The organism is Arthrobacter sp. JZ12 (assembly GCF_035189165.1).
In the GTDB taxonomy this organism is placed as follows: Bacteria; Actinomycetota; Actinomycetes; order Actinomycetales; family Micrococcaceae; genus Arthrobacter_D.
In genome coordinates this window covers 2,063,283-2,119,129 of the sequence record NZ_CP045246.1, presented here as the reverse complement: position 1 = coordinate 2,119,129, position 55,847 = coordinate 2,063,283, and the positions used below count along the sequence as shown (strand labels likewise).

55 protein-coding genes, 1 tRNA gene, 1 other RNA gene and 1 riboswitch (2 of these 58 cut by a window edge) are annotated in these 55,847 nt (G+C 64.8%); of the genes, 28 read left to right on the top strand and 29 right to left on the bottom strand.

The genetic code is table 11. The features are described 5' to 3' along the window. The 13 genes from GC088_RS09850 to GC088_RS09790 all read left to right on the top strand — a co-directional run. A protein-coding gene (locus tag GC088_RS09850) for an AAA family ATPase (RefSeq protein WP_323958832.1) crosses the window boundary here: on the top strand, positions 1-595 show its 3' portion. It extends 521 nt beyond the left edge of the window; 595 of the gene's 1,116 nt are visible here — the last part of the coding sequence; its start codon lies beyond the left edge, outside the window; the stop codon is at positions 593-595. 441 nt (positions 596-1,036) lie between these two features. Next, on the top strand, positions 1,037-1,333 hold the full coding sequence (locus GC088_RS09845) for a hypothetical protein (protein ID WP_323958831.1): 297 nt from the start codon (positions 1,037-1,039) through the stop codon (positions 1,331-1,333). Beyond that, on the top strand, positions 1,330-1,788 hold the full coding sequence (locus GC088_RS09840) for a pilus assembly protein TadG-related protein (protein WP_323958830.1): 459 nt from the start codon (positions 1,330-1,332) through the stop codon (positions 1,786-1,788). Before GC088_RS09845 ends, GC088_RS09840 begins: the two co-directional genes overlap by 4 nt. A 37-nt stretch (positions 1,789-1,825) precedes the next feature. Continuing rightward, entirely contained in the window at positions 1,826-2,941 is a 1,116-nt protein-coding gene (gene prfB, locus GC088_RS09835) for a peptide chain release factor 2 (RefSeq protein WP_323958829.1), read from the top strand. 145 nt (positions 2,942-3,086) lie between these two features. After that, positions 3,087-3,791, top strand: coding sequence for a cell division ATP-binding protein FtsE (gene ftsE, locus GC088_RS09830; protein WP_323958828.1), 705 nt, complete (start codon positions 3,087-3,089; stop codon positions 3,789-3,791). Then, positions 3,788-4,699, top strand: coding sequence for a permease-like cell division protein FtsX (gene ftsX, locus GC088_RS09825; RefSeq protein ID WP_323958827.1), 912 nt, complete (start codon positions 3,788-3,790; stop codon positions 4,697-4,699). The genes ftsE and ftsX overlap by 4 nt, the downstream gene beginning before the upstream one ends. 37 nt (positions 4,700-4,736) lie before the next feature. Then, positions 4,737-6,212 (top strand): M23 family metallopeptidase, encoded by a 1,476-nt coding sequence (locus GC088_RS09820; protein ID WP_323958826.1) that lies wholly within the window; start codon positions 4,737-4,739, stop codon positions 6,210-6,212. Between the two features lie 87 nt (positions 6,213-6,299). Further along, entirely contained in the window at positions 6,300-6,773 is a 474-nt protein-coding gene (smpB, locus tag GC088_RS09815) for an SsrA-binding protein SmpB (RefSeq protein WP_323958825.1), read from the top strand. Continuing rightward, a complete protein-coding gene (locus tag GC088_RS09810) occupies positions 6,770-7,141 on the top strand; it encodes a hypothetical protein (RefSeq protein WP_323958824.1) in 372 nt (123 codons plus the stop codon). Before smpB ends, GC088_RS09810 begins: the two co-directional genes overlap by 4 nt. Positions 7,142-7,227: 86 nt before the next feature. Beyond that, positions 7,228-7,595, top strand: a transfer-messenger RNA (tmRNA) gene (ssrA, locus tag GC088_RS09805). Between the two features lie 215 nt (positions 7,596-7,810). After that, entirely contained in the window at positions 7,811-9,985 is a 2,175-nt protein-coding gene (locus GC088_RS09800) for a S8 family serine peptidase (protein WP_323958823.1), read from the top strand. Between the two features lie 100 nt (positions 9,986-10,085). Further along, positions 10,086-10,310, top strand: coding sequence for a hypothetical protein (locus GC088_RS09795; protein ID WP_323958822.1), 225 nt, complete (start codon positions 10,086-10,088; stop codon positions 10,308-10,310). A gap of 50 nt (positions 10,311-10,360) precedes the next feature. Next, complete coding sequence (locus GC088_RS09790) at positions 10,361-12,076, top strand: alpha-glucosidase (RefSeq protein WP_323958821.1); 1,716 nt, start codon at positions 10,361-10,363, stop codon at positions 12,074-12,076. A gap of 25 nt (positions 12,077-12,101) precedes the next feature. Here GC088_RS09790 and GC088_RS09785 read toward each other — a convergent pair whose 3' ends face one another. The 7 genes from GC088_RS09785 to GC088_RS09755 all read right to left on the bottom strand — a co-directional run bounded on the left by GC088_RS09785 (position 12,102) and on the right by GC088_RS09755 (position 17,400). Continuing rightward, positions 12,102-13,202, bottom strand: a complete 1,101-nt coding sequence (locus GC088_RS09785; RefSeq protein WP_323958820.1) for a carboxylate-amine ligase — start codon at positions 13,200-13,202, stop codon at positions 12,102-12,104. Positions 13,203-13,289: 87 nt separating this feature from the next. Next, the gene (locus GC088_RS09780) at positions 13,290-13,682 is read right to left on the bottom strand and encodes a fluoride efflux transporter FluC (RefSeq protein ID WP_323958819.1); all 393 of its coding nucleotides are present in this window, start codon (positions 13,680-13,682) and stop codon (positions 13,290-13,292) included. Next, a complete protein-coding gene (locus tag GC088_RS09775; RefSeq protein ID WP_323958818.1) occupies positions 13,679-14,080 on the bottom strand; it encodes a fluoride efflux transporter FluC in 402 nt (133 codons plus the stop codon). Before GC088_RS09775 ends, GC088_RS09780 begins: the two co-directional genes overlap by 4 nt. Beyond that, entirely contained in the window at positions 14,077-14,814 is a 738-nt protein-coding gene (locus tag GC088_RS09770) for a metal-dependent transcriptional regulator (protein ID WP_323958817.1), read from the bottom strand. Before GC088_RS09770 ends, GC088_RS09775 begins: the two co-directional genes overlap by 4 nt. A 1-nt stretch (position 14,815) precedes the next feature. Next, the gene (locus GC088_RS09765) at positions 14,816-15,694 is read right to left on the bottom strand and encodes a metal ABC transporter permease (protein ID WP_323958816.1); all 879 of its coding nucleotides are present in this window, start codon (positions 15,692-15,694) and stop codon (positions 14,816-14,818) included. Further along, positions 15,695-16,480 carry a metal ABC transporter ATP-binding protein gene (locus tag GC088_RS09760; protein ID WP_323958815.1) on the bottom strand — a complete coding sequence of 262 codons (786 nt, stop codon included), beginning with the start codon at positions 16,478-16,480 and terminating at the stop codon, positions 15,695-15,697. Next, positions 16,477-17,400, bottom strand: coding sequence for a metal ABC transporter substrate-binding protein (locus tag GC088_RS09755; protein WP_323958814.1), 924 nt, complete (start codon positions 17,398-17,400; stop codon positions 16,477-16,479). The genes GC088_RS09760 and GC088_RS09755 overlap by 4 nt, the downstream gene beginning before the upstream one ends. Positions 17,401-17,549: 149 nt before the next feature. Here GC088_RS09755 and GC088_RS09750 point away from each other — a divergent pair, with 149 nt between their 5' ends. After that, positions 17,550-17,717, top strand: a complete 168-nt coding sequence (locus GC088_RS09750) for a hypothetical protein (RefSeq protein ID WP_323958813.1) — start codon at positions 17,550-17,552, stop codon at positions 17,715-17,717. A gap of 6 nt (positions 17,718-17,723) precedes the next feature. Here GC088_RS09750 and GC088_RS09745 read toward each other — a convergent pair whose 3' ends face one another. From GC088_RS09745 to GC088_RS09715, 7 genes are all read right to left on the bottom strand, one after another. Beyond that, entirely contained in the window at positions 17,724-18,503 is a 780-nt protein-coding gene (locus tag GC088_RS09745; protein ID WP_323958812.1) for a class I SAM-dependent methyltransferase, read from the bottom strand. Positions 18,504-18,686: 183 nt separating this feature from the next. After that, on the bottom strand, positions 18,687-20,045 hold the full coding sequence (locus GC088_RS09740; protein WP_323958811.1) for an aminotransferase class V-fold PLP-dependent enzyme: 1,359 nt from the start codon (positions 20,043-20,045) through the stop codon (positions 18,687-18,689). A gap of 40 nt (positions 20,046-20,085) precedes the next feature. After that, positions 20,086-20,200, bottom strand: a riboswitch (SAM riboswitch). Between the two features lie 52 nt (positions 20,201-20,252). Next, complete coding sequence (hisN, locus tag GC088_RS09735) at positions 20,253-21,080, bottom strand: histidinol-phosphatase (protein ID WP_323958810.1); 828 nt, start codon at positions 21,078-21,080, stop codon at positions 20,253-20,255. Positions 21,081-21,238: 158 nt separating this feature from the next. After that, positions 21,239-21,442, bottom strand: a complete 204-nt coding sequence (locus tag GC088_RS09730) for a cold-shock protein (protein ID WP_323958809.1) — start codon at positions 21,440-21,442, stop codon at positions 21,239-21,241. 159 nt (positions 21,443-21,601) lie between these two features. Then, on the bottom strand, positions 21,602-22,723 hold the full coding sequence (gene rsgA, locus GC088_RS09725; RefSeq protein ID WP_323958808.1) for a ribosome small subunit-dependent GTPase A: 1,122 nt from the start codon (positions 22,721-22,723) through the stop codon (positions 21,602-21,604). Continuing rightward, positions 22,720-24,060 (bottom strand): 3-phosphoshikimate 1-carboxyvinyltransferase, encoded by a 1,341-nt coding sequence (gene aroA / locus GC088_RS09720; protein WP_323958807.1) that lies wholly within the window; start codon positions 24,058-24,060, stop codon positions 22,720-22,722. The genes rsgA and aroA overlap by 4 nt, the downstream gene beginning before the upstream one ends. Before the next feature lie 5 nt (positions 24,061-24,065). Next, a complete protein-coding gene (locus GC088_RS09715) occupies positions 24,066-24,647 on the bottom strand; it encodes a DoxX family protein (protein WP_323958806.1) in 582 nt (193 codons plus the stop codon). 270 nt (positions 24,648-24,917) lie between these two features. Here GC088_RS09715 and GC088_RS09710 point away from each other — a divergent pair, with 270 nt between their 5' ends. Together GC088_RS09710 and rsrA are read left to right on the top strand one after the other, a co-directional pair. Next, entirely contained in the window at positions 24,918-25,673 is a 756-nt protein-coding gene (locus tag GC088_RS09710) for a sigma-70 family RNA polymerase sigma factor (protein ID WP_323962028.1), read from the top strand. Beyond that, the gene (gene rsrA / locus GC088_RS09705; protein WP_323958805.1) at positions 25,670-25,930 is read left to right on the top strand and encodes a mycothiol system anti-sigma-R factor; all 261 of its coding nucleotides are present in this window, start codon (positions 25,670-25,672) and stop codon (positions 25,928-25,930) included. Before GC088_RS09710 ends, rsrA begins: the two co-directional genes overlap by 4 nt. 112 nt (positions 25,931-26,042) lie before the next feature. Here rsrA and GC088_RS15475 read toward each other — a convergent pair whose 3' ends face one another. Next, complete coding sequence (locus tag GC088_RS15475; RefSeq protein ID WP_369299106.1) at positions 26,043-26,117, bottom strand: 50S ribosomal protein bL37; 75 nt, start codon at positions 26,115-26,117, stop codon at positions 26,043-26,045. A 220-nt stretch (positions 26,118-26,337) separates the two neighbouring features. On the opposite strand from GC088_RS15475, the gene GC088_RS09700 reads away from it, so the two are divergent. Then, the gene (locus GC088_RS09700; RefSeq protein ID WP_323958804.1) at positions 26,338-27,309 is read left to right on the top strand and encodes a zinc-binding dehydrogenase; all 972 of its coding nucleotides are present in this window, start codon (positions 26,338-26,340) and stop codon (positions 27,307-27,309) included. A gap of 3 nt (positions 27,310-27,312) precedes the next feature. Here the strand turns inward: GC088_RS09700 and GC088_RS09695 are convergent, their stop codons facing one another. From GC088_RS09695 to GC088_RS09680, 4 genes are all read right to left on the bottom strand, one after another. Beyond that, the gene (locus GC088_RS09695) at positions 27,313-27,936 is read right to left on the bottom strand and encodes a helix-turn-helix transcriptional regulator (RefSeq protein ID WP_323958803.1); all 624 of its coding nucleotides are present in this window, start codon (positions 27,934-27,936) and stop codon (positions 27,313-27,315) included. After that, on the bottom strand, positions 27,936-28,778 hold the full coding sequence (locus GC088_RS09690) for a DUF4097 family beta strand repeat-containing protein (protein WP_323958802.1): 843 nt from the start codon (positions 28,776-28,778) through the stop codon (positions 27,936-27,938). Before GC088_RS09690 ends, GC088_RS09695 begins: the two co-directional genes overlap by 1 nt. Before the next feature lie 106 nt (positions 28,779-28,884). Beyond that, a complete protein-coding gene (locus GC088_RS09685) occupies positions 28,885-29,484 on the bottom strand; it encodes a GDSL-type esterase/lipase family protein (RefSeq protein ID WP_323958801.1) in 600 nt (199 codons plus the stop codon). A gap of 123 nt (positions 29,485-29,607) precedes the next feature. Further along, complete coding sequence (locus GC088_RS09680; RefSeq protein WP_323958800.1) at positions 29,608-33,447, bottom strand: multifunctional oxoglutarate decarboxylase/oxoglutarate dehydrogenase thiamine pyrophosphate-binding subunit/dihydrolipoyllysine-residue succinyltransferase subunit; 3,840 nt, start codon at positions 33,445-33,447, stop codon at positions 29,608-29,610. A gap of 238 nt (positions 33,448-33,685) precedes the next feature. Between GC088_RS09680 and GC088_RS09675 the strand changes: the two genes are divergently transcribed. The 3 genes from GC088_RS09675 (at position 33,686) to GC088_RS09665 (ending at position 37,978) form a co-directional block, all read left to right on the top strand. Then, the gene (locus tag GC088_RS09675; protein ID WP_323958799.1) at positions 33,686-35,137 is read left to right on the top strand and encodes a GMP reductase; all 1,452 of its coding nucleotides are present in this window, start codon (positions 33,686-33,688) and stop codon (positions 35,135-35,137) included. A gap of 394 nt (positions 35,138-35,531) precedes the next feature. Then, the gene (locus GC088_RS09670; protein ID WP_323958798.1) at positions 35,532-36,881 is read left to right on the top strand and encodes a hemolysin family protein; all 1,350 of its coding nucleotides are present in this window, start codon (positions 35,532-35,534) and stop codon (positions 36,879-36,881) included. Then, positions 36,878-37,978 (top strand): hemolysin family protein, encoded by a 1,101-nt coding sequence (locus GC088_RS09665; RefSeq protein ID WP_323958797.1) that lies wholly within the window; start codon positions 36,878-36,880, stop codon positions 37,976-37,978. Before GC088_RS09670 ends, GC088_RS09665 begins: the two co-directional genes overlap by 4 nt. 61 nt (positions 37,979-38,039) lie before the next feature. On the opposite strand, the gene GC088_RS09660 is transcribed toward GC088_RS09665, so the two are convergent. Together GC088_RS09660 and GC088_RS09655 are read right to left on the bottom strand one after the other, a co-directional pair. Next, positions 38,040-38,828, bottom strand: a complete 789-nt coding sequence (locus tag GC088_RS09660; protein WP_323958796.1) for a nitroreductase family protein — start codon at positions 38,826-38,828, stop codon at positions 38,040-38,042. A gap of 31 nt (positions 38,829-38,859) precedes the next feature. Further along, entirely contained in the window at positions 38,860-39,210 is a 351-nt protein-coding gene (locus tag GC088_RS09655) for a hypothetical protein (RefSeq protein ID WP_323958795.1), read from the bottom strand. Positions 39,211-39,371: 161 nt separating this feature from the next. Between GC088_RS09655 and GC088_RS09650 the strand changes: the two genes are divergently transcribed. From GC088_RS09650 to GC088_RS09640, 3 genes are all read left to right on the top strand, one after another. Further along, on the top strand, positions 39,372-40,394 hold the full coding sequence (locus GC088_RS09650; RefSeq protein WP_323958794.1) for a metal ABC transporter solute-binding protein, Zn/Mn family: 1,023 nt from the start codon (positions 39,372-39,374) through the stop codon (positions 40,392-40,394). An 80-nt stretch (positions 40,395-40,474) separates the two neighbouring features. Beyond that, a complete protein-coding gene (locus GC088_RS09645) occupies positions 40,475-41,263 on the top strand; it encodes a metal ABC transporter ATP-binding protein (RefSeq protein ID WP_323962027.1) in 789 nt (262 codons plus the stop codon). Then, positions 41,260-42,141 carry a metal ABC transporter permease gene (locus tag GC088_RS09640; RefSeq protein ID WP_323958793.1) on the top strand — a complete coding sequence of 294 codons (882 nt, stop codon included), beginning with the start codon at positions 41,260-41,262 and terminating at the stop codon, positions 42,139-42,141. Before GC088_RS09645 ends, GC088_RS09640 begins: the two co-directional genes overlap by 4 nt. Here the strand turns inward: GC088_RS09640 and GC088_RS09635 are convergent. Next, complete coding sequence (locus tag GC088_RS09635; protein ID WP_323958792.1) at positions 42,138-42,584, bottom strand: Fur family transcriptional regulator; 447 nt, start codon at positions 42,582-42,584, stop codon at positions 42,138-42,140. The genes GC088_RS09640 and GC088_RS09635 overlap by 4 nt on opposite strands. A gap of 69 nt (positions 42,585-42,653) precedes the next feature. Here GC088_RS09635 and GC088_RS09630 point away from each other — a divergent pair, with 69 nt between their 5' ends. Further along, positions 42,654-43,313 (top strand): MBL fold metallo-hydrolase, encoded by a 660-nt coding sequence (locus GC088_RS09630; protein ID WP_323958791.1) that lies wholly within the window; start codon positions 42,654-42,656, stop codon positions 43,311-43,313. On the opposite strand, the gene GC088_RS09625 is transcribed toward GC088_RS09630, so the two are convergent. Further along, entirely contained in the window at positions 43,310-45,031 is a 1,722-nt protein-coding gene (locus GC088_RS09625) for an alkaline phosphatase D family protein (protein ID WP_323958790.1), read from the bottom strand. The genes GC088_RS09630 and GC088_RS09625 overlap by 4 nt on opposite strands. Before the next feature lie 149 nt (positions 45,032-45,180). On the opposite strand from GC088_RS09625, the gene GC088_RS09620 reads away from it, so the two are divergent. From GC088_RS09620 to GC088_RS09610, 3 genes are read left to right on the top strand one after another with little or no spacing between them, the layout of a single operon-like run. After that, positions 45,181-46,011 carry a sulfurtransferase gene (locus GC088_RS09620; RefSeq protein ID WP_323958789.1) on the top strand — a complete coding sequence of 277 codons (831 nt, stop codon included), beginning with the start codon at positions 45,181-45,183 and terminating at the stop codon, positions 46,009-46,011. 31 nt (positions 46,012-46,042) lie between these two features. Further along, positions 46,043-47,104: an NAD(P)-dependent alcohol dehydrogenase gene (locus GC088_RS09615; protein ID WP_323958788.1), complete on the top strand. Its 1,062-nt coding sequence runs from the start codon at positions 46,043-46,045 to the stop codon at positions 47,102-47,104. Next, positions 47,101-47,526, top strand: a complete 426-nt coding sequence (locus tag GC088_RS09610; RefSeq protein WP_323958787.1) for an HIT family protein — start codon at positions 47,101-47,103, stop codon at positions 47,524-47,526. Before GC088_RS09615 ends, GC088_RS09610 begins: the two co-directional genes overlap by 4 nt. 19 nt (positions 47,527-47,545) lie before the next feature. Here the strand turns inward: GC088_RS09610 and hrpA are convergent, their stop codons facing one another. Then, entirely contained in the window at positions 47,546-51,469 is a 3,924-nt protein-coding gene (gene hrpA / locus GC088_RS09605; protein ID WP_323958786.1) for an ATP-dependent RNA helicase HrpA, read from the bottom strand. Positions 51,470-51,483: 14 nt separating this feature from the next. Further along, positions 51,484-52,455, bottom strand: coding sequence for a helix-turn-helix transcriptional regulator (locus GC088_RS09600; protein ID WP_323958785.1), 972 nt, complete (start codon positions 52,453-52,455; stop codon positions 51,484-51,486). Positions 52,456-52,577: 122 nt separating this feature from the next. On the opposite strand from GC088_RS09600, the gene GC088_RS09595 reads away from it, so the two are divergent. Then, positions 52,578-53,159 carry a DinB family protein gene (locus GC088_RS09595; protein WP_323958784.1) on the top strand — a complete coding sequence of 194 codons (582 nt, stop codon included), beginning with the start codon at positions 52,578-52,580 and terminating at the stop codon, positions 53,157-53,159. 4 nt (positions 53,160-53,163) lie between these two features. Here the strand turns inward: GC088_RS09595 and GC088_RS09590 are convergent. The 4 genes from GC088_RS09590 to GC088_RS09575 form a co-directional block, all read right to left on the bottom strand. Then, positions 53,164-53,236 (bottom strand) — tRNA-Arg (locus GC088_RS09590). A gap of 113 nt (positions 53,237-53,349) precedes the next feature. Beyond that, positions 53,350-54,861, bottom strand: coding sequence for a ferredoxin--NADP reductase (locus GC088_RS09585; protein ID WP_323958783.1), 1,512 nt, complete (start codon positions 54,859-54,861; stop codon positions 53,350-53,352). Then, positions 54,862-55,731: an FAD:protein FMN transferase gene (locus GC088_RS09580; protein WP_323958782.1), complete on the bottom strand. Its 870-nt coding sequence runs from the start codon at positions 55,729-55,731 to the stop codon at positions 54,862-54,864. It abuts the gene before it with no gap. After that, on the bottom strand, positions 55,728-55,847 hold the 3' end of the coding sequence (locus GC088_RS09575; protein WP_323958781.1) for an FMN-binding protein. 327 nt of this gene lie beyond the right edge of the window; 120 of the gene's 447 nt are visible here — the last part of the coding sequence; its start codon lies beyond the right edge, outside the window; it ends in the stop codon at positions 55,728-55,730. The genes GC088_RS09580 and GC088_RS09575 overlap by 4 nt, the downstream gene beginning before the upstream one ends.

The following is a 55,847-nucleotide window of genomic DNA, read 5'->3' as shown; positions in this document are numbered from 1 at the left end:
ATGTGAAACCGAACTAATCATCATCGATGACATTCACTTCCTAAATCTCAACCGTAGGGATGGAAGGGAAGTCAGCAATACCTTGAAATCCCTAGCCAACGATTTTCCGGCGACCTTTATCTTCGTTGGCGTTGGAGTGGAAGCCCGCGGTTTGTTCGACGAGGGGCTTGGACCTTACGAATCAGCAGCAGCTCAACTAGGGCGCCGGTGGACACGGCTCGAGATGCCAGCGTTCCACATCTTCACCGAACGACAGCGGAATGAATGGCGAACAACCCTGAAAGAACTCGAGAGGGGCATGATTCTCGTTGATGCTCATCCCGGGATGATCGCTGACGAGCTAAGCGACTACTTTTTTGCCAGAACTTCGGGATACATCGGTTCCATGATGGAGCTGGCCCGCATCGGAGCGTATAAGGCGATCAAGGATGGGTCAGAACAAATTACTAGGGAGCTCCTTGACACAGTGCAAATATCAAGAGCTGCTGAGAAGCGACGGTACGAACTCGAAGCTGCGATGAAGAGCGGGAAACTGCATAGCCTGCCCAAACAGAGCAAGCATAGGAAGCCAGGAGACGTGGACGACGACTCCTAGGGCGGCGACGACCAGGACTGGGACGAAGTACCAGTGGTACCGGCCGGTGGTGAGGACATAGCCCTCGTCTGGATGCCTGCCGCCGACGGCGTCGGCACCCACGGTCGACCCCGTCAGCCGCGAGCTTGGAATCGGTGACTAGCGGGCCGAAGCCTGGTATCAACCCGTCGACCGGTACGAGAACAAGCTAAATGCACCTTCAGCACCTATTGACGCCCGGGCAGAGTCATACCCTTCAGGCGGACTCTGTCCTCGCAACAAAAAGCACTCGACCAACGGAGCACTCAGTTCTGCATCGGGGAACGGCGCGATTGTTAATTTACGAGGCCCATGAAAGGAGCCTGCGCCTTGTTAAGTCTCCCCGAAAAGCCTATAAATTCAGGGACAGGCTGTTAAATTTAAAACCCACTGGACAGCGCACTCCAGGGTGCATCCTTCGCCGTGGTCGGCGCCGCCGATCAGGCAGTCAAAGTCTTCATCGAATCGGACTCCCCGGAGCAGGGGAACGCTCGCGCGCAGCAGGCTGTCCTGCTGGCCGTGAGGGATTTCGGCTTTCCGGATGACGCTGCCTCAATGGACATTTCGTGTTCCGGAACATGCCTCGAGCCGGGATCCAGCGTGACAGTTTCCGTCAGGCTGGAGGTTCCACTGCCACTGATTCCCACCATGCCCGGATTGAACACCTCCGCAGCCACGGTTGATTCCAGTGCCACCCAACTGGTGGAGCGTTTCGGATGACGCATAGCGATCGGGAACCCTGCAAGGGCGAGGAGGGCCAGATCACCGTCCTGATCATCGGTTACATTCTGGTTTCCCTGCTGGTGGTTGCGGTGGTCACCGCCGTTTCCGCCGTCTACATCGAACACAAGAAGCTGCTGTCCGTCGCAGACGGCGCAGCCTTGAGCGCAGCGGACAGCTTCCGTGTGTCGGGAATTGACGCCGAAGCAGGAGAACCCGCCCCCACGCTGGATTCCGGCTCCGTCGCAGGCGCGGCTGAGGCATACCTCGAACGTTCCGGTGCGGCCGCACGGTTTAACAGCCTGTCACTTGATCCGGCGACAGGCGCGACCGACCCACGCACCGCGCGGGTGGTGCTCACCGCCGTCGTGCATCCACCGCTGGTGAACTTTCTGGTTCCGTCAGGAATCCCCATCGCTGCAACCGCTGATGCCCGCGCGGATCTGACCCGATAGCCGGCACCACCGCACGGTGACGTAGTCTTGGAGCACTATGGCAGACATTGATTTTCCCGCAGAGATCCGCGCGCTCCGAGCAAAATACGACTCAATCGAGGCGGTTTCGGACGTCGAGGGAATCCGCGCAGAAATCGCAGAGCTCAGCGAACAGGCCGGCGAGCCCAACCTGTGGGACGACCCCGCCGCAGCCCAGCAGATCACCTCGCGGCTTTCGCACAAGCAGAGCGCGCTGGACCGGCTCAACAAGCTGTCCGCACGCATCGACGACCTCGAAGTGCTGGTCGAGCTGGCACAGGACGAGGATGATGAAGACTCCCGCGCTGAAGCGGTCAAGGAGCTGACCTCGCTCAGCAAGGCCCTGGATGACCTCGAGGTCGTGACGCTACTGGCCGGCGAATGGGACGAGCGCGAGGCCGTTGTCACCATCCGCTCCGGTGCTGGGGGAGTGGACGCCGCCGACTTCGCGGAGATGCTGCTGCGCATGTACCTCCGCTGGGCCGAACGCCGCGGCTACCCCACGCAGGTACTCGACACGTCCTACGCCGAAGAAGCCGGCCTCAAATCCGCGACATTTGAAGTGAAGGCGCCCTACGCCTTCGGAACCCTCTCGGTCGAGGCCGGGACGCACCGCCTGGTACGTATCAGCCCCTTCGACAACCAGGGCCGGCGCCAGACCTCGTTCGCCGCGGTCGAGGTCATCCCGCTCATCGAGCAGACCGACTCCATCGAAATCCCCGACAACGAAATCCGCGTCGACGTCTTCCGTTCCTCCGGTCCCGGCGGGCAGTCCGTGAACACCACCGACTCCGCCGTCCGCCTCACGCACATCCCCACGGGCATTGTCGTGTCCATGCAGAACGAGAAGTCGCAGATCCAGAACCGCGCCGCTGCACTCCGCGTGCTGCAGTCGCGCCTCCTGCTGCTGAAGAAGGAGCAGGAGGACGCCGAGAAGAAGGCGCTCGCCGGCGACGTCAAGGCATCGTGGGGAGACCAGATGCGCTCCTACGTACTCAACCCGTACCAGATGGTCAAGGACCTGCGGACCGAGCATGAGGTGGGAAACCCCTCAGCAGTGTTCGACGGCGAAATCGACGACTTCATCGACGCCGGCATCCGCTGGCGGGCCGGATCCCGTAACAGCGAGAACTGATTCGCACAAGGGGGCGTTACGGATTCGCGACACACCGCGGATTTACGTCCGGCTGTGCTGATCAGCTGCCTATAGTCAAGGAGCCGGTCTCACTTCCCCCACCCATGCCCATGTGCCGGCAGGATGCTGTGGGCGCAGAGTAGTCATGATCAGATTCGAGCAAGTCACCAAGGTCTACGACCAGAAGTCGAAGCCCGCTCTGGACGGCGTCAGCCTTGACGTTGACCGCGGCGAGTTCGTCTTCCTGGTCGGTGCCTCCGGATCAGGTAAATCGACCTTCATCCGCCTCGTTCTCAAGGAAGACCGCGCTACCCGCGGCGCCGTGTACGTAGCGGGCCAGAACGTAGCCAACATCCCGAGCTGGCGCGTCCCGAAGCTGCGGCGGGGCATCGGCGTCGTCTTCCAGGACTTCCGTCTCCTGCCCAACAAATCCGTGTTCGCCAACGTAGCCTTCGCCATGCAGGTGATCGGCAAGAGCCGCGCCGTCATCCGCGAGACGGTGCCCGAGGTGCTCAAGACCGTGGGCCTCGAAGGCAAGAACAACCGCATGCCCCACGAACTTTCCGGCGGTGAGCAGCAGCGCGTGGCCATCGCCCGCGCCATCGTCAACAAGCCCGGAATCCTGCTGGCGGACGAACCCACCGGTAACCTCGACCCGACCACCTCGATGGGAATCATGAGGGTCCTCGACCGGATCAACCAGAACGGCACCACCGTGGTGATGGCCACGCACGACGACGACATCGTGAACACCATGCGCAAGAGGGTCGTCGAGCTTCGCGACGGTTCCGTCATCCGCGACGATGCCCAGGGCATCTACATCGGCGAGACCGCGGCGGCCGCGGGATGAGGTTCGCGTTCATACTCGGGGAGATCGCGTCCGGCATGCGACGCAACCTCGTGATGGTTGTCTCAGTCGTACTGGTCACCTTCATCTCGCTGACCTTTGTGGGAGCGGCCGGACTTCTTCAGCTGCAGATCAACCAGATGAAGGGCTACTGGTACGACCGCGTACAGGTAGCCGTGTTCCTCTGTGTGGAGAATTCGACGTCGGAAAGCTGCGCGTCGGGGCCGGTCACCGAGGAACAGCGAACGGCCATTGAGGCGAAGCTCAAGTCGCCCGAGATGGCTGCCTATGTCGAGACGGTCGAATACGAATCTCAGGACCAGGCACTCGTACACTTCCGCGAGCAGCTGGCTAATTCGCCCATCGTGGACGCCGTGACGGCTGAGCAGCTTCCGGAGTCATTCCGCGTGGGACTGGTGGACGCCGAAAAGTACGAAATCATCAGCGAAGCATTCTCCTCCGAGCCGGGCGTGGACATCGTGAGCGACCAGCGCGAGTACCTCGAGGAAATCTTCAGTTACATCAACATTGCCTCCCTGGTTGCCCTAGGCATCGCCGTCGTGATGAGCGTCGGAGCGATACTGCTGGTCGCCACCACGATCCGCCTTTCCGCCTTCAGCAGGCGTCGCGAGACCGGAATCATGCGACTGGTCGGGGCGAGCAAGGCCGTAATTCAGCTCCCGTTCGTACTGGAAGGCGTGATCGCAGCCCTTCTCGGTGCCGCCATCGCCTCCGGAACGCTGTGGGCGGTCCTGCGATACGGTGGCGACTGGTTGTCCAGGGAGTACCCGCAGATGGGCTTCATTTCAACGCAGGAGCTGCTGTTGATCGTCCCGGCGCTGTTCGCCCTGGGCACGCTCCTGGCCGGCATGTCCTCGCTGCTAACCCTCCGACGCTACTTGAAGGTTTAGGGTGGAACATTGTGACAAGAGAGACCGAATGCGCCGCATGACTTCCTGCCAGCTTCCTTTCCTGGGGCGTCCGGCAGCCCTGAAAACACTCACCGCACTTTCGCTGGCCGCCGTAACCGCCCTTTCGTTAACCCTGAGCGGTCCCGTTCACGCGGACGAGCTGGACAACCGTAAGAGCGCGCTTGAGCAGGAGATCGCAGACGTTCAGCAGTCAATCGAGTACCTCGACGAGGATATCGCCGAGACGATTGCGCAGCTGAAGGTCTACCAGGGGCAGCTTCCGGGCGCACAGCAGTCTCTCGCCGATGCGCAGGGTCGCGTCGAGGCGGCCACCGCGGAGGTGAACGCCCTTGCGCAGCGGGTCCAGTTGGCGCAGGAAACCAAGAACAAGATCACCGAACAGCTGAAGCAGGACGAGGCCGAGATGGCCGAAACCCGCGAGGTGATCGGCCAGATCGCAACGCAGGCGTACAAGAACGGCGGCGTGCCGACGAGCCTCTCCCTGATGCTCGGCAGCGACGGATCCGACGGCTTCGCCTCCATGGAGCTTGTTGAGCAGGCGCTTCGCAACCAGAATTCCGCTCTTGAGCGGCTGGCGGAGCAGAACGCGACCAACGTCAACTCCCAGGCAAGGCTTGTTGCCGTCGAGGACGAGATCCGCGACCTGAAGACCAAGGCCGACGCCGCCCTGGCCGCCGAACAGGCGGCCCGGGACGAGGCGGCCGCCGAGAAGGCAAAGGTCGACAAGCTCATTTCTGACACCTCGAAGCTGTCGGACAAGCTGCAGAAACAGAAACCGGTCATCGAGGCGAAGCTGGCCAAGGTCGAGGCTGCGCACGAGCAGGTGGTTGAGGATATCGCCGAACGCCAGCGCCGCTTGATCGAGGAAGCGCGGAAGCGGGAGGAAGCCCGCCTCAAGGCCGAGGCCGAAGAGCGCGCGCGGATCGAGAACGAGCGGCGGGCTGCAGCCGCGGCTGAGGCGAATCGGCGGGCGGCCGCAGAAGCCGCAGCCGCCAACAAACCGAAGCCGGCGCCGATCGTTCCCAAGCCCGTAGCACCGGTGGTCCAGCCGCCGGCGCCGTCCAGCCCGTCGGCCTTCGGCCTCCGCGCTCCGGTCAGCGGCCCTATCACCTCCGGCTACGGCTGGCGTCCGACGCCGCTCGGCACCATCGACTTCAACGGATCCGGCGGTTACACCCACACCGGAATCGACTACGGGGTTGCCTGCGGCACGCCGCTCTATGCACCCGCCGCCGGTGAGGTCTGGTACGCCGATTCCAACGTCCTGCCCGGAGCAGGTAACCGGATCGTCCTCAACCACGGGGTAGTCGGGGGCAACGTGCTGGCGACGAACTTTTACCACCTGTCCACCTTCGTGGTCGGACCGGGTCAGCGGGTCAGCGCCGGTCAGCTGATCGGATACACCGGAACCACCGGTAACTCCACCGGCTGCCACCTCCACTTCGAGACGGTGCTCAACGGGAACCTCGTTGATCCAATGGGCCTGCTCTGAGACGGACACCGTAGACTAGAACGCAGTTCACCCAACGTTTTGCCCTCTATCAGCGGGGGCAGCAGCACTACTAGAAGGAGTCGAACCGTGCCCAGGGAAAGTGGCCGTCAGGTTGTGGCCACCAATCGGAAGGCCCGGCATGACTACCAGGTGCTGGATACCTACGAGGCGGGAATCGCGCTTCAGGGCACCGAGGTGAAGTCTCTTCGGGCGGGCCGTGCGTCCCTCGTCGACGGGTACGCCATCTTCTACAACGACGAGCTGTGGCTTGAGGGGATCCATATCCCCGAGTACTCGCAGGGGAGTTGGACCAACCACGCCGCGCGCCGTCGTCGTAAATTGCTCCTGCACCGCGAGGAGCTAACCAAGATCTCCCACAAGATCCGCGAGAGCGGCTTCACCATCGTTCCGCTGCAGCTCTACTTCCTGAATGGCAGGGCAAAGGTGGAGATCGGCATCGCACGAGGCAAGCGGGATTACGACAAACGACAGACGCTGCGGGAGCAGCAGGACAACCGCGAGGCGCAGCGCGCCATGCGCGAGAGGAACCTTGGCGCATGAGCGATGTCTTCTGGGACGCACAGGAACCTGACGACGTCGAGGAGGAATCCGAGCTCAAGTACAAGCGCCCCTGGTGGGTCACGGTTGGTGCCGTGGTCAACCTGCTGCTGCTGTTCGCGGTGATCCCCGCGGGCTTCCTTGCACTGATTCCCTTCTTCTTCCTGATCTACGTGTACTTCGCGCAAATGGTTGTCTGGATCTCGCCTGCGCTGATCGTTCTCAATGCCGCTGTGTTCTGGTGGAGCTTCCGGCGCAAGCAGGCGGCGACGACGGCGCTGGCCGCCCTGGGCCTGGCCATCGTTGCGGTCTCCTTTGTTGTGCTGATGCTGTGGCAGGCCCAGATTGTGATCTTCGGTATCGGATTCTGACGCCCGCGAGCATCGGGAATGCATCGTCGGATCAGTGCGTTACACTGGATAGCCCGGAGCAATCCGGGAGTTTGACAACTACATATGGGGATGACAGGTTTCGACGATGTTAGTCGCGACAGGGGAAGCGGGCCGAGGATACAGAGTTATCTCGTAAACGCTCTCTGTAAAACAATAAGTGCCGAACAGAAGCGCACTGACTTCGCTCTCGCTGCCTAAGCAGCAGAGCTAGTCCGTCAGCCCGGGTTTGCTCTCGACCCGGATACTGGCGTCATTTAGAGGGCCACTGCTCCTGGTTCTCGTTGCAGGGACCAGGGGGACTTTTATGCAACTGAGCTCGGCAGCCACTTGTTTGCATGATGGCTGGAGCTGAGAAAAACCGACGCAAACTGCGCCCGGAGAAGCCCTGACTACACTGCATCGGACGCGGGTTCAATTCCCGCCATCTCCACCATAAAGGCCCCGGCTCCTGTGACCATTCACAGGAGCCGGGGCCTTTCGCTATGCCCGATTGATCCGTCCGGCGGTCCGACTGCCAGCCCTTCAGCTTCACTCAATTTCCCCGCTGTGAACCGGCAGGATCGGCGCAGGGCAGTTCCTGCGCACCGGGCGCTTCGGTAACGTGGATACGAACGCCGCCCTTGCACGCCTACCCCCAGGATTCTTCGAATGCCCTTCCTGCGCTCCGGCTTCCGCGCTCTTGTTCCTGCTGCCATTACGACGGCGCTGTGCGGCACCCTGCTCTCCGCACCGCCCGCCGGAGCGGCTGAACGGCCTGCCCTGACTATCGCAGAGGCGGCAGAGGCCGCCGTCGGAGCTCCCTCCCGGGTGGACGCAGGTCCGGACCAGCCCACCGATCGCTTCATTGTGAAGTTCGAGGAGGGAACGGACGCACCCGCAGGACGGGGCAACGCTTTCGGGAAGGTCGCCTCCGAGCTGGGCATAACGGTGGAGGAAGTCCGCGCGGCTGCGGATGGCGCCGTCATTGTCGAGGCTGCCGAGGAAGTACCGGCAGGCACTGTGGACGACGTCGTGAGCGTCCTGAACGCGCAGCCCAACGTTGAGTACGCCGAACCGGATCTTATAGTGCGCCCGCTAGCCACGGTCAATGACCCGGGCTATCCGGAGCAGTGGAACCTCCATGAGGCGGCGGCTGGACTGCGGGTGCCGGGTGCCTGGGACAGCGCAACCGGGATGCGCCAGACAATTGCAGTCCTGGACACCGGGATCACTTCCCACAGCGATCTCAACCGGAATGTGCTGCCGGGCTATGACTTCGTCGCGGATCCCGCCATGGCCGTCGACGGCAACGGGCGCGACTCGGACGCAAGCGACCCGGGTGACGCATGCGCGGATCCGGCCGAGCCGTCGGACTCCTCTTGGCACGGTACCCATGTCGCCGGCATCGCGGCGGCGGAAGCGAACAACGCCCGCGGTGTTGCCGGCGTCGCACACAACGCGGTGATCCTGCCGCTGCGAGTGATGGGAGCCTGCGGAGGTCACGTCAGCGACACCGCCGCAGCAGTGCGGTGGGCAGCCGGCGGAGCCGTGAGCGGCGTCCCCGCCAACCTGTCGCCGGCCAGGGTCATCAACCTCAGCCTGGGTACAGAGGGAACCTGCGGCTCTACCATGCAGTCCGCGATTGACTTCGCGGTGGCACGCGGCTCGGTGGTCATCGCTGCAGCTGGCAACGAGGCGCAGCAGACAGCGAATGTCTCACCTGCGAATTGTCGGAATGTCGTGACGGTCGCGGCGACAGGGCGAGCGGGTGACAGCGCCAGCTACAGCAATTTCGGCCCGGAAGTCGACGTCAGCGCTCCCGGTGGTGACGGCAACCTTGCCGAGGGGAACATCCTGTCCACCATCAATGCCGGGAGCACACGGCCGGCCGGTGAAGATTACGCCCCCATGCAGGGAACCTCTATGGCTGCGCCGCACGTTGCCGGAGTCGTCGCCCTCATGCTCTCCGCCAACCCGACCCTGAGCTCGGCGCAGGTGGAGCAGCTGCTCCGGAACACCGCCCGCCCGCTCCCGGGCAGCTGCTTCGGCGGATGCGGCACCGGTCTGGTGGATGCAAATGCGGCCGTTGCCGCTGCGGCGACGGGTTTCTCACCCTCGCTGCGCAGCGAAGCTGACGTCGTTGCCGCTGATTCGGCCGGCACGCTCTGGAACTACCGCTCCAATGCCCGCGGACGGTTCCTCCCGCGGTTGAAGATCGGCAGCGGTTGGTCGTCATTGAAAAGCGGAGTCGTAACCGATTGGAACCAGGACCGCGTGCCGGATCTGGTGGCTCAGTGGAAGGACGGGCGACTGTCCCTCTACATCGGCAAAGGCAACGGCGGATTCCTTCCCGCACGAACTCTCGGAACCGGATGGGGCAACTACTTTATCACTGTAGGGAAGTGGCGCGGCGGTGATGCCTATCCCGGGATCGTCGCAACCGACGGGAGCGGCCGGCTCTGGCACTATCCCAACCCGGCCGGCAGCACGCTCAGCCCCCGGACGTCCATCGGATCGGGTTGGCAGGGCCTGTACCTCACCATGACCGATTTCGACGGCGACGCCCGCATGGACCTGATTGCAAAGCGGTCCGACGGAGCTCTGATTCAGTACCGCTCAAATGGCGCCGGCGGCTTCGTGAACGAGTCTCGCCGGACCGTCGGAAGCGGCTGGCAGGGTATCAACTCGATGACGGACCTGCCGGGCTTCGCGAGGACCGGAACCCAAGGCGTACTGACCCGCCTGACCGATGGCCGGCTCGCCTACTACCCGTTCGCCCGCGGCAGGTGGGGTGCGAGTTCGATCGTGGGCTCCGGCTGGGGATCGTTCAACATTTTCCGCTGAGATTCCCGCCCGAGCAGCACTGGGAGGCGCGGGTAAGCGAGTGGGCACAATGCGATTGAGCCGGGGTCGCGGCGTGCAGCTGCGAACGTAGACTGTGCGTGTGAGCTGGATGAATGACCGTCCCTCGTGGCTTCCGCCGCTACCGCCGCCCAACCGTGGCCGGGTCCTGATAGCGTCCGGCCTGGTCCTGGTGATCGCGACGTTCATCTACATCATCATCATGGGCTACCTGGGCGGAACCCACACGTTGTACACACTGCTGCCCCTGGCGCTGGGGCTGGTCTTCCTCATTGTCGGGCTGACCAGGCGGAACGAGGGCCGGTAGTCAGGTAGCTCAGAGGTGGGTAGTCTCGGGCGGATGAGAGGATCAACCACATGAGCGAGCAGGACACCCTCAGAGAACAGCCGCCATGGTGGACCAGCGCGGTGGTCTACCAGATCTACCCCCGCAGTTTCGCTGATTCCGACGGCGACGGAGTCGGCGACCTTGGCGGCATCATCAACAGGCTCGACCACCTGGCCGACCTCGGCGTCGACGTTCTGTGGCTCTCGCCCATCTACTCCTCGCCTCAGCACGACAACGGCTACGACATCAGCGACTACCGGCAGATCGACCCGACCTTCGGAACGCTCGAGCAGTTCGACGAGCTGCTCGCGGGCGTCCACAGCCGCGGCATGAAGCTCGTCATGGACCTCGTGGTCAACCACACCTCCAGCGACCACCCCTGGTTCCGGGAATCGGCGTCGTCCACCACCAACCCCAAGCGGGACTGGTACTGGTGGCGGGACGCGCGGGAGGGCTTCGAACCGGGTGAAAAGGGCGCGGAGCCGAATAACTGGGGATCGGCGTTCAGCGGCCCGGCGTGGACGCTGGATCCGAACACCAACCAGTACTACCTCCACCTCTTCGCGCCGGAGCAGCCTGACCTGAACTGGGAGAATCCGGAGGTCCGCAGCGCCGTCTACGAGATGATGACGTGGTGGCTCGACCGGGGCGTTGACGGCTTCCGGATGGACGTCATCAACTTCATCTCCAAGGATCCGGCGCTGCACGATGGGCCGGTTCCGCCGGGGAAGCTCTGGGGAGACGGCACACAGTACTTCGTCTCGGGCCCGCGGATCCACGAGTACCTGCAGGAGATGCACCGGGAAGTGTTCGAAGGCCGTAAAGGGGATCTCATCACGGTCGGTGAGATGCCGGGCGTAACCATCGACGAGGCCAAACTCTTCACGGATCCCGCCCGCCGGGAAGTGGACATGGTCTTCCAGTTCGAACACGTGGGACTTGATCACGGGCCCGGCGGCAAGTGGGACTACAAGGGGCTGGACCTCCGCGACCTCAAGACCTCCTGGAACCGCTGGCAGAAGGGCCTTGCCAAGACCGGCTGGAACAGTCTCTACCTCAACAACCACGATCAGCCGCGCCTCGTGTCCCGGTTCGGCGACGATCAGCAGTACCGGTACGAATCCGCGACCCTCTGGGCCGCGATCCTGCACCTGCACCGAGGCACTCCCTACGTGTACCAGGGCGAAGAGATCGGCATGACGAATGTGCCCTTCGACGCGATTGAGGATTTCCGCGACATCGAGTCAATCAACCACTACTACGAGGCAACCGGCCTACTGGGCCACGATCCCGAAGAGGTGCTGCGCAACCTCCGCGTCATGAGCAGGGACAACGCCCGCACGCCAGTCCAGTGGAGTGCCGAGGAGCACGCCGGGTTCACCACCGGTGCGCCCTGGATTGCGGTCAATCCCAACTATCGCGAGGTGAACGCCGAGTCGGACCGCTCGGCCGACAAGTCTGTCTTCCGCTTCTACCAGCGCTTGATCGAGCTGCGGCACAAGGACGAGACCGTGCGGCTGGGGGACTTCTCCATGCTGGCCGAGGACCATCCCTCGCTCTACGCCTTCACGCGCAACTGGCAGGGTGCGACACTCCTGGTTCTCGGCAACGTCTCTGGAAAGGATCTGCCGGTGCCGCCGGAGCTGGGTAGCGGCGAGCTGGTGCTGGGAAACTACGACGACGGCGCGTCCCCGGATCTCCCGCCGCACCTTCGCCCGTGGGAAGTGCGAATCCTGCGCACCTGACCCTCACTCGCAAACGCGAGGTTCTCTAGCGCTCGGCGGTGAGGGTCTCTGTGTACAGGTCCAGCAGGCCGGTCATTCCGCTCTGCGCCATTGCCCGGCGCTGGCGTTCGGCACCGGTACCGCGGTCCCAGACCGTCTTTAGCCCCATCTGGATCCATGTGGAGTCTCCAGTGTCATCGAGCGCGTCGCCGATGTACTCGAGCAGCCGGTCCATCTGTTCTCGCGCCGGCACCAGCTTGCCGGTCAGCGGGTTTACAACGACGTCGCGCAGACCCTGCCGCGCACCGTGCCACTGGGCGGCGTCGAGAAGCTCCGCATCGGGGTCCTTGAACGGCTTGCCGTTGAGCGCGTCCTGCGTAGCCGTGGTCACGAGCCCGCGGATGAGGCCCGCCAGCAGGACGGAATCCTGGGCCTCGAGCTGGGCGTCCGCCGTGCGTACCTCAAGTGTGGGGTAGTGGTCGGAGAGCCGCGCGACCCAGGTCAACACTCCGCGGTCAATGATGACCCCGGTGTCGACGAGCCGCTGGATGCGCCGCTCGTAGTCGGCGGCATCGGCGAACACCGGCGGACATCCCTGAACCGGCCAGCGCCGGTAGTGGACTGTGCGCCAGCTGGCGAAGCCGCTGTCGCGGTCGAGCCAGAAGGGGGAGTTGGCGCTCAATGCGGTGATCAGGGGAAGCCAGGGGCGGATCCGGTTCAGCGCCTGAACGCCCGTCTCCTTGTCCGGAATCGAGACATGTACGTGCAGTCCATTCACGAACTGGTCGGCCACGATGCCCCGGGCGCTCGCCTTCAACTCGTGGTACCGCTGCTTGTCAGTCACCTCCGGGTAGCCCTCGGGGATGCGCGGCGCCGTGGCCGAACCGCTTGCGCGAACACCCGTCTTCCGCGCAGCCGCTGCGAGCTGCCGCCGAAAGTTCAGCAGCGACTCTTCCGCTTCGGTGAGGGTGTCGCACACCGGTGTGGCCGTTTCGAGTTGGCAGCTGAGGAGTTCGCGCTGGATGTCCTCGCTCTTGATCGTGTCGCGCGACTCCAGCAATCTTTGAACTTCGGAGGCGTTGAAGACAGGCAAACCCGACTCCGGATCGAGCAGGAGGTACTCTTCTTCAATTCCGAGCGTGGTCATTCCTTGCCTTTCAACGAACCGATCGATCTAGCCCAGTTTAGGCAGACTGCTTCCTTTCCCCTGCGCGCTTCCCGTTGCCCAGGCACTTCAGGCTGCGCCGGTGAGCATCAGTCCCAGCCAGGCGGCGCCCAGCCCGCAACCGGCGTTGGCAACCACATGCACGACGGCGGCACCCGGCCGCCTGTCACGCCATAGGGCCACTGCGGCAACGGTGAAAGTACTGAATGTGGTGAGGCCGCCCGCCAGCCCGGCCGCCAACACGGGATACACGTCGGGATTGGACATTCCCAGACCTCCGGCGGCCAACCCGATCAGAAGGGAACCGGCGACGTTAACGACGAGCGTCCCGGCTGGAAAGGGGGCCCGGGGAGGTACTTCGGGCCGACGTCGTGCCCGCCGGGCTTCGAACCATCTGTCGGTGCTGAACCGAAACAAGGCGCCAAGCATCCCGCTGAGCCCCACAAGCAAGGCGACGATCATGCGGACCCTCGTGACCCAAGAGCGATCCCGGCCGCCGCAGCTCCGAACCCCAGGAGGATGGACGCTCCCAGATAGGGGATGAGGAGACCGGGCTGCAGTCCGATGGCGAGGGTGACCGCGGAGAAGGTGGTGAATGAGCCCAACAGCCCGGGCCCGAGGCCCGCCTGGAGCCAGGGTGATACTTGCGTCCCGGCGGCCCACGAGGCCGTCAACCACGCGAGCAGGAAACTTCCAACCACGTTGATCGCAAGAGTGGTCCATGGGAAGCCCCCTGCAGCCTCGGGGATGAGCAAGCCGAGGAGGTAACGCGCTTCCGTGCCCGTAAACCCGCCTACGGCCACCGCTGTCCATGCCGCCCACCCGATGCGCAGGGGACGACCGGCGGGGGCTGTGCTCATGGGCCCAGACTACAGTTGGCGTGCTGCCCCGTTGATTCCGCCCAGATTGACGAGAGCAGTTCTTCTCCCAGCACCACTTCGCGCGGACCGCTGTCGCTGTCGCTGTCGTTGTCCACGCAAGCCAACACGGACCGGCCGAACGGCATGCGTCGCAGAACGGTGAGTGGTGATCCGATACCGATACGTTCGGCGGCGAGAAACCGGAGCAACTGCGGGTCTTCGTCGCTGATCCTGGCAACCCTGCCGCTGTGGCCGTCATCGAAGCGGACCAGCGGTATGGCGTCGGGAAGGGTGATTGAACCTGCCGACGTGGGAATGGGATCGCCGTGCGGGTCAGTCGCGGGGTAGCCGAGCCGCGCGTCAAGCCGGTCGATGAACACGTCCGACACGGTGTGTTCGAGCTGCTCCGCCTCATCATGCACTTCGTCCCAGCGGTAGCCCAGATCCTGCACCAGGAAGGTCTCCAGGAGGCGGTGACGCCGGACCATTGCCAGAGCCAGGAGCCGTCCATCGGCGGTGAGCTCGACCGGCCGGTAGGGTTTGTGGTGCACCAGACCGAGGTCGGACAGCTTGCGGATCATCTCTGAGACTGAAGAGTTTGCCACTGATAGCCGGGCGGCGAGCCGCGAGGACGTTACGGGTTCGTCGTGCCACTCGGCCAGGGCGTAGATGGTTTTGACGTAGTCCTGTACGCTCGCGGAATCCGCGCCGGGATTGCCGGCCAAGGGCGCCATCTCAGGAAGCCTGCCGGGCGGGCTGCACGGCCGGACGCCGCCGTCGTCGTAGTTGGGAAATCAAACCGGTGCGTGGCGCAGCGAGATAGGTCACGGCGAAAGCCAGCGCCTGGGCCAGCACCACTGAGGCTCCGGTCGAGATGTCCAGGTAGTAGCTGGCGTAGACACCTGCCACCGATGCCGTTGCGGTGATCGCCACAGCAATCACCAGCATCCGGTCGAAGCTGCGTGCCAGCAGGAAAGCGGTGGCCCCTGGAGTGATCAGCATCGCCACCACGAGGATGATACCGACCGCCTGGAGGCCGACCACCACGGTCAGCGCCAGCAGGCCGAGCAGGAGCGCACCGAGGAATCGGGTATTCAGGCCGATAACGTGCGCGTGCGTGCGGTCGAAGGCAAGCAGGGTGAGGTCACGACGCTTGATGAGCACGATCGCCAGGGTCACGGAGCCGAGGATGAGAACCTGCCAGAGCTCTCCGTCGGTCACGCCCAGCACGTTTCCGAACAGGATGTGCATCAGGTCGACCTGCGACGGCGTCCGCGAGACGATCGCCAGCCCGACGGCGAAGAGCGCTGTGAATACGACGCCGATCACCGTGTCGGATTTCAGTTTGGTGGTCGACTTCACGGCACCGATGAGCGCAACCGCGCCCACCCCGAAGATGAAGGCGCCGATCGAGAACGGAACACCAACGATGTACGCAAGCGCCACCCCGGGCAGCACTGCATGGGAAACTGCGTCCCCCATGAGGGACCAGCCCATCAGGATCAACCAGCAGGAGAGTACCGAGGCAACGACGGCGGCCGCCAGTGTCACCACCAGCGCGCGTGTGAGAAAGCCGTACTGGAGAGGCTCAAGGAGGAAGGATAAGGGGTCCATTTATGCTCCCGGCGCGGTAGGCGACGAAACGGCGGCTGCAGTGCCGGCGGGCCCGAAGGCCCGGGCGAGGTTTGCGGAAGTGAGTACGCTTTCAGGTGTGCCCTCGGCGAGTATGCGCTGATGCAGGAGAATGGCGCGGTCGCACAGGTGGGGGAGTCCGGCAAGGTCGTGGGTGGACACCAGGGCCGTCCGCCCTTCGTCCTTCAACTCGCGCAACAGCCCGACCATCATTGCCTCGCTGCTTTTATCCACGCCGGCGAACGGCTCGTCGAGCAGCAGAAGCTGGGCGTCCTGCGCGATTCCCCGGGCTACGAACGCGCGCTTCTTCTGCCCGCCGGAAAGCTCCCCGATCTGCCGGGTGCGCAGCTCAGTCAGACCTACCCGTTCCAGGGCGCTGTCCACAGCGGCCCGGTCAGCGCGTGAGGGGAGTCGAAGGGTTCCCATGTGCGCGTAGCGGCCCATCATCACTACGTCCTGAACTGAGACGGGGAAGTTCCAGTCCACGTCTTCCGATTGCGGAACGTACGCGACCAGCCGCTCCTTTCGTGCTGCTGGGGATCCGCGCCCGAAGAGGGACACAGAGCCGTGCTGTGCGGGCACCAGACCCATCAGGAAACGGAAGAGCGTGGACTTGCCCGACCCGTTCACACCGATCAGGCCGCATACCTGGGCGCGCTCGAGGACGAAGCTCACGCTGTCCAGGGCAGCGACACCGCCATAGGAGACACTCAAGCCGTCGACGGCGATGGCCGGCGGGGCTGGTAAGGAGACAGGAGCAGTGGTCATGGCGCAAGTCCTTCCACGATGAGGTCAATGTCGTGACGCAGGAGTTCCAGGAAGGTGGGGACGGGCCCGTCGGCCCCGGACAGCGAATCCACGTAGAGGGGTCCTGCGAGGTCCGCCCCCGTACTCCGGGCGACCTGCTGCTGTGCAGACGGGTTCACGGTTGATTCACAGAACACCGTGGGCACCCGATTGTCCTCGACGAACGATATGACGTCCCGGATTTGTCGCGGAGTCCCCTCATTGTCGGAATTGACGGGCCAGATGAAAGCCTCCTGGATACCTGCGTCTCGTGCCAGGTACGAGAAGGCGCCTTCACAGGTGACCAAGGCGGGGGTGGCATCACTGTCGGCGAAGGCGTCCTGCAGCTCCTTCAGTAGGACCCGCAGTTCGTTCTTCAGCTCCTCGCCGTTGACTGCGTATTCCCGGGAGTGGGCAGGATCCAGGTCGGAGAGCGCCTCGACGATGTTGTCCACGTAGGTCTGTGCGGCCCTCGGCGACATCCAGGCATGCGGGTTGGGCAGGCCACTGTATTTTCCCGATCGGATGTCGACCGGTTCGACGCCTTCTGACAGAACCACGTGCGGGGCGTCGACTGAAAGCACGAACCGCTCGAACCAGCGTTCGAGACCGAGCCCGTTGTCGAGAATGAGGTCGGCGTCCTGTGCGCGAATCAGGTCCGATGGCGTGGGTTCGTAGCCGTGGATCTCAGTGCCGACCTTGGTGATGGACTCGACCCGTACATGGTCTCCTGCCACTGCCCGGGTGAGATCGGCCAGCACGGAGAAGGTGGTCAGCACCAGGGGCCGCTCGTCCGGTCGCGCCCCGGTGCGTTCAGCGGCCGGAATTCCACAGCCGGCCACAACCAGGACGATGGAGATGGCCGTGCATTTGAGGAATGCCGCAATCCAATTTTTCGGCATACCTAAATTTAGCTCGCTCTGTCCTATGTGTACCAGTGTTTCCTCGACAGCGAGGCTGACACGGTGCAGAGTTGAACCTGGCGCTCCGGGCGCTGAAGCCCGCTTCGGCGCGTGGCTTCCGACAGGTGCACAGATGGAAGGAGCTCACCATGGGTGAGGAAAAGCAGTCCGAGGATCAGCCACGCACGCACACCGAGCAGCCCGCGGAGGGGGACCGCTCCCAGACTCCCGTCGACTCAGGAGTGCACCCGCAGGAGCCTGCCGAGGGCGCGGACCCGGACGCTGAAGAGAACGGTCCTGAGGGCAACGCGGGGTAGCTCAACCTAGCTGGTCGTCGTCCGGCGCTCCCCGTTGGCAGCGCGCCAACAATACGTGAGGTAGGGCAATTCCAGGACCGCATCTTCCGGGTGGCCCAGGTGTTCGTGGAGGTACCACCTCAGGTTGGCCTCAACCTTGGCCCGGACGTGTTCCTTCGCGTTCTGGTAGTAGCTGCGGGAGCGGGCAAGTTCTATGACGTCCGAAGCCGAAAGGCGCTGCACCCAATCAACCACCATGGATTCGGGTTCAGAAAAATTCGGTCCGAATCGGGGGCGATAGGTGGGCCGGAAGACGTCGCCCGCGTGCATGATCCGTGAGAGGCGGTGCACCCAGGGCACGCTGACGTCCAGCTGGTTCCACACGAGGGCGAAGATGCCGCCGGGTGCGAGGATGCGCGCCGCCTCAGCGCTGGCCTGCACGGGGTCGCACCAGTGCCACGCCTGGGCGATCGTCACGATGTCAAAGCCGGCCTCGGCAAGCCCGGACGCCTCAGCCGTGCCCACCTCGCAGCGAACCTCGGGAAGATTCCGCGCCAGGACGGCAAGCATGTCTGCGGACGGATCCACGGCCGTGACCGTGCGGCAGCGGCGCACGAGCTCGCGGGTGAACTTGCCGGTTCCGGCTCCGATGTCGGCGGCCCGTGCGTGCGGTCCGGGGACAATCCAGTCGACGCACGCATCCGGATAGCCCGGACGTACCCGCTCGTAGCGCTCGCTGTCCTGCAGGTAGCCCCGCGCCAGCTCCCGACGGCGGTGATCGGCGAGGCGGGGACCTCCGGGACCCATGGCGCAGCTCCTGGCAATCTGGACGTGCAAGTGGACGTGGAAGTGGACCTTCAAGTGGAAGTGAACGTGGAGGTGGATGTCGACGGCGCTTCAGGCCGCGAATCGAACCACGCAATTGACCACACAATTAAAGCACCGCTGAAGCGCCACCCTACCTGCTGCCAGGCAGTGAGTAGCGAGCCCTCAGTCGGTCGTGCAGGGGGCGGCTCCGGCCGTGCCCGGTGTGTGTGGTGCCCACTCAGGGAAGGAACGTGTCTCGACGGCGGGAACCCAGCGCCCGGCGTCGACTACGTAATCGGTGCCGAGACCGTCGCGAATGAGTGCCGATAGGCCGGTCAGCAGCCGATCGACGTCGTCGTGCCGGGAACCCAGCCCGAAACTTGCCCGGAGTGAGCCGGACGGCAGTCCCAGGCGCTTCAGGAGAGGGTGGGCGCAGAATTTGCCGTCCCGGAGTCCCACGCCGTGCTCCGCCGACAGGTACGCAGCGACCAGGCCGGCGTCGTACCCATGGACCGAAAAGTTAACGACGCCGATGGCGTCCGTGCTGTCGGAAAAAATTGAGTGGACCGTGATGCCCGGCAGGCCGCTGAGCCCTTCCACCAGTGCTTTACGGAGATCGGCCTCGTGGCGCAGCCACTCGTCCTCGTCGAGCCCGGAAATTACCTGGGTGGCGTGCGCCAGGGCCGCCGCACCCAGGACGTTGGGCGATCCGCCCTCGTGGCGGGCCGGACCGGTTGTCCAGGACACCGAATCCACCTTCACTGCCTTGACCGCGCCGCCACCGGCAAGGTGCGGCGAACCGGCGTCGAGCCAGTCCGGCCTGCCCACCAGCACACCTGCTCCGAAGGGTGCGTACAGCTTGTGACCCGAGAAGGCGACGTAGTCAATCCCGTCACGGAGGAGGTTCAGGCGCCGGTGCGGCGCCAGTTGGGCCGCGTCGACGGCGATGCGCGCCCCGGACGCGTGGGCAATCGCCGCGAGTCGGGCAATGGGAAGGACCTCTCCGGTGACGTTGGAAGCGCCGGTCACGGCGAGCAGGCTCACTCCGCCGGAGAGAAGTTCCTCTTCCACGGCAGCCACTGTTTCCTCGATGGTCGGTGCGGCAATCAGGCCCCGGTGCGGCCGATCCAGCCACGGCAGGAGATTGGCGTGATGTTCCAGGTCCAGGTAGAGCACGTCACCTTCCGCCGGCAGGCAGCCGGCGAGGAGGTTCAGGGCGTCGGTGGTGTTGCGCGTGAAAATGACGGCGTCGTCGTTACGGCCGCCTACGAAGCTGCGCACCGCCTGCCGCGCGTTCTCATACAGCGAGGTGGAGATTTGCGAGGCATAACCGGCACCGCGGTGCACGCTCGCGTAGTACGGAAGCACCGTCTGGACATAGTCGTTCACCGCCTCCAGAGCCGGCGTCGACGCGGCGTAGTCAAGGTTCACGTACCGGACGGTGCGGCCGTCGATCAGCGGGGCCGGAAGCTCCGCGCCGAGGACGTCGGCCAGCGGTTCGGCGGAGACGTTGCTGGTGTTTTCAAGGACGGCATTGCTCATGGCATAACCCCACAGTGCTCTCAAGGGACCGCCCTGGGAGGTCCCGCGCTTGCCGTACCACGGTCTGGCACGGCCTGGTCGTCACCCGGGGCACCCCACCGCGGAAGGAGGGTTGCCGGCCAGCAAACCGGGGTTTTGCGCTGGCACTCGTGACCAATGGCTTCAGGATAGGACAGTCCGATCCTTCCCTGCCTCATTGTTACGGCGTTACGCCGGTGCAGCGCCTTCCTGGAGCAGGTCGTCCAGCGTTGGGTTGAGGACCTTGAGCGCGTCACTGTGCAGCGTGCCGTTGGTTGCCAGCGCATTGCCGCCGAAAGGCCCGTCGGCGCCCTCGAGCGAGGTGAACCGGCCGCCCGCCTCGGTGACGATCGGCACCAGCGCAGCCATGTCGTACAGGTTGAGCTCCGGCTCGCAGGCAATGTCCACGGCGCCCTCTGCGACCAGGCAGTACGACCAGAAGTCGCCGTAGGCGCGGGTGCGCCAGACCGATTCCGTCAGTGACAGGAACTCGGGCAGGTTCCCGCGTTCCTTCCAGCCGGACAGGCTGGAGTAGGAGAGTGAGGCGTCTTCCAGCCGGGAGACGTTGGAGACCCGCAGCCGGGTTGCCGAGGCAAGCGACTTGCCCGTAAATGCTCCCGTTCCCGTTGCGGCCCACCACCGCTTCCCGAGGGCGGGCGCGCTTACGACGCCGACGACGGGACGGCCCTCATCAACCAGCGCTATGAGCGTTGCCCAGACCGGCACGCCGCGGACGAAATTCTTGGTGCCGTCGATGGGATCAATGATCCACCGGCGGGATCCTGCCCCGCTGCTGCCGAACTCCTCGCCCAGCACCGCGTCCCGCGGGCGGGCACGCGAAAGCTGGCCCCGAATGGCCTCCTCCGCTGACTTGTCGGCGTCGGTGACGGGCGTGAAGTCAGGCTTTGTTTCAACCGCCAGATCGAGCGCCTTGAAGCGGGACATGGTCTGGTCGTCCACGGAATCGGCCATCACATGTGCAAGGCGCAGGTCATCGTTGTAGCTCTGGAGGTTCATACTTTCAACCTATAACAACCTCTGCCTGCCGACCGGCAGACAGGGAATGGCCACCGTCGCGGGACCATCGATGCGAAACATACACGCCAAGAATCAGGGTTAAAAACAGGGAGGGACAGCGGCCGAAGCCGGTGTCCCTCCCTGGGAAGCTCTAGAGACTAGAGAACGGAGATGTTCTCAGCCTGGGGGCCCTTGGGGCCCTGGGTGGTCTCGAAGCTGACCTTCTGGTTCTCCTCAAGCGAGCGGAAGCCGCTCGAGTTGATTGCGGAGAAGTGAGCGAAAACGTCAGCGCCGCCGTCGTCAGGAGCGATGAATCCAAAGCCCTTTTCTGCGTTGAACCACTTGACTGTACCTGTTGCCATTTTACTTCCTTGGGTGTGAGGATCCCCCCGTACTTCGGGGTTCCCGTCGCGGTGTTCTTCCGCCTGCAAAAAAAGCTTTCGAACTCCGTAGAGAAATCAAGGCTTAAACATTCGTGCGCAACACAACAACTTTCTTGAGTCTAACAGAGTCACCCGGTTCTAGTGCATCCCCAGTTCCTTGGATCCCTGTACCTGTTCCGCACCTGCGCCGAGCAATCGGCGCAGCGATGCAAGCCGCACCGGGCCTGACTCACCTGCGGAACCGGATCCCACCCAGTCGTCCAGACCGCAGTTGACGGCGGTCTCGTCGTGCCGACAGCCGCGTTCACAGTCCTGGGTCCCCGGTTCCAGATCCGGGAAGGCCGCGAGGATCCGGTCGGGCTCCACATGGGCGAGGCCGAAGGATCGGATGCCCGGTGTATCGATGATCCACGTTCCAGGGGAGGAATCCTCGGCCTTCAGGGCGAAGGCCGACGACGACGTGTGCCGGCCGCGCCCCGTCACCGCGTTCACACCGCCGGTGGCCCGGTTGGCGCCGGTCAACGCGTTGACCAGGGTGGACTTGCCGACCCCGGAGTGGCCCAGCAGCACACTGACCCGGCCGTCCAGCAGCTCCTTCAGTTGGGCGATCGCCTGGTGTGCAAGGAGGGCGGAGGCCCCGCTTGCGGAGGTAGTTGGCACGGCATCCGGAGTTTCCGCGGTGCGGCTTGTGATGATCTCAAGGTCAAGGTGCTCATAGTTGGCCAGCAGTACCGACGGGTCCCGCAGGTCCGCCTTGGTGACGCAAAGCAGCGGCTGGATGCCGGCGTCGTAAGCGGCCACGAGTGCGCGGTCTATGAATCCGGTGCGCGGTTCGGGATTGGCGGCCGCCACAACGATGACCAGCTGTTCGGCGTTGGCTACGACGATCCGCTCCACGGGATCCGTGTCGTCAGCGCTTCGGCGCAGAACGGTCTGCCGGTCCTGGATGCGCACCAGCCGGGCCAGGGTGTCCGGTTCGCCGCTGACATCCCCGACCAGTGAGACCAGGTCACCGGCGACCACGGGGGACCGGCGCAGCTCGCGTGCCCGCGCAGCTATGACCGTGCGCTCTGCCTCCGTGTCCTCGTCCACCACAGCCGTGTACCGTCCCCGGTCCACGGTGATGATCCTGCCTGTGACTGCGTCCTCGTGTGCCGGGCGGTCCTTGGTGCGCGGTCGCGACCCCTTCTTGTTGGGCCGGATTCGAACATCAGACTCATCCCAGGAAGCAGTTCCTCGCCGGGATCCCGCTGGAGTCACCGCTGGGCGCTCGATTCGGCCGTAGTGGTCAGGTGCTGCCAGAGCTCGGGGAACTGGGGCATGGTCTTGGAGGTGGTCTCGATGTTTTCGACCTCCACGCCGTCCACGACGAGCCCGATGATGGCACCTGCGGTGGCCATGCGGTGGTCGTCGTAGGTGTGGAACCTGCCGCCGTGGAGTGCGGCGGGCCGGATGATGAGGCCGTCGGCGGTTTCCTCGGCGTCCCCGCCGAGCCGCGTGATCTCGGCGACGAGGGCGGCCAGCCTGTCCGTCTCATGTCCGCGGAGGTGTGCGATGCCGCTGAGCACGGAGGGGGTGTCCGCGAGGGCGCAGATTGCCGCCACTGTGGGAGCGAGCTCGCTGGTGTCTGCCAGTTCCGCACCCCGGATGGTTCCCGTACCGCGGACCACAAGGGTGGAATCGTCCGTCAGTTCGACGTCGGCGCCCAGCATCGGAAGGATGCTCTGCCACTTTGCACCCACCTGGGTGGTGTCTGTGGGCCAGTGGGGCATGCGGACGGTGCCGCCGGTCACTACGGCGGCGGCAAGGAACGGGCCGGCGTTCGAAAGGTCCGGTTCGATGCGGACGTCGAAGGCGCGGATCGGACCCGGGTCCACTCGCCAGGTGTTGGGTTCCGAATCATCGACGGCGACTCCTGCCTCACGCAGCACGCGCACCGTCATGGCAATGTGGTCGAGGCTGGGCACCGCCTTGCCTACATGTTCCAGGTGCAGGCCTTCGTCGAAGCGTGCACCCACGAGCAGGAGGGCGGACACGAACTGCGATGAGGCGCTAGCGTCAATTACCAGCCTTCCGCCCTTCACCGAGCCGGTGCCGGTGATCGTGAAGGGGAGCGCTTCGTCGTCGTTCTCCAACTCGACGCCGAGGCCCCGGAGTGCGGCGATAACCGCACCCATCGGGCGCTTGCGCGCGTGCTCATCGCCGTCGAAGGAGGCGCGTCCGTTCCGCAGGGCCGCCAGCGGCGGAACGAACCGCATCACCGTGCCCGCCAGCCCGCAGTCAACGAAAGCGTCACCCGCTGCGTCCCCGGGACCAGCCGGTATTGGCGTCACGACGAGGTCGGGGCCGAACCTGCCATCACCGTCGACCTCCTCAACCTGCGCGCCGAGGGAGCGCAGCGCATCCGCCATGAGCCGCGAGTCCCGCGAATGAAGCGGGGCACGCAGCCGGCATGGTCCGTCTGCCAGTGCAGCCAGGATCAGATACCGGTTAGTCAGCGACTTTGACCCGGGAACCTCAACTGTTGCGTTGACGGGTCCGCCAGGAAAGGGTGCCGGCCAGAACGACGTGGAGGGTGCCGGTGACAGTGCGCTCATGCTCCCTAGGAACCCGCCGCGTTCGAGGCAGTCTTACGCACGGCCTTCTCCGCCTTCTTCAGGCGCTTCTCGGTGTCGCGGGCCAGCGAGCGTGCGGTCCTGCGGGTGTCGTGCCCCAGGGCCAGCGCATTACGCCGCGCCTCCTCCGCGAAATGCTCGGCCCTCCACGCCCAGCTCGGGCGGCCGTTGGTATCAACGGAAGCGATGAGGACGGCCCCAATCAGGGAAAGGTTCTTGATGAGCTGGTTGCGGCGTTGCTTGCGCGCCTGTGGAGTGGAGGAGTCTGCGTTGTTGAACTCGACGATCGTGTTCAGCGCGGAGGTGCCCACCAGCACCAGGGCGGACAGGCGGGAGAATCGGCCGATGGAAAGCAGGACCGCTGCGCCCAGGTGCGCGGCGCCGAGGACCTTGGCGACCTGCTTCTCGTTGTCCGTCAGGGACTGCGCAGAGGGGAATGCCTTCGCAACGCGGTCGAGCGTGGGGCGCAAGGCGGAGGCTGTGGAGTCGGTGTTCCGGAGCCGGTCAACTCCCGTGAGGACGAAGCTGCTGGCGAGCAATGGGCGGGCTAGAACGCGAACAAGGGTCACAATGCCTCCTGGTTACCAGCGCCGTGGGGCACCGGATGTACGTGGACGATCGAAGTCAGTTACAGCCGTGCATGGATGGGTCTAGTTTTGCACTTTTGCTGCAGTCAGGCGATCCGGCGCGAGCCCGCGGCGGAATATCCCGCACAGGGGGATGGTTGTGCATACCGGAACCGGGAAAGTCGCGGGACCAGACAGGGACCGAAGGGGTACCTAGCCGGTACTGAACAGGGACAGGGGAGCAGATTGGGTACAGCTACACCGGTGCGCGGCATGGTTCCACGCCTCACTGTGGATCCTCCTGCCAGGTCGGAACAGCGCCGGCAGACCCGCGGACGCGTAGACTTTGCTGCAATGAATACCACAGCCGCGGCGGGGTCCACCCCGGCCGAAGATCAGGAACTCGACCTGTCCACCGAGTCTGAGGCGGACAGGACAGCGCGGTTTGAGCGGGATGCCATGCAGTACGTGGATCAGCTGTACTCGGCCGCAATGAGGATGGCACGCAACCCGGCAGACGCGGAGGACCTGGTTCAGGAGGCCTACACCAAGGCTTTCTCGGCCTTCCACCAGTACAAGCCGGGAACCAACCTCAAGGCCTGGCTGTACCGGATCCTCACCAATACGTACATCAACCTGTACCGCAAGCGGCAGCGGGAGCCCCTGCAGTCGCACTCGGACACGATTGAGGACTGGCAGCTGGCCAAGGCCGCGGAGCACACTTCCAGCGGGCTGCGTTCTGCCGAGGTCGAGGCGCTCGACCACCTGCCGGACTCGGACGTCAAGCAGGCGCTGCAGGCCATTCCCGAGGAATTCAGGCTGGCTGTGTACTTCTCCGACGTGGAGGGGTTCGCGTACAAGGAAATTTCAGAAATCATGAACACCCCGATCGGTACCGTGATGTCACGGTTGCACCGCGGACGGAAGCTCCTGCGCGAGCTCTTGTCCGAATACGCGCACGAGCGCGGCATGGGTGGTTCACGGGCTTCCACAACCGACGGTGGAACAACACAGGAGAACGGAAAATGAGCGACTGCCATAGCCTTGGCGATTGCGATGACTCGAGGATCGAACGCCTTTACGAGTACCTGGACGGCGCGCTCTCGCACGCTGACCTCGTAGAAATCAAGGACCATCTTGAGGACTGCCCGGAGTGCGCGCAGGAGCATGACCTCGAATGCCTCATCCGATCAGTGGTCAAGCGGTCCTGCACCGAGGTTGCGCCGGCCAAGCTCAAGGCGAACATCCTCGACCGGATCAGCCAGATCAAGACGGTCGACCACTAGGCGCTTTGCCCCTGCCAGCAGGCGCTTCACACCGCCTCCCGAGGAGGCCGCGGAAGAAACGAGAAAACCCCCGCACGTGAGTACGGGGGTTTTCTGCTGCTTGACCGTGATGTCAGGTGTTGGGGCGCTTACCGTGGTTAGCGCCGCCGCGCTTGCGATCACGGCGCTTGCGTGCACGCTTGCTCATGGCTGCCTCCTTACCTTGCCTGTTGTGGCCCGCCGAATGTGGCCTGCTGACCAGCCATCGGGGCCGGGACTGCAGTCAAGTCTCCCACATGCAGGCGGAGTGCGCCTAAACGGCGGGCTAGCGAATCGCGGCGTGCCGGTTCGCGGAACCCGTTGGATGGCGAGCCGGGGATCGTGCCTAGGATGGAGCCAGTCCAGTCGATGCGAAGGAGCGCCAAAGCATGCGCGCAGTGTACGCCGCCTCACAATCCGCCCGCTCGCCGCTGTCCGGGCTGACCGTGGGAGACCTTCCCGCCCCTGACGCGCCCCAGGGATTCCGCCGGGTGCGGGTGGTTGCCTCGGCACTGAACCACCACGATCTCTGGTCGCTGCGCGGCGTTGGCCTTGCGCAGGAGAAGCTGCCCATGATTCTGGGCTGTGATGCGGCGGGCATCGACGACGACGGCAACGAGGTCATTGTCCACAGCGTTATCTCTTCAGACGGCTGGCAGGGGGACGAGACCCTCGACCCGCGCCGCACTCTCCTGTCCGAGCTGCATCCGGGCACGATGGCCGATTATGTCTGGGTGCCGGCGCGCAACCTCGTTCCAAAGCCCGCAGGCCTCAGCTTTGAAGACGCAGCCTGCCTGCCCACCTCATGGCTCACCGCGTACCGGATGCTGTTCACGACGTCGACGGCGGCCCCCGGTTCAACCGTCCTTGTGCAGGGAGCGGGCGGGGGTGTCGCGACTGCGCTGATTGCGCTCGCCAGCGCGGCAGGCTTCCGCGTGTGGGCCACCAGCCGCAGCGAGAAGAAGCGACGGCTTGCCCGCGAGTTGGGCGCAGCAGAAACGTTCGACGCCGGTTCCCGCCTTCCCGAGCGTGTGGACGTAGTGTTCGACTCCGTGGGTGAAGCCACGTGGTCCCACTCGCTCAAGGCACTCAAGCCAGGCGGCGCCGTCGTGACCTGTGGCGCCACAAGCGGCGCGGCACCGGCTGCCGACCTTAACCGCGTATTCTTCCTTCAACTCCGCGTACTAGGCTCCACGATGGGTACCCGGGACGAACTTGATCGGCTGGCGCGCTTCCTCGAGGTAACCGGAGTACGACCGCGAATTGATTCCGTGCATCGCCTGGAAGACGCGCATGACGGCTTTGAACGGATGCTGAACGGGGATGTCTTCGGCAAGGTGCTCTTCCAGCACGGAGACTAACGCTCAAGCGCTGTTGCCGGTGTTGCCCCGGAGGGCCGCCTGAATGGACTGCTGTGCCTCCTTGAGTGCCGCCCGAACAGCATCCGCGGCCGTTTCGTTGATTTCCTGCTTCGTGCGAGCCTGGGCGCGCAGTTCGAGGCGGATCTCGTCGCTGAAGGTCGTCACCAGCAGCTCCAGCTCCTTGAGGGAGTTGTGCGCCAGACGGTTGCCGGTCACTGTGCCGGCCCGCCGCGGGGCTCTTCGCGTCGCCTCCGCTGACGCTGCCAGGTCGGCGCGCAGACCTCGCATGTTGGCGCGGATCTCCTCGCGCAGGCCGTCTGCGAGGCGTCGTACCGACGCCGAGATGTCCTCCTCGATATCCGCCACCTCATCACGGCGTTGGGCCAGTTCCGTCGACCCGCCCGGAGTAATGGAGTACGTAGTGCGCCGGCCGTGGGACTGCGTCGATACCAGGCCCTCGGCTTCTAGCTTCGCCAGGCGCGGGTAGATGGTTCCGGCGCTGGGGGAGTAGGTCCCCCCGAACCGTTCCTCAAGAGCCCGGATTATCTCGTACCCGTGTTTGGGTCCGTCTTCGAGGAGCGCCAGGAGATACAGCCGTAGTGCGCCATGGGCGAACACTGCCGGCACTAGTTCTCCCCAGCCAGGGAGCCGCCCTGGCCGGACTCCGGGAGATACTCAGGATGGTGGTGAAGGAGTGCGACATCCCCGGACACGGTGTGCGCCCGCACCGTGAGACTTGAACCGGTTGACCCGGGTTCGTTATGGCTCATCCGGCCCTTCCCGGAAAACCTCAAGTCATTGACGGTCAGGGCGCCCGACACCGACGATACAGACACGTCGATGCCGACGTCGGCAGGGAGGCGAACTGCGAGGTTGCCGGAGACAGTCCGGGCGTCGAGGGCGTGAGGGGCCCCCAGGAGATCCAGGGTCACCTCGCCGCTGACGCTGTTGACCCGAACGTTGTCGCAGTACCCGGAGACGGTTGCTGCACCCGATACAGTTCGAGCCTCCAGATCCCCGGAATGGTGCCGCACGATGGCCTCGCCGCTCACTGTTCTCACCCTCAGCATGCCGGAGGTATCGTCCGCCAGAAGAGAGCCGGAGACTGTATCCAGTGATGTGTCGGCTGTGCCGCAGGACAGGCAGTCTCCGCTGACCGTGCGTAGGGCGACGTCTGTTCCGGCCGGAACAGCAATGCTGATCACCGACGACTCCTTCGGTCTTCCCGCCAGCACCGCGCTTGAGAAACCGAGCAAGCCGCCACTGGAATTGTGGGTCAGTTCGAGCTTTCCGTCCTTCAAAGAAATCTCGACCGGGCGGCCCGTAAGTTCTGAGACTTCAATGCGGGTGACCGCCTCGTCGTGCACTATCACGTCGATGCGTCCTGCGACGATGCCTGCGCGAAGGGATAGGACGCCGTCGACTTCGAGTGTGGTCGGCGATTCGATACGCCAGGAGTTCCTGTCCATTCTGCTGCCTCTTATCAAATCGAGATATATCGCGAGCAAGAACACGATATATCTCGATTTGGTGCAAGGCAATGGGTAGGCAGGAATGCGCCCCCACGACCCAGACTCAGGCCGGCGCGGGAATCTCCAACCACTGGAACCAGCCGCGGTGTAGGACCAGCCAGGCCATAAGGCCGTAGCCGGCCTGCCCGGGAGCACCGCCGTTGGCAGCCAGGTCCGAGCGCCACTGCTCGTGGGCATGCAGCGGGGTGAAGGTGTCGACGTAGACATGCTTGCGGCGGGTTGTCACGTCGGCGAACGCGGCCGACAGATCGGCCAGGCGCCTGTTCCGCTCCGGGTCGAGTCCCGGCGGCGGTCCCACAACGAGCACCTTGATGCTCATCTGGGCCGCACCGTCCAAAATGTTAGCCAGGTTCAGCCTGCTCCGGGCCGTGGAAATGTCCAGGTCCAGGTCCCTGTCCGAGAGAGCAATCAGCAGACGGTTCTCCGCGTCGGGCGCGAATCGCCGCCCAGCTTCCTCCAGCCACCGCGACGCCAACGCCTCGGTTCCCTCTCCTGGGGCGGGCAGGCCGAAGGGCTCGAGAACTGCGCCATCCGACGAGGTCCTCGCCAGAACCCTGCCGAACCAGCCGAGCGCGCGCGGATCGCCCAACCCCGCGAGAAGCTCGTCTCCGACGGCGGCAAGCCTGATTCTGCGCTGTTCCACTGTTCACCTCTGGTTGCTTTGTCCGGTTTACGTCATTACGACGTTCCTATGCCACCCTACAGAAACGGAAGTGGGCAGGGTCGTAGCTGACCCTGCCCACCAACGTTTCGGGGCGTTCCTGCGCTAGCTGCGGTTGAATGCCTTCTTGATGAGGATTTCCTGCTCCACCGCGTGGTGCTTGGCAGAACCGGTTGCGGTCGAGGCCGATGCCGGGCGGGAGACCAGCTGCAGCTGACGGTCAAGATGCTGCGGCAGGTTCAGCCCGATGAAAGGCCAAGGTCCCTGGTTCGCCGGCTCGTCCTGCGCCCATACAAGATCCGCGTTGGGGTAGGCAGCGACAGCAGCCTTAATCTCGTCCACGGGCAGCGGTGCGAGCTGCTCCACCCTTACGATCGCGGTGGAGGTGTCGCCGGTCTTCGTCCGGGCCGCGGCCAGGTCGTAGTACAGCCGGCCCGAGACCAGCAGCACCCTGGTGACATCTGCAGGATTCAGACCCGCGGTGTCCTTGATGACCGGCTGGAAGCTGCCCTGCGTGAAGTCTTCGACGCTGCTTGCTGCTGCCTTCAGCCGCAGGAGCTGCTTGGGCGTGAAGATGATGAGCGGCTTCCGCGGGCGGCTGTATGCCTGACGACGGAGGAGATGGAAGTGCGAGGCAGCGCTGGTGGGGTTTGCCACGACCATGTTGTCCTCGGCGCACATCTGCAGGAATCGCTCGATCCGCGCAGACGAGTGGTCCGGTCCCTGTCCTTCGTAGCCGTGCGGCAGCATGACGACCAGCGAGGATCGCTGGCCCCACTTCTGCTCGGCCGAGGTGATGAACTCGTCAATGATGGTCTGCGCGCCATTCACGAAGTCACCGAACTGCGCTTCCCACAGAACCAGTGCGTCCGGGCGTTCGACCGAGTAGCCGTATTCGAAGCCGAGGGCGGCGTACTCGGAGAGCAGGGAGTCGTAGATCCAGAACTTGGCCTGGCCCTCGCTGAGATCTCCCAGCGGCAGCCACTCGTTGCCGTTGGCGCGGTCATGGAAGACGGCGTGGCGCTGAACGAAGGTGCCGCGGCGGGAGTCCTGTCCGGCGAGGCGCACGGGGACGCCCTCCATCAGGAGCGAGCCGAATGCAGCGATCTCGCCGAAGCCCCAGTCGATTCCGCCTTCCCGTGACATCTGCTCGCGCTTCTCCAGCAGCGCCTTGAGCTTCGGGTGCACCGTGAATCCTTCTGGGAAGTTCACGTGTGCCTTGCCGATGTGCGCAAGGGTTTCAGCGGTGATGGCCGTGCTTGCCGGGACGCCCACACCGTTGTCGGTGCGCTGGGCGATGGGGCGCTCGATGTCGGAGATGGCAGCGGCGTCCTTGGTGACAACCGGGATCGGCGAGGTCTGGGCCGCGTGCGTCTCAGCGAAGACACGCTCCAGGCGCTCCTGGTAGTCGCGCAACGCCTGCTCCGCCTCTTCCTGGCTGATGTCGCCGCGCCCGATGAGGGCCTCGGTGTACAGCTTGCGGACCGAGCGCTTCGCTTCGATGAGGTTGTACATCATGGGCTGGGTCATCGACGGGTCGTCGCCCTCGTTGTGCCCGCGCCTGCGGTAGCACACCATGTCGATGACGACGTCCTTGTTGAAGCGCTGCCGGAACCGGTAGGCAAGCTGCGCTACGCGGACCACTGCCTCGGGATCGTCACCGTTCACGTGGAAGATCGGTGCCTGGACCATCTTCGCAACGTCGGTCGAGTAGACCGAGGACCGCGAGGAGGTGGGCGAGGTGGTGAACCCGACCTGGTTGTTCACGATGATGTGGATGGTTCCGCCGGTGCGGTAACCGCGAAGCTGGGAGAGGTTGAGCGTTTCCGCCACCACGCCCTGTCCCGCGAACGCGGCGTCGCCGTGCACGAGGATCGGCAGGACGGGGAAGTTGTCTCCCTGGTCGAGGCGGTCCTGCTTGGCGCGGACAATACCTTCGAGGACCGAGTCCACAGCCTCGAGGTGGGACGGGTTGGCCGCGAGGTAGACCTTGGTCTCGTTGCCGCTGTCCGATGTGTAGGTGCCCTCGGTGCCGAGGTGGTACTTCACATCGCCCGAGCCCTGCACTGAGCGAGGGTCCTGGGTGCCTTCGAACTCGCGGAACACCTGGGCGTAGGTCTTGCCGGCGATGTTCGTCAGTACGTTCAGGCGCCCGCGGTGGGCCATGCCGATTGCTACCTCGTCCAGGCCGTCGTCGGCGGCGTCGGACAGGATTGCATCGAGCAGCGGGATAAGGGACTCGCCGCCCTCAAGCGAGAACCTCTTCTGGCCAACGAACTTGGTCTGAAGGAAGGTCTCGAATGCTTCGGCTGCGTTCAACCGGTGAAGGATACGGAACTGCTCTTCCCGGCTGGGCTTGGAGTAGGGGTGCTCCAGCTCATCCTGGAACCACTGGCGCTCCTCGGGATCCTGGATGTGCATGTATTCGATGCCGGTGGTCCTGCAGTAGGCATCACGCAGCACACCGAGGATGGTGCGGAACTTCAGCGACGGCTTTCCGCCGAATCCGCCGGTGGGCCATTCACGGTCCAGGTCCCAGAGCGTCAGGCCGTGCGTGCGGACGTCAAGGTCCGCGTGCTTGCGCTGGACGTACTCGAGCGGGTTGGTGTCTGCCATGAGGTGGCCGCGTACCCGGTAGGCATGAATGAGCTGCTGGATGCGCGCAACCTTGTTGATCTCATCCATGGGATCAACCTGGATGTCAGCACTCCACCGCACCGGCTCATACGGGATTCGCAGGGATTCGAAGATCTCGTCATAAAAGTTCTGCTCGCCGAGCAGGAGCTTGTGGATGATCCGCAGGAACTCGCCGCTGCCTGCGCCCTGAATGACACGGTGGTCGTAGGTCGAGGTAAGCGTGATCGTCTTGCTGATCGCGTGCTGCGCGAGGGTCTTCTCGCTGGCACCCTGGAATTCGGCGGGGTACTCAAGCGCACCTGCGCCGATGATGCACGCCTGGCCCTTGGAGAGCCGGGGAACGGAATGGACAGTGCCGATGCCGCCGGGGTTTGTCAGCGAAACGGTGGTGCCGGCGTAGTCGTCCGCTCCGAGCTTGCCTGCCCGTGCCCGCTTCACCAGATCCTCGTAGGCATGCCAGAACTCCGAGAAGTTCATTGTCTCGGCCTTCTTGATGTTCGGCACAACCAGGAGGCGGCTGCCGTCCGGCTTGGGCATATCGATTGCCAGGCCGAAGTTCACGTGAGCCGGCTGGACGGCGGCAGGCTTCCCGTCAATGACGTCGTAGTAGACGTTCTGCGACGGGAACTGCGCAAGGGCACGGATGATCGCGTAACCGATAATGTGCGTGAAGGACACCTTCCCACCGCGGGCACGCTCAAGGTGGTTGTTGATGACAACACGGTTGTCGATGAGCAGCTTGGCGGGAACCGCGCGCACGCTGGTGGCGGTGGGGACGGTCAGGCTCATGTCCATGTTTGTGGCGATGGCCTTTGCGGGCCCGCGCAGGACGGTGACCGTGTCCTCCTCCATCTCCGGGCTCAGATCCGACTTCGGAAGCTGGGCGGGGATGGGTGCCTTCTCCGGCTTGCTCTCGGCTTTTGCTGCAGGCTTTGCTGCCGCGGGCTTGGCTTCAGCCGGCTGAGCCGAAGCGGGCTTCGCCGCCGGAGCTTCCTTGGCCACCGGGGGAGTGCCGGATGCCTGTGTGGCGGCCGGTGATTCGCCCGAGGCCTTGGGTTCGTTCTTCTCCGTCCCGACCACCGGCAGTTCGCGGGTGGGGGGATTCGGGTTGGTGGAGGGGGCGGTTTGCTGCGCCGCGTGCCGTCCGTTCTCCGCGCCTGCGCTGTCGGCGTCGAAGGATTCGAAAAGACTCCACCACCTCTTGTCTACTGAATTCCTGTCTTGCCGGAACTGCTCATACAGCTCATCCACAAGCCATTCGTTTCCGCCGAACTCTTCGGGTAGACGGTGGTTGGGTTGTTGTGGCACTTGTTATACGCCCTCTTCCATGAGTTGCCCTGGCCCAAAATTGGTCTACTTCTGGCGCTCGCCTGACCTTGTTGACCTGCCCTTCAGTCTAGTGACAGTTTCAGGCAACATTCCAATCACTACGGCGGTGATGCAGCGCACCACGGCAACCTGTTCGGAAGGTGAACACTCAGCGGAATCAAGGGCGCGCGGGCATGGGGCATAGACTCTTTCCTGTAGTCGATTGCAGGAGCATCACGTGCGTTTCATCAACACGCCCACCACCGACCTCACCTATTCGGACGTCTTCCTGGTTCCGTCCTCGTCGGAGGTGATTTCACGGTTCGACGTCGACCTGGCCACGGATGACGGCACCGGCACCACCATCCCGCTGGTCGTTGCGAACATGACTGCAGTGACAGGCAGGCGGATGGTTGAAACCGTGGCACGGCGGGGCGGGCTCGCGGTGCTTCCCCAGGACATTCCCACCCACGTGATCAGCGAGGTGACCCAGTGGGTGAAGCAGAGGCACCTGATCTTCGAGACTCCGCTGAAGCTCCAGCCGGACAACACGGTCATCGACGCCCTGCACCTGATCAACAAGCGTGCTCACGGGGCCGTGATGGTCGTAGACGAGAACAACGCCTGCATCGGCGTGGTACGCGCCGCGGACTGTGAGGGCGTGGACCGGTTTGCGTCGCTGGAGTCGGTCATGCGTACACGCCCGCTCACTCTGGACGCGGAACTGTTCTCGGCAGACCGGGACTCCGCACTGCAGCAGGCGTTCGAGGAACTCGACGCTGCCGGTACCTCACTGGCTGCCGTATCCCGCGGCGGTGAACTCGCGGGAGTGATTACCCGCAAGGGTGCGCTGCGCTCCACCATCTACCAGCCTGCGACCGACAGCGAGGGCAGGTTGAGGGTGGCGGCCGCCGTCGGAATCAATGGCGACGTGGCCGCAAAGGCCGCCGAGCTGCTGGAGGCCGGCGTGGACGTGCTCGTGGTCGACACGGCCCACGGGCACCAGCGCAAGATGCTCGATGCTCTGAAGGCGGTAGCGGCGCTTGATCCCTCTGTTCCCATCGTTGCCGGGAACGTCGTGAGCGCCGACGGCGTGCGGGACCTTGTGGAGGCCGGTGCGTCCATCATCAAGGTCGGCGTGGGTCCCGGCGCCATGTGCACTACGCGCATGATGACGGCGGTGGGCCGTCCCCAGTTCTCGGCGGTGTACGAATGCTCCCAGGCCGCAGCCGAGATGGGTGCGCATGTGTGGGCCGACGGCGGCGTGCGGTACCCCCGCGATGTCGCCCTCGCGCTTGCGGCCGGCGCCAGCCAGGTGATGATCGGCTCCTGGTTCGCGGGCACCTATGAAAGCCCGGGGGACCTGCAGACAGACAGCCAGGGCCGCCAGTACAAGGAAAGCTTCGGCATGGCCTCGGCCCGCGCGGTCCAGAACCGTACCCGCCGCGACGACGTGTTCGCCCGTGCCCGCAAGGGCTTGTTCGAGGAGGGCATTTCCACCTCGACCATGTACCTCGATCCCTCCCGCCCAGGCGTGGAAGACCTGCTGGACATGATCACCGCCGGCGTCCGCAGTTCGATGACCTACGCCGGGGCGCGGTCGCTTGCCGAGTTCAGGGAAAGGGCCATCGTGGGCGTGCAGTCCGCGGCAGGATACGAAGAGGGCCGTCCGCTCCAGCAGAGCTGGTAGGACGACGACGGCGAAGGCCGCCGCGGCGTCGGAACCGCCGTGGCGCGCGCAGGCCGGTGCTGTAAACTGGAACCCTTATGGACAGTTCCTCTAGGGGCCGGCCCATGGCGCGCACGCAGCGAGAGGCAGCATCAATCCGATGTGCAGCGCAGCCATCCAGTGCCGGCAGACCCCGTACACATGCCCATCATTCCTCCTTCTCCGCGCCCGGTGGAACGGAAGCCTGCAGTGCAGGCACCGTAGTGCACGCCGTTCCGGCAGCGAATAGCGAGCACGCCGGATCCGCATCGGAGCCTTCCCAACCCGGAGAGCCTTCCCAATCCGCGGAACCTCCGAAACGCACCGCACCGGTTGATTCCGGTGCGCGCGTCACCGTTGAGGCGGTGATCCGTTAGTGGAGTGGTTCTATCTCCTTGCCGGGTTGCTGCTCATACTCGGAACCGGATTCTTCGTCGCCGTCGAATTCGCGCTCGTTGCGCTCGATCAGACCTACGTCCAGCGCGCGGTGGACCAGGGTGACAAACACGCCGAGCCGCTGCTGCGCTGCCTGAAGTCGCTCTCCACCCAGCTCTCAAGCTGCCAGCTGGGCATCACCCTGACCACCCTGCTCACCGGTTACGTCATGGAGCCGTCCGTTGGCCGGCTGCTCGAGGCTCCGCTGGCGTCCGTCGGTGTTCCCGAAGCACTGACCGGATCAGTCTCACTGACCGTGGCGATGATCCTGGCCACCCTGCTGTCGATGCTGATCGGCGAGCTTGTTCCCAAGAACATGGCGATCGCGCTGCCGTTCAAGGTGGGGAAGGCGCTGGCACGCCCGCAGCTCATCTTCACCGGCATCTTCAAGCCTGCGATCGTGGTCCTCAACGGCTTCTCCAACCGGGTGCTCCACCTCTTCGGCCTTGAGGCCAAGGAGGAAATCTCAGGCGCCCGGACCCCGTCCGAACTGGCTTCGCTGGTTCGGCGTTCGGCCGAGCTCGGCACCCTGGATCAGGGAACCGCCACCTTCCTTGCACGAACCTTCAGCTTCTCGGAGCGCACCGCGGCCGACGTTATGACCCCGCGCATTCGCATGGAAGTGGTCGAATCCGACCAGACGGTTGCCGACGTCGTCGAACTGGCCCGAAGGACCGGATTCTCACGCTTCCCGCTGATCGGCGATTCGCCCGATGACATCCGGGGCGTGGTGCACGTGAAGAAGGCCGTAGCGGTGCCGCGTTCCAGGCGCAGCGAGCTCGCTGCCGGCACCATCATGACGGATGTCCTGCGGGTACCGGAGACGGTCCACCTTGATTCCCTGCTGAGCGAGCTGCGGGAAGCGAACCTTCAGCTCGCCGTCGTGCTTGATGAGTACGGCGGAACGGCGGGCGTGGTGACCCTCGAGGACCTGGTGGAGGAGATTGTGGGCGAGGTCGCCGACGAACACGACAAGCTCAAGCCGGGCGTTCTCCAGAGCGCCGCAGGTAACTGGTTCTTCCCGGGCATCATGCGCCCCGATGAGGTCAGCGACCAGGTTCCCCACCTGAGCGTCCCGGACGATGCGGGTTACGAAACTGTCGGTGGATTCATCATGTCGGTTCTTGGCCGTATCGCCCAGGTCGGTGACCGGGTGGACGTGACCGGCGGGTTCCTTGAGGTTGAACGTATGGACGGGCGCCGGATTGACCGTGTGCGCTTTGTGCCGGTGGAACCGGAGGGCGCTGACGCGTCCGATGCAGGGGCCCCTGCAGCCGGAGGTGCGCGATGAGCGACTGGATGGGAATTCTCTGGCTGGTCGTGCTTCTCATCGGCAACGCCTTCTTCGTGGGTGCTGAGTTCGCCGTGATGAGCGCCCGGCGCAGCCAGATCGAACCCCTGGCTGAGGAGGGCTCAAAGCGGGCGCGGACCACGCTGTGGGCAATGGAGCACGTATCACTCATGCTCGCCTGCGCACAGCTGGGTATCACAGTGTGTTCGCTCCTCATCCTCCAGGTTGCGGAGCCGGCCATCCACCACCTGATGGTGGTTCCGCTGGAGGCCATCGGCCTGCCTGAAACCTTGGCGGACGGCGTTGCCTTCGGTATCGCGCTGGCCCTTGTGACCTTCCTGCACGTGACCTTCGGGGAAATGGTCCCGAAGAACATTTCCGTGTCCGTCGCGGACAAGGCGGCGCTTTTCCTTGCGCCCCCGCTGGTCATGGTCGCGAAGGTGGTGCACCCGGTGATCTCGACCCTGAACTGGACGGCGAACCACATCCTGCGCGTCATGCGGGTCCAGCCCAAGGATGAGGTGACTTCTTCCTTCACCCTGGAGGAGGTCCAGTCGATCGTCCAGGAGTCCACGCGGCACGGCCTGGTTGACGACGATGCAGGGATCATCAGCAGTGCGCTCGAGTTCTCGGGCCAGACCGCAGCTACGGTCATGGTCCCGCTGGACGAACTGGTCACCCTCAGCACGGACACCACGCCTGAGGAATTCGAGAAGGCCGTCGGCCGCACCGGATTCTCCCGCTTCGTGCTTGCTGATGAGGGCCATAACCTAACCGGATACATGCATATGAAAGACGTCATGACGATTCCGGATGTGGCTTACCAACGTCCGATCACCGAGAACAAGGTGCGTACGCTGGCCAATCTCGGCATGGACGATGAGATTGAGGATGCCCTTGCTGTCATGCAGCGCACCGGGTCACACCTGGCACGTGTCCTGACGCCGGACGGAAAGACGCAGGGTGTTCTCTTCCTCGAGGACGTCATCGAGCAGCTGGTCGGGGAAATCCGCGACGCGACCCAGAGCCAGGGGCTCCGCCGGACCGGTGAATCCCTGCACGAAGGTAGCGGCCTCCGCCCCGCCGGCGGCCACTAGGCTTGAATCAGCAGGAAGCGCAGGGCCGTCCCGTCAGGGGCGGCCCTGCCGCTGTCTGTACTCAGTCCCAGCCCTGCTGGGGAGTGGCACACGTGTCCCGGAACACGTATTGCGAGGGTCGCTTACGCTCGCGGCTGGACCAGTCGATCGCCGGGCGGCGCTGTTTCTGCGGAACGTAGCCAAGCCGGTATACCGCCATGAGCTCGAGGTCTTCGGGTACACCCAGGATGGACTGGACCCTCATCCAGTTGGCCGGAACCTCCATGGGGAACGAAACGAACTGGATCCCCATGCCTAGTTCAACCGTGGTCAGCCACAGGTTCTCCATAGCCGCGCCCATGCTGAAGACAGAGTAGAAGCCGGACAGTTCACCCGGCCGGTACTCCGCCCTGTCGAGCAGAACGCCGAGGAGCATGGGGGAGCCTGCCACGAGCTTTCGGTTCTCCTCGCCCAGTGTCTGGGGAACCCGAAGCTTGTTCATCAGCGTTTGGCCCGACGGGGTGAAGACTCTTTTAGTGAAGGGCCGAAGCAGCGCGGGCAGCTGATCGAAGAGCATCCCGTCACGGCGTTCGTCCATCTCTGCTTCACTGAACCGGAAGTAGCGTTTGTAGCGTTCGAAGAAGGTGCCCTCCGCCATCACTCGCGTCATGCTCTCACCGCTGATTGCCGCAATCTGTCCGATGGTTGCGGTGTCCTCGACGATGACGAAACGCCAGGGTTGGCTGTTCAGCTGGGAGGGAGCTGCGCCGGCCGCCCGCATCAGGAGCCGCTGATGCTCCTGGCTCACCGGGTCGGGCAGGAACGGACCATTGGTGGTTTTGCGGTTGAACACCACATCGAGGAACTCCACGTGCGCCCTTCGGATCGGGGAGTGCGCCTGATCAGTTGCCGGCGCCGGTCGAGAAGCTGACAGTCAAGCTCACCACATAGAAGGGCAGGGGAGCGAGCGCGACGCCGACATGGCGGCCCCGATGGCGGCGTGCGGAACCGACGTAGGGAAGCAGCGCGAGCGGCACGACGGCGGGAAGCAGGTACCAACCGGCAGTGCTGCTGCTCCATAGGAGGGAACTGACGGCGGCGAGGGTGGTAAGGACAGTGAGCACGTACAGGCCGTGATGGACCCAGCGGAAGCGTTGGGAGCTGATCCAGCCCAGACCCACGGAGGAGCCGAATGCCGCGTTGGTTGCATACGCCACGGCAGCAACCAGAAAGACCCACAGTGAGTCAGTCATGGGGCTCTTCCTGCAGAAGCCGAAGCATTCCACCATTGTGACAGCAGGCAGTTCCGCGGTTGCGATCTCCTTCGATGCGAATGATTCGCGTTTAGGTTAGAGTTTAACGACGCCATCGTGGCGGACCACCTCCCACCACCCGAGCACTTCCAAGGACACTCATGCGCATCAAATCCGCGCGCACGACGACGGCACTGGCTGCCGCTGCCATCTTCCCCCTCGCGCTGGCCGGCTGCGGCCAGCAGGCCCAGGGCTCCGCTGACAGCGGCGCTGAAGGAATCCAGGTGGTCACCTCCACGAACGTCTACGGCGACATTGTCACTGCGGTCGGCGGTGAGCACGTGGAAGTAACGTCGATCGTCAACAGCCTGAGCCAGGACCCCCATTCCTATGAGGCCACTGTTCAGGACAAGCTCGCCGTGTCCAAGGCGGACCTTATCGTGGAGAACGGGGGCGGCTACGATCCCTTCCTCCATTCCCTCGCCGACGAGGTGGACCTGGACCACGAATTCATCGTGAGTGCGGTGGACGTCGCGGGAGTCATTCCGGAGGAGGAGTCCCACGGGGAGGACGCCCATGCTGAGGAGTCCCACGGGGAGGACGCCAATGCGGAGGAGTCCCACGACGAAGCACACGGCCACGAGGGCCACGACCACGGCGCCTTCAACGAACATGTCTGGTACAAGCTCGACGCCATGGCCGACCTGGCGGGCGTAGTCGGCGAAAAGCTTGCGGCGCTGGACCCGGAGAACGCCGAAACCTACGAGAGCAACGCGGCCTCCTTCGCCGGGGAACTTGATGAACTGCTGGAGCGGGCGGAATCCCTGACAGCTGTTGCGGACGGGCAGGCTGTTGCGGCAACCGAGCCGGTGCCCGCCTACCTGCTGGAGGCGGCAGGCCTTGAGAACCGGACGCCGGCGGATTATACGGAAGCGATCGAGGAGGGCGCGGACGTGCCCGTGGCTGCGCTGAAGGAAATGAAGGAACTGGTGCAGGGCGGCTCGGTCGCACTCCTTGCCTACAACGAGCAGACGGAGGGCCCACAGACCCAGGCCGTCCGGAGTGCAGCGGATGCCGCATCGGTGCCGGTGGTGAACTTCACCGAGACGCTGCCGGACGGCGAGGACTACGTCTCATGGATGAGTGCCAACCTCGATAACATCGCCGATGTCCTGAACTCCTGACAGAATTGGCCAGTACACTCCCAACTCCGCTTCAAGGAGGCCAGTTGGCCAACGACGCCGGTTCTGCTGCGCCCCCGGTAGTGAGCCTGCGGTCGGCTTCCCTCTCCTTCGGACGCCGGACCCTCTGGCACGACCTGGACCTGGACATCCAGCCCGGCGAGTTCCTTGCCGTCCTCGGCCCCAACGGCTCCGGTAAGACCAGCCTGCTCAAGGTTCTGCTCGGCCTGCAGGAACTCGATTCCGGTACAGCTACGGTGAACGGCCACGCCCTGCATCGCGGCAGCCGGGCTTTCGGCTACATTCCGCAGCAGAAGTCGTTTGCTGCCGAAACGCCCCTTCGGGCGCGCGACCTGGTGGGTCTGGGCGTGGACGGGCACCGCTGGGGAATCCGTCGGGGCGGGGCTGAGTACCGGCGCACTGTGGACGCCCTCCTCGAGAAGGTGGGCGCGACGTCGTACGCGGACGCACCCGTCGGACGGCTCTCCGGAGGTGAGCAGCAGCGCCTGCGGGCTGCCCAGGCTTTGGCCACCGACCCGCAGATCCTCCTGTGCGATGAGCCGCTGCTGTCCCTGGACCTGCACCATCAGCAGGCGGTGAGCAAACTCATCAACGACCAGTGCCGGGACCACAACACCGCGGTCGTCTTCGTTACCCACGAGATCAACCCGATCATCGACTACGTGGACAGGGTGCTGTACCTGGCCGGCGGACGCTTCCGGGTGGGCAGGCCTGAGGAAGTCATGACAAGCGAAGTCCTCTCCGACCTCTATGACAGCAGGGTGGACGTTCTCCACAACAACGGCAGGATCGTGGTGGTCGGGTTGCCCGATGCCACCACCCACCACCATACGGAGGCCGCGCAGGGATGACATTCGACGAGATCTTCCGCGCCATCTTCACGTTCGACAACTACGCCGAGCTGCTCCCGCTCGTGCAGAACTCGTTGTGGGCAGGCGCGGTGCTGGGTCTGCTCGGGGGACTGGTCGGTACGTTCGTCATGATGCGGGACCTGGCCTTCGCGGTTCACGGGATCGCTGAGCTGTCCTTCGCCGGCGCGGCTTTCGCGCTGCTGATCGGCGCGAACGTGGTGTTCGGCTCCTTGGTCGGCTCAGTGATCGCTGCGCTGCTGCTGGGGCTGATGGGTATCCGCGCACGCGACCGCAACTCGATCATTGGCGTCATCATGCCCTTCGGACTGGGGCTCGGAATCCTGTTCCTCGCCCTTTACGAGGGCCGCGCTGCCAACAAGTTCGGCCTGCTGACCGGGCAGATCGTCTCCGTCGACCAGGTGCAGCTGGCCCTGTTGGCGAGTTGCGCCGTCGTCGTCATTGTTGCCCTCGCCGCCATCTGGCGGCCGCTGACCTTTGCAAGCGTCGACCCCGAACTTGCCGAGGCCCGCGGCGTGCCGGTGCGCGGGCTGTCGCTGGCGTTCATGTTCCTGCTGGGGGTCTCGGTTGCGCTGTCGATCCAGGTTGTCGGCGCGCTGCTGGTTTTGGCCCTGCTGATCACCCCGGCCGCCGCCGCACTGAAGGTTACGTCCTCACCGAAGCTCGTGGTGCTTCTCAGCGTGATCTTCGCGTGCACCTCGGTGGTCGGCGGAATCCTGCTGGCCCTGGGCGGGCGCATCCCGATCAGCCCCTACGTCACCACCATCTCGTTCCTGATCTACCTGGTCTGCAGGATCGTCAGCTGGCGGCGTTCGCGGAGGTCGACGACGTCCGTACCGCGGGTCGCGCAGCCCGCCTAGGCCGTGGGTTCCCCGGCCGGCGACGCGCTGCACGCGGGGCAGAGACCATAGATTTCGACGGTATGCGCCACCTCGGTGTACCCGTTCTCGGCGGCCACGCGGGCTGCCCACTGTTCCACGGCCGGGGCTTCGATCTCGACGGTCCGGCCGCACTTCCGGCACAGGAGATGGTGATGGTGATGCTCGACGGCGCATCTGCGGTAGACAGCCTCTCCCTCGCCATTGCGTAGCACGTCCACGAGGCCGTCATCGGCCATGGATTGCAGGATGCGGTAGGCGGTGGCCAGGGAAACCGACTCGCCGCGCTCATGCAGCTTGCGGTAAAGCTCCTGCGTGCTCACGAAGTCATCCAGCTCATCGAGGGTGGCACTGACCGCACGGCGCTGCCGCGTCACGCGCTGCTCCGAACCCTTGCGGGTAGGCTGTCCTGCTTCCGCCGGCATTTCGAACGGTCAACTCCCTTGCCGCCTGCGATTGAACTCGGGGTCAAGGTTAGCCGATAGTCTGTGCCCATGCTCCTGACCAAGTTCACTCACGCTTGCATACGCGTCGAAGACGGCGGTTCCGTGATCACGATCGATCCGGGAACCTTCTCGGAGGTGGAGGAAGCCATCGCCGGCGCTGCGGCGATCCTGATCACCCACGAGCATCCCGACCACATCGACCGCGACCGCGTCGCCGCTGCCGTCCGGTCCAGCGACAGCCTCAAAGTCTATGCGCCCGAGGGCGTCGCCCAGGACCTGCGCGAGGCCGTCGGCGAAGGCGCATCCTCCAGGGTGAGCACGGTGGAGCCGGAACGTCGGTACACGATCGCCGGCTTCGACGTGCGGACGTTCGGAGGCCAGCACGCCCTCATCCACCCGCACATTCCCGTTGTGAAGAACATCGGCTACCTGGTCAACGGTGAGCTTTACCACCCGGGCGATTCCTTCATCGTTCCGCATGGAGTGACTGTCGGCACCCTGCTGGTTCCGATCCACGCACCATGGTCCAAGACAGCCGAGGTGATCGACTTCGTGACGTCGGTGCGCGCCGCCCGGGCACACCAGATCCACGACGCCCTGCTGAACGAGACCGGTTTGCGCATGGTCGAGGGCCACGTGGCGCGGTTGGGCGGGCACTACGGCACAGAATTCAAGCACCTGTCACCGCGTGAATCGGTCACCATCTAGGAGGCGGGCGAGGCGCCTGTCTGGGTGTCGGCCTCCTTGGATGAGCCGTTGAAGGAAGCCGTCCCGGGCCGGGCAGAGATAGTCACGTCTGCCACCTCCTTCAACCCGGGCGCTTCGGGGTCCTTCCCGTCAATCCCGGTAGTCCATCGCAGCCGCAGACCGCTCCCGGTGTCTTCGAGGACAGCCAGGTTGTTGTCGAACCATGGGCCCTTGACCGACTTCCAATCGAAGGGTGGTTTCGGCACGCGCGCCGAGCGTGCAACCAGCGCGCCGACCGGGCTGGCCACTCCATAGGACATGACCACAGTTGCGAAGCGCATTGCGCGTGGCAGCGGATTGCGGATCGGTGAGCAGACAGCCTGGATGATCCTGCTGCCGGAGTTGCGCTCAACCTCAGCGACGTAGGAGTAGTGCACGTCCCCGGACAGGAAGGTGATTGTCTGCGGAGGGGCGCCCCGAAGGCCGTCTGCCACCTCGGTGACCAGCCGTGTGAGGTCCTTGAAGCTGCGCTGGAACGCAGCCCAGTGTTCCAGGTCGACAGCCTGCCGCAAACCTTCTCCGATCCGGGACGCGCGTTTTCCCCACGCGCCCTCGGCGAGGGCTTCGTCCCAGGACTCTATGTGGTGAAGCCCCCGCGGCAGCAGGAACGGCAGGGAGGTGGCAATGATGAGGTGCCGGAAACCTCCCTGGAAGTGCTCGTCAATCCACTTCAGTTCCTCCTCGTCGATGAGGGACCGAACCCCCGGTTCGAGGACGCGCGCGGCCCTGGAGTCGACGGTCAGGAGGCGTACGTCCCCGATGTCGCGGCAGTAGCTCCACCGGTAGCTGTCCGGCTCAGCATCGGCACGCTCGGCGAAGGCGTCGATCTCGTCCGTGAAGTCCAGCTCGTCCGGTCCGGGGTGGGAGAGGATCCGCTGCCACAGAGGGTCCTCCGCGCGCGCCTCCGGCGACAGGTTGCCCAGGTGCTGGTACACCCAGTAGGAAGCCAGCCCTGCAACGATCCTGCCGTGCCACCAGGCTGTTTCCTGCATCTTCTCCCGCCAGGACAGCGACGCGTTCCAGTCGTCACGGATGTCGTGGTCGTCGAAGATCATGGCGCTTGGAAGAGTGGAGAGCAGCCAGCGGTTCGCGTCATCCGACCATGCGAGCCGGTAAAGGTGTGCATACTCCTCGTAATCCTTCAGTTCCTCGCCCGGTGCCTCATCGAGGGAACGCCGGGAGCGGATGAAGTTTTGCATCTGGCTGCTCGTAGAGTCCGCGTAGACCTGGTCTCCGAGGAAGGCGACAAGGTCGGGCCAGGGTCCGTCGTCGTCGGCGTTCGCCTGATGCAGCGCGTAGGCGCGCATGGAGTCGATGCCGTGGAGGGCGTTTCCCATCCGGTCGTGGGGCACGCTGGTGCGGCAGGAACCGAAAGCGAGGCGGAGCGGGCGGCCGGGCTTCAGCGTCCGTACCACGGGCTGCGGGAACCGGGTGCCGGCCCCGGGCCAGGCCCGCTCGCCATCAAGGTCCACGGTATAGGGCAGTTCAGCGCCCGATGGGAGGTCCTCAGCCTCCAGCAGTGCGTAGTGGTGTCCGTGTACTGCGAACGTCGGAGCCTTCCATTCACGCCCGTCGACATGCAGAACGGCGGTGCACGATTCGCTGGTTTCCACCCAAACGGAAGCAGAGGTTGTATCGACATACCGGAGCATCGGACCGAGCACCAGTGACGCTGTCATTACCTAGTTGTACCGCGAGCCGGCACTTCCCGCCAGAACCCCGGGGTGATGGGGGACGGCCGGCGCTTGGAGAGGGGAGGACGGCTGTGGTGAACTTGGCTCACACCCCGACCGGTGTGCCACCGGTCACACTTTCTTAGGAGATCTTCATGAAGACTCTGATGGACGTGCAGGGGCTGCGGGACCGGATGACCTCCGGTCAGCAGACTGTCCTGCTGGATGTTCGCTGGGCGCTCGGAAAGACCGACGGCCACGAACAGTACCGATCAGCGCATGTGCCCGGAGCGGTCTACGTCGACCTCGAAGCGCACCTTAGTTCGCCCCCGTCGACGGCCGAGGGCCGGCATCCGCTGCCGCGATCTGCGGATCTCGAGGAAGCGGCACGGCAGTGGGGAATCAACGACGGCGACACCGTGGTGGTGTACGACGACACCGGGAACCTGGCCGCGGCTCGACTGTGGTGGCTGCTGCGGGACGGCGGCCTTTCATCGGTCTACCTGCTCGACGGCGGTCTCACGGCATGGCAGGCGGCCGGCTACGAGACGGAGCGGGGCGAGGAACGGCATTGCCTCGGCGACGTAACCCTTCAGTCGGGCCAGATGCCCGTCATTTCCGCAGACGACGTAGCTGATTTCGTCCAGCGGGGCGTGCTGCTGGACGCCCGCGCCGGCGAGCGGTTCCGCGGCGAGGTAGAGCCGATCGATCCGAAGGCCGGACACATTCCGGGAGCGCGCAGCGCTCCGACTACGGAGAACCTCACCCCCGCGCAGACCTTCCTGCCGTCCGGAGAACTGCGACGACGCTTCGAGGCACTTGGCATTACCGACACCGCCGACGTCGCTGTCTACTGCGGCTCGGGCATCACCGCCGCCCACGAGATCGCAGCCCTAGAGATCGCCGGGATCTCGGCCGCCCTGTATCCCGGCTCCTGGTCGCAATGGTCGCAGCGGGCTGATCTTCCCGTGGCCACCGGACCCTGACCGACAGCCTGCGTGTGAGAGAGTAACCCGTATGACCACCGCATATGCCTACGTCGCGACCTCGGCCTCCAGCGGTCTCGGCCGGACCACAATTGAGCGCCGCGAACCGGAGCATGACGACGTCGAAATAGCCATCGAGTTCTGCGGGCTTTGCCACTCGGACGTACACGCGACGCGCAGCGAGTGGGGTTCCACCCGCTACCCGCTGGTGCCCGGCCACGAAATCGTGGGCACTGTGACCCGCGTCGGGGACTCGGTGACCGCCTTCGCCGTGGGCGATCGAGTGGGTGTGGGCTGCATGGTCGATTCCTGCCGGGAGTGCGAAAGCTGCGCGGAAGGGCTGGAACAGTACTGCGAGAAGGGCATGACCGGTACCTACGGCACCCCTGACCGCAGGCACGACGGCGAAATCACCCAGGGCGGTTACTCCACGTCGATCGTGGTGAATGAAGGCTACGTACTTCGGATCCCTGAGGGCCTTGATCCGGCCGCGGCGGCGCCGCTGCTGTGCGCCGGAATCACCACGTTCTCGCCGCTGAACCACTTCGGTGTGGAGAAAGGGGAAGCTGTCGGCGTCGTCGGGCTGGGCGGACTTGGCCACATGGCGGTGAAGATAGCCAAGGCGATGGGAGCGGAGGTGACTGTATTCACCACTTCTGCCGGCAAGGTCGACGCCGCGCGCGAACTTGGCGCCGACCGCGTGGTGATCTCGCGCGACGCCGACGCGATGAAGGCGGCGGCGGACAGCCTCGACGTCATCATCGACACTGTTGCCGCGCCGCATGACCTCAACGCGCTGATCCGCACGCTGCGACTGGACGGTGCGCTCTTCCAGCTCGGGCTGCCCGCCGATCCCATGCCGGCGGTCGATCCGGGCCTGCTGATCCGCAAGCGGCGTACCTACGCCGGGTCGCTCATCGGCGGAATCGAGGAGACGCAGGAGATGCTGGACTTCTGCGCGGAGCATTCAGTCGTGTCGGACATCGAGATCGTCACGGCCGACCAGCTGAATGTCGCCTACGACCGCATGGTGGCGGGGGACGTGAAGTACCGGTTCGTGCTGGACGCCAGCTCGCTCAAGGAGGACGCATGAGCACCCTGTTCACCAGGATCATCGACGGCGAAATCCCAGGCCGGTTCGTCTGGAAGGACGATGAGGTGGTCGCGTTCCTTACGATCAACCCCATCACCGACGGTCACCTGATGGTGGTCCCGCGGCGGGAAGTTGCGCACTGGATTGACCTGGAGCCTGAACTGCTCGGCAAGGTTATGGACGTTGCCCGCAAGATCGGCAAGGTGCAGGAGGCGGAGTTCGGTGCCGAACGTATCGGCGTCCTGATGGAGGGCTACGAGATTCCGCACGTGCACGTGCATATCTGGCCCACGCGGAGTTCCGCAGACTTCGACGTCCACAACGTGGACCGCGACCCCGATCCGGCGCAACTGGACCGCAACGCCGAGCGCATCCGGGCTGCCCTTCGCGATGCCGGGTACGGCGAGTTCGTCCCGGCCTGACCGGGCGAGTCCCCAAAGATCAGGCTGCGAGGGCCTCGCCGAGCGCCGCCCGGATTCGCTTCTCCGAGACCGAGTAGGCCGTGCCCAGCTCCTGGGCGAAAAGGCTGATGCGCAGTTCCTCGAGCATCCACCGGACCTTCGCCAGGCCTGGAGGCACCGGTCGGCCCGACGGCGCCACGGAGGCCACGGCGTCGTCGTACTCGTCCTCCAACCGCTGAACCACAGCGGTATTCAGGCCATCCCGCTGCACGTTGCTCTCCAGCTTGGCAAGCCTCGTCTCAATGCCGGCCAGATACCGGGGCAGATGCGCAAGCTGCGAGTACCCGGTGGTGGCCACGAAGCCCGGGAAAACCAGCTGCTCCAGCTGGCTCCGAATATCGTTCAGCGCGGTGATGAGCGACAGGCTGGTGGTGCCCTTCAGCTTCTTCTCGATCCGACGGGCACTGGAGAGGATCTTCTCCACGGTTGCAGTAACGGTGAAGACCGTGTCGATCAGCTCGGCCCGCACGTTCTCGTAGAGTGCTGCGAAGGCTTCGGAAGTCCACGGAAGGTCCTCGGGTGTGAGCTTGTCGATGGCTGCGATGGAGCAGTCTTCAATCAGTGCAGCTACGCTCCCGTGGGGATTTTGGCTGAAGGTGAGTTTCTCTGTGTTGCTGAGATGCTCAAGGACGTAGCGGGCGGGGCTCGGCACCTTCAGCGCAAGGAGGCGGATGATGCCCCCGCGCATTGCTGCTGCCTGCTCGGCTGCATTGGGGAAGACCTTCAGTCCCACAGAGTTCCGTTCGTCCACCAGTGCCGGATAGCCCGTGACCCTGTGGCCGCCGACTATCCGGGACACCTGACGCGGGACCGCTCCGAAATTCCAGTCGGTGGCTCCGCTGAACTCCCGGATCCCCGGATCGGACTCCGACGACGATGCCGGCGCCGGTGACGCCTGTGACGTAGATGGCGTCTGCTTCCGGCGGGCGGCTGCCGGTTTCGGCTGCCCGGTGCCCGGCGTTGCCCCCAGCGACTCGGCAATGGCACGGCGGGTCTGCGGTGCGAGGCGGTCCTGGAGCTGCTCCAGATCCTTCCCCTCATCGAGGATCCGGCCCTGGTCGTCCACCACCTGGAACGTCATGAGCAGGTGCGGAGCAAGGGTTTCACGGTTCCAGGAACCGGGTGGAATGATGAAGCCTTTCAACCGGCGCAGGGCCAGCTCCAGCGATGGCTCAAGCTCATCCCTGGACGGATCGAAATCCGCGTGCAGGGCATCCACGGCTGCACGGGCCACGTCCGGGGCGGGGATGAAGTTCTTCCGGACCTGCTTCGGCAGCGACTTGATGAGGGCGGTCACGAGCTCGACCCGCAGCCCCGGGATCTGCCAGCGGAACGGCGCAGGATCCAACTGGTTGAGGAACAGGATGGGCACCCGAACGGTTACGCCGTCGGACGCGCCGGGCACGTTCGGCGAGAATTCGTAGCTCAGGGGAAGCTCGAAGCCCTGCTGCTGCCAGGTTCGCGGGAAGGCTGTTTCGTCGAGGTCCGCATCGCGGCTGAGCAGTTCCTCGGGCGAAAAGTCCAGCAGGTTCGGGTTGTCCTGGCGGGCGTGCTTCCACCACTTGTCGAAGTGCCGCTCGGAGACAACGTCCTTGCCCACCCGGGCGTCGTAGAACTGGAACAGCGTCTCGTCGTCGACCATGAGGTCGCGGCGCCGCATGCGGTTCTCCATCTCCTCGATCTCCGCGATCCGGGCCTTGTTGCGGTGGAAGAACTTGTGGTGGGTACGCCAGTCACCCTCCACCAGCGCGTGGCGGATGAACAGCTCACGCGCCAGTTCCCGGTCGATGCGGCCGTAATTGATGCGGCGTTGAGGGACGATCGGCACGCCGTAGAGGGTCACCTTCTCGTAGGCCATGACAGAGCCCGTTTTGCGCGACCAGTGCGGCTCGCTGTAGCTGCGCTTCACCAGGTCCGGCGCAACCTCTTCGGCCCACAGGGGATCGAACTTCGCCGCGACCCGTGCCCACAGCCGGGAGGTTTCCACCAGTTCGGCAGCCATGACCCAGTCCGGGCTCTTCTTGAACAGTGCGCTGCCGGGGAAGATGGCAAAACGCGTGCCGCGCGCTCCCGCATACTCCCGCTTGCGCTGGTCGTAGAGCCCGATGTGGCTGAGCAGCCCGGACAGCAGGCTGATATGCACGGCATCATGGTGCCCTACCGGATCAATGGGGCCGGACGGAAGCGTGATTCCAAGGGGCTTGGCGAGTTGTCGGAGCTGGGTGAACAGATCCTGCCATTCCCTCACGCGCAGGTAATTGATGAACTCGTTCCGGCACAGCTTCCGGAACTGTGTGGAGGACAGCTCCTTCTGCTGCTCCTGCAGGTAGCGCCAAAGGTTCAGGTAACCGGTGAAGTCCGAGTTCTCGTCAATGAACCGCCGGTGCTTCTCCGTGGCGCTCTGCAGCTTGGCGGCCTGGTCCGGCTGGGGACGCTCCCGCGGGTCCTGGATGGTCAACGCTGCGGCAAGGACCATGACCTCCTTGGCGCAGCCGCGTCGGCCAGCCTCCACGATCATGCGGCCAAGCCGCGGGTCCACCGGCAGCTGGGCAAGCTGGCGCCCGACGGCGGAGATGCCGCCGTCCGCGGTCAGCGCGCCGAGCTCGCGCAGCAGGGTCACGCCGTCGTTAATGGCCTTTGGGTCAGGCGGCTCGACAAAGGGAAAGGCGGCAACGTCCTTCGGGCCGCGCGTGACTCCCATGGCGGTCATCTGCAGGATGACCGCAGCGAGGTTGGTGCGCAGGATCTCCGGGTCGGTGAAGGGCCGGCGGGACTCGAAATCCTCCTCCGAGTAGAGACGGATGGCGATACCGTTCGAGACACGTCCGCAGCGGCCCGACCGCTGGTTGGCCGACGCCTGCGACACCCGCTCGATGGGGAGCCGCTGCACCTTGGTGCGGTGGGAGTAGCGCGAAATCCGGGCGGTTCCCGTGTCGATGACGTACTTGATGCCCGGCACGGTAAGCGAGGTCTCTGCAACGTTGGTTGCCAGGACGATGCGACGGCTGGATCCGCCGGGATGGAACACACGGTGCTGCTCCTGCAGCGACAGCCGCGCGAACAGGGGAAGGATCTCGGTGCCGCGCAGGCGCGGGTTGACCTGGACGCGGGCGCGTAGGGCGTCGGCGGCATCGCGGATCTCGCGCTCGCCGGAGAAGAACACCAGAATGTCGCCGGGTGCCTCCAGTGCGAGCTCGTCCACCGCGTCGCATACCGCGTCCAGCGGGTCGCGGTCTTCCTCGAGGTTGTCGTCGCTGTCTGACTCGGTGTCCGACGCCGGCTGGGTGAGCGGGCGGTAGCGGATCTCCACCGGGTAGGTGCGCCCGGAGACCTCGATGATGGGGGCTGGGGTCTTCTCCGGCGCGGCCTCGTCGGCGGCGAAGTGGTTCGCGAACCGCTCCGGGTCGATCGTGGCGGACGTGATTATCAGCTTCAGGTCAGGGCGCTGCGGCAGTATGCGTTTCAGGTAGCCGAGGATGAAGTCGATGTTGAGGCTGCGTTCATGCGCTTCATCGATGATGATGGTGCTGTATTTGCGCAGCAGCTTGTCATGCTGGATTTCGGCCAGCAGGATGCCGTCCGTCATGAGCTTGATGCGCGTGTTGCGCCCCACTTCGCCGGTGAACCGGACCTGATAGCCGACCTCCTCACCGAGGTCGACGGCGAGTTCCTCCGCGATCCGCTCAGCTACCGTGCGCGCGGCGAGCCGCCGTGGCTGGGTATGGCCGATGAGGCCCTTCCGGGCGAGGCCGAGTTCCAGGCACATCTTGGGAATCTGGGTGGTCTTTCCCGAGCCGGTTTCCCCGGCGATGATGGTGACCTGGTTCGCCGCGATGGCGGCCATGATGTCCGCCCGCCGCTCCGAGACCGGTAGCTGGGCAGGATAAGAAATTGTCAGAGACATGATTGGGTCACATTCTACTCCGCGCCCGCAGTCTGCTCCGCGGCTGCGCGGGTGAGGCGCTCAGCCGTGGCGAGCGCACGCTCGCGAAGTTCCGGGGGTGCCAGAATCTCGAATTCGAAACCGAGGGCTGCGACGTGCATCAGGGGCCAGTCGAGGGAGTCGGCACCGAACCGCATGAGGGTGTCGCCGGCGTCGTTTTCCACCTCGGCGATATTCGGGGGAACCAGCTGGGCCACTTCTTCGGCGGGAGCATGAATCCGCACCACCACGTCATGGGAATAGGGCGAGCGGGTGATCGACTTTTGCACGTAGGCCGCAAGGTCACGGGCAGGAAGCGGGCGGGCGGAGAAACGTTCCCGTGGGGAAGGCACGCTCTGGCAGCGGTCCACCCGGAAGGTCCGCCAGTCCTGCCGCGCGGTGTCCCACGCGACGAGGTACCAGCGGCGTCCGGTGTCCACCAACCGCACCGGCTCGACCACGCGCCGGGAGGATTCGCCGTCGTGCCGTGCATAGCGGAAGACCACCACGCGCCGCTCCGTGATTGCTAAGGAAAGCGCGGTGAGCACCTCGGGATTGACCGGCGCGCTGGGCGCAGCCATGCGCGTAACGGCTGTTCTCAGTCCGGCGAACTTGGGGCGAAGCCTTCCCGGCAGCACCTGCTCCAGCTTGGTCAAGGCCCGCACGGACGCCTCACCGAGGCCTGAGACCGGGCTGGCACTGACGGCGCTCAGTCCGAGAGCGACGGCGAGCGCCTCGTCATCGTCCAACAGGAGCGGCGGCAGCTGCGCGCCCGAGCCGAGCTGGTACCCGCCGGCGATACCGGGCGAAGCATGGATGGGATAGCCGAGGGTACGCAGCTTGCCGATGTCCCTGCGCACGGTCCGCTCGGTGACCGACATCCGTTCGGCGAGCGCGGCGCCGGTCCATTCCCGCCGGAGCTGGAGCAGGGAGAGGAGCTGCAGCAGGCGTGCGGAGGTTTCCAACATGGCTCCACGCTAGCCCTTCATGCGGACATGAACTGTCCTGAATTGTTTCTAGGCTGAGGTACGGAGGAACGAGCGAGTAAAAGAGCGAGCAGAACACAAACGAGCAGAACGGAAGGATCGTCATGGACGTCTGCAGGGAGTTGACCGACCAACTGAACTGGCATTGGGAGAATCACGCACGGCCGCGGCTCAACGGCCTCACGGACGAGGAGTACTTCTGGGAGCCTGTTCCAGGCTGCTGGAGCGTGCGTCCCAGGGGGACCGGTACGGCTCCTCTCCAGGTGGGCCGCGGCGATTACACGATTGATTTTGCGCTTCCCGAGCCGGTTCCGGCTCCGGTCACCACGATCGCCTGGCGGATAGGGCACATGCTGGTCGGGGTGCTGGGGGAGCGGCTTGCCTCCCATTTCGGGGGAGAACCGGTGACCTATCGCGACTTCGTCTACCCGGAGTCCGCCGAACAGGCGCTGGAGAAGCTGGACGCAGCATACTCGTCCTGGCACAGCGCGGTGTCGGCACTGTCACTGGAGGAGATGGACCGTCCTGTCGGGCCCGCTGAGGGTCCGTTCGCGGAAGCTCCCATGGGTGCGCTGGTCCAGCACATCAATAGGGAAATGATTCATCACCTTGCCGAGGTGGCGCTGCTGAGGGATTTGTGGGCACACCGCGCCGCGGACGGCCTTACGGGTGCTGTGCAGTCGTGAAGAGTGCCCTCGATAGGATTCGAACCTACGACCTTCTGCTCCGGAGGCAGACGCTCTATCCCCTGAGCTACGAGGGCGCGGCACACCTGAAAACCAGTGGCCGGAAGGGACTCAGAAAGCTTAGCAGGGAAAACTTGGGGGAACGAAACGCGGGTGCTGCTCGGCGTTTGTTGCTCCGTATACGAGTCGCTCAGTAGCCGAGAAACGCGTCCGTACGGATCGACTTGCCGCCGGCCTCGCGCAGCACCGGCTTGGCCAGTGCAAGCGTTCTCGGTGATCCCGACAGGTAGACCCGCCGCTCCCGCAGGTCCGGCACCAGTGTGCGGAGGTCGTCCGCTGTCGGGAAGCCGCTTCCGCCCAGCGTCCAGGTTTGCGGCAGCGGGCCGGGGTCTCCCGGACAGAACAGCACCACCGTCGAATCTGCAAGTTCGTCGACGTACGCAAGTTCGGCTGCCGACGTCACCACATAAACGAGCACAGCGTCGTGCTTCCGGCCGGCCGCTGAGCGCAGGTGGCTGATGAACGGTGTGACGCCGATTCCGCCCGCAAACAGCAGCAGCGGCACGGACGGATCCTTCGGCAGCACAAAGTCTCCCGCCACCGTTGTGGCTTCCACCCGCGCTCCGGGGCGGAGTCCCAGCAGCGCCCCCTTGAAGGTGCTCGGTGGATCAGAGAGCCGCAGACCAAAGCGGATTTCGTCGTCGTCCGGTGGCGAGCTGATGCTGAAAATGCGGCGCAGTCCCCGTCCGTCCGCACGCTCGTGGGGGAGGGTGAGTTCCATGTATTGGCCCGGTTCGAAGCGCACCGGCGCCTCCGCAGCGAAAACCACCTCCGCACTGGTGGGCGTGAGCCGGCGTGTACGCAGGAACCGCAGGCGGACCCCGCGGCGCTGCCCCAGCGCGAAGGCAAGCGCGTTGCCGATCAGGAGTGCGTACTCCGGCCCAAGGAAGACCGGCGGGATGTTGATCTGCAGGGCAAGAACGACGGCGACGACGGCGGCCACCAGCAGCTGCTGTCGGCGTCGCGGAGGCAGTGTCAAGGGTTCGGTCAGCATGAAGCCGAGCAGGAACAGCAGGGGATAAGACTCGAACACCAGTCGGAGAGCGGAGACGGCGTCGGTTCCGCCGGCCACCAGCCGCACCACCAGGATCGCGGCGGCCACGCCGAGGAACACCGCGCCCATCGCCACCTTCCGCGTGCGGTACAGCAGCAGCACCGTGCAGAGCAGCACCAGCGGCAGCATTGCCGGGTTAGCGGCCCACCAGGCGGCCGCGTTCAGGCCCAGCAGCGTGGCCACCACGGCCCCGAACGCCGCCGGGTTGAAGATGTGGCGTCCGCGAACCGCCACGAGGTACTTCGAAGCGGCCGCGGCCAGGCCGGCCAGGGCGATGCCCCCGAGGGTGGCCGGACCGCCGGACGGGAACATCACGAAGAACAGGATCAGCCCGGTGATCAGCGAGGACTCCGTGTGCGGCCGCTTCCGCAGCATAAGCGCCATCACCCGGGTGCCGCCCCAGGAACCGACGACGGCGGCAGCCAGCGACGCAGCCAACTCACCGGGAGCGAAGGCGAGCTGCCCGAACGCGGAGAGCACGAATGCGTACACGCTCAGCACGACCAGCAGGACGAATACCAGGCGGTACATGGTGGTGCGGCCCAGGAAGGTGTCGAACCTTCCGGGCCAGGTCAGCCGTCCGGTCATCTAGAACAACGCTCCTGCAAGTGGGGATGAGTATTGGGCACGCCCGTCGGAGGCAACCCGGACATAGTCGAATTCGAACTCGGCCAGGAGCGTCTCAGGCTGAACGTGGAAGAGAGCAGTGGCAAGCGCGTCCGCTGTCAGGGCATCATCCGCCAGCACCCAGGTAGCCACCACTGTATCGACGCACTTGCCGGTTACAGCATCCAGGACGTGGTGAAGCCCGTCTGCCCAGCGTCGCCGGTTGGACGCTGAGGCGCACAGGGCGCGGTTGTCCACGGTCACCACACCGATCGCCAGGTCGGCGCTGTAGGGATGCTCCAGCGCAACCCGAAGGCCGGCCGGACCGCGGTGCACCAGGTCCCCACCGGCGTCGACCGTGTGCCCGGGGTAGCCGGCACCGGCCAGGACACCGGACACCAGGTCCACCAATTGGCCCTTGCCGGCGGCTCCTACATCGAGCGTCACGGGCTCTTTAGCCCTGAGGACGGTACCGCTCCACTCGAACGAACCATCCCAGGCAGGAGCCGGCTGGGGCGGGCCGGCGGGCGCGAAGGAGTAGCCGGCGTCGTACCCCAGATGCTCCAGCGGCGCGCCGACCAGCGGCGACATCGCTCCGTCCGTGAGACGGTACAGCCGCCGGTAGATCTCGCCGAGTGCTGCGCCGGACTCAGGCAGCACAACCGTGCCGCCGGACGTGAGCGCGCGGACGCGGGAGTCCGGGCGGAAACGCGAGTACACGGCGTCGTACTCGTCGATGACGTTTACGACGGCGGCACGCGCCGACGCGTCCAACTCGCCGGGGGTGTCAATCCTCCACAGCGTGCCGATGGCCTCGAAGCTGAAGCAGGATGGAGGGCCCTCAGCCGTCACTGTCCGGCGTCGCCCTTGATCTGTTCGATGGCGTCCCGGAAGCCGCCGCTGGTGAGCGAGGACCCGGACACCCTGCTGACATCGAGCTCGTCGATCGGGGTGCCTACGATCTCGTC

What these genes read in the sequence shown, in the direction of transcription:
- GC088_RS09840 (WP_323958830.1), top strand. Translation starts at nt 1,330, where the DNA reads ATGACGCATAGCGATCGGGAACCCTGCAAGGGCGAGGAGGGCCAGATC.
- prfB (WP_323958829.1), top strand. Translation starts at nt 1,826, where the DNA reads ATGGCAGACATTGATTTTCCCGCAGAGATCCGCGCGCTCCGAGCAAAA.
- ftsE (WP_323958828.1), top strand. Translation starts at nt 3,087, where the DNA reads ATGATCAGATTCGAGCAAGTCACCAAGGTCTACGACCAGAAGTCGAAG.
- ftsX (WP_323958827.1), top strand. Translation starts at nt 3,788, where the DNA reads ATGAGGTTCGCGTTCATACTCGGGGAGATCGCGTCCGGCATGCGACGC.
- GC088_RS09820 (WP_323958826.1), top strand. Translation starts at nt 4,737, where the DNA reads ATGACTTCCTGCCAGCTTCCTTTCCTGGGGCGTCCGGCAGCCCTGAAA.
- GC088_RS09810 (WP_323958824.1), top strand. Translation starts at nt 6,770, where the DNA reads ATGAGCGATGTCTTCTGGGACGCACAGGAACCTGACGACGTCGAGGAG.
- GC088_RS09800 (WP_323958823.1), top strand. Translation starts at nt 7,811, where the DNA reads ATGCCCTTCCTGCGCTCCGGCTTCCGCGCTCTTGTTCCTGCTGCCATT.
- GC088_RS09790 (WP_323958821.1), top strand. Translation starts at nt 10,361, where the DNA reads ATGAGCGAGCAGGACACCCTCAGAGAACAGCCGCCATGGTGGACCAGC.
- GC088_RS09785 (WP_323958820.1), bottom strand. Translation starts at nt 13,202, where the DNA reads ATGACCACGCTCGGAATTGAAGAAGAGTACCTCCTGCTCGATCCGGAG.
- GC088_RS09780 (WP_323958819.1), bottom strand. Translation starts at nt 13,682, where the DNA reads ATGATCGTCGCCTTGCTTGTGGGGCTCAGCGGGATGCTTGGCGCCTTG.
- GC088_RS09775 (WP_323958818.1), bottom strand. Translation starts at nt 14,080, where the DNA reads ATGAGCACAGCCCCCGCCGGTCGTCCCCTGCGCATCGGGTGGGCGGCA.
- GC088_RS09770 (WP_323958817.1), bottom strand. Translation starts at nt 14,814, where the DNA reads ATGGCGCCCTTGGCCGGCAATCCCGGCGCGGATTCCGCGAGCGTACAG.
- GC088_RS09765 (WP_323958816.1), bottom strand. Translation starts at nt 15,694, where the DNA reads ATGGACCCCTTATCCTTCCTCCTTGAGCCTCTCCAGTACGGCTTTCTC.
- GC088_RS09760 (WP_323958815.1), bottom strand. Translation starts at nt 16,480, where the DNA reads ATGACCACTGCTCCTGTCTCCTTACCAGCCCCGCCGGCCATCGCCGTC.
- GC088_RS09755 (WP_323958814.1), bottom strand. Translation starts at nt 17,400, where the DNA reads ATGCCGAAAAATTGGATTGCGGCATTCCTCAAATGCACGGCCATCTCC.
- GC088_RS09750 (WP_323958813.1), top strand. Translation starts at nt 17,550, where the DNA reads ATGGGTGAGGAAAAGCAGTCCGAGGATCAGCCACGCACGCACACCGAG.
- GC088_RS09745 (WP_323958812.1), bottom strand. Translation starts at nt 18,503, where the DNA reads ATGGGTCCCGGAGGTCCCCGCCTCGCCGATCACCGCCGTCGGGAGCTG.
- GC088_RS09740 (WP_323958811.1), bottom strand. Translation starts at nt 20,045, where the DNA reads ATGAGCAATGCCGTCCTTGAAAACACCAGCAACGTCTCCGCCGAACCG.
- hisN (WP_323958810.1), bottom strand. Translation starts at nt 21,080, where the DNA reads ATGAACCTCCAGAGCTACAACGATGACCTGCGCCTTGCACATGTGATG.
- GC088_RS09730 (WP_323958809.1), bottom strand. Translation starts at nt 21,442, where the DNA reads ATGGCAACAGGTACAGTCAAGTGGTTCAACGCAGAAAAGGGCTTTGGA.
- aroA (WP_323958807.1), bottom strand. Translation starts at nt 24,060, where the DNA reads ATGAGCGCACTGTCACCGGCACCCTCCACGTCGTTCTGGCCGGCACCC.
- GC088_RS09710 (WP_323962028.1), top strand. Translation starts at nt 24,918, where the DNA reads ATGGTTCCACGCCTCACTGTGGATCCTCCTGCCAGGTCGGAACAGCGC.
- rsrA (WP_323958805.1), top strand. Translation starts at nt 25,670, where the DNA reads ATGAGCGACTGCCATAGCCTTGGCGATTGCGATGACTCGAGGATCGAA.
- GC088_RS09700 (WP_323958804.1), top strand. Translation starts at nt 26,338, where the DNA reads ATGCGCGCAGTGTACGCCGCCTCACAATCCGCCCGCTCGCCGCTGTCC.
- GC088_RS09690 (WP_323958802.1), bottom strand. Translation starts at nt 28,778, where the DNA reads ATGGACAGGAACTCCTGGCGTATCGAATCGCCGACCACACTCGAAGTC.
- GC088_RS09665 (WP_323958797.1), top strand. Translation starts at nt 36,878, where the DNA reads ATGAGCGACTGGATGGGAATTCTCTGGCTGGTCGTGCTTCTCATCGGC.
- GC088_RS09655 (WP_323958795.1), bottom strand. Translation starts at nt 39,210, where the DNA reads ATGACTGACTCACTGTGGGTCTTTCTGGTTGCTGCCGTGGCGTATGCA.
- GC088_RS09650 (WP_323958794.1), top strand. Translation starts at nt 39,372, where the DNA reads ATGCGCATCAAATCCGCGCGCACGACGACGGCACTGGCTGCCGCTGCC.
- GC088_RS09640 (WP_323958793.1), top strand. Translation starts at nt 41,260, where the DNA reads ATGACATTCGACGAGATCTTCCGCGCCATCTTCACGTTCGACAACTAC.
- GC088_RS09635 (WP_323958792.1), bottom strand. Translation starts at nt 42,584, where the DNA reads ATGCCGGCGGAAGCAGGACAGCCTACCCGCAAGGGTTCGGAGCAGCGC.
- GC088_RS09630 (WP_323958791.1), top strand. Translation starts at nt 42,654, where the DNA reads ATGCTCCTGACCAAGTTCACTCACGCTTGCATACGCGTCGAAGACGGC.
- GC088_RS09625 (WP_323958790.1), bottom strand. Translation starts at nt 45,031, where the DNA reads ATGACAGCGTCACTGGTGCTCGGTCCGATGCTCCGGTATGTCGATACA.
- GC088_RS09620 (WP_323958789.1), top strand. Translation starts at nt 45,181, where the DNA reads ATGAAGACTCTGATGGACGTGCAGGGGCTGCGGGACCGGATGACCTCC.
- GC088_RS09615 (WP_323958788.1), top strand. Translation starts at nt 46,043, where the DNA reads ATGACCACCGCATATGCCTACGTCGCGACCTCGGCCTCCAGCGGTCTC.
- GC088_RS09610 (WP_323958787.1), top strand. Translation starts at nt 47,101, where the DNA reads ATGAGCACCCTGTTCACCAGGATCATCGACGGCGAAATCCCAGGCCGG.
- hrpA (WP_323958786.1), bottom strand. Translation starts at nt 51,469, where the DNA reads ATGTCTCTGACAATTTCTTATCCTGCCCAGCTACCGGTCTCGGAGCGG.
- GC088_RS09600 (WP_323958785.1), bottom strand. Translation starts at nt 52,455, where the DNA reads ATGTTGGAAACCTCCGCACGCCTGCTGCAGCTCCTCTCCCTGCTCCAG.
- GC088_RS09595 (WP_323958784.1), top strand. Translation starts at nt 52,578, where the DNA reads ATGGACGTCTGCAGGGAGTTGACCGACCAACTGAACTGGCATTGGGAG.
- GC088_RS09585 (WP_323958783.1), bottom strand. Translation starts at nt 54,861, where the DNA reads ATGACCGGACGGCTGACCTGGCCCGGAAGGTTCGACACCTTCCTGGGC.